At 64.3% G+C, this 54,585-nt stretch carries 59 protein-coding genes and 1 tRNA gene (2 of these 60 cut by a window edge); 45 read left to right on the top strand and 15 right to left on the bottom strand.

Features of this window, described 5'->3' with window-relative positions; genetic code table 11:
• Both QEP15_RS15245 and QEP15_RS15240 read left to right on the top strand, forming a co-directional pair.
• Positions 1–1,363, top strand: partial view of a UvrD-helicase domain-containing protein gene (locus QEP15_RS15245; RefSeq protein WP_280147662.1) — the 3' portion only. Its footprint begins 932 nt before the window's first position; the window shows 1,363 of its 2,295 coding nt (coding positions 933–2,295); its start codon lies beyond the left edge, outside the window; the stop codon is at positions 1,361–1,363.
• Positions 1,364–1,368: 5 nt separating this feature from the next.
• The gene (locus tag QEP15_RS15240) at positions 1,369–1,674 is read left to right on the top strand and encodes a chorismate mutase (protein WP_056324424.1); all 306 of its coding nucleotides are present in this window, start codon (positions 1,369–1,371) and stop codon (positions 1,672–1,674) included.
• A 140-nt stretch (positions 1,675–1,814) separates the two neighbouring features.
• On the opposite strand, the gene QEP15_RS15235 is transcribed toward QEP15_RS15240, so the two are convergent.
• The 5 genes from QEP15_RS15235 to dapC form a co-directional block, all read right to left on the bottom strand.
• A complete protein-coding gene (locus QEP15_RS15235; RefSeq protein ID WP_175155772.1) occupies positions 1,815–3,749 on the bottom strand; it encodes an ABC-F family ATP-binding cassette domain-containing protein in 1,935 nt (644 codons plus the stop codon).
• Positions 3,746–4,651 carry a 50S ribosomal protein L3 N(5)-glutamine methyltransferase gene (gene prmB, locus QEP15_RS15230; protein WP_062840710.1) on the bottom strand — a complete coding sequence of 302 codons (906 nt, stop codon included), beginning with the start codon at positions 4,649–4,651 and terminating at the stop codon, positions 3,746–3,748. Before prmB ends, QEP15_RS15235 begins: the two co-directional genes overlap by 4 nt.
• A 95-nt stretch (positions 4,652–4,746) precedes the next feature.
• Complete coding sequence (dapE, locus tag QEP15_RS15225) at positions 4,747–5,886, bottom strand: succinyl-diaminopimelate desuccinylase (protein ID WP_056324429.1); 1,140 nt, start codon at positions 5,884–5,886, stop codon at positions 4,747–4,749.
• Positions 5,886–6,707 (bottom strand): 2,3,4,5-tetrahydropyridine-2,6-dicarboxylate N-succinyltransferase, encoded by an 822-nt coding sequence (dapD, locus tag QEP15_RS15220; RefSeq protein WP_056324432.1) that lies wholly within the window; start codon positions 6,705–6,707, stop codon positions 5,886–5,888. Before dapD ends, dapE begins: the two co-directional genes overlap by 1 nt.
• Positions 6,708–6,731: 24 nt before the next feature.
• Positions 6,732–7,928, bottom strand: coding sequence for a succinyldiaminopimelate transaminase (gene dapC / locus QEP15_RS15215; protein ID WP_280147661.1), 1,197 nt, complete (start codon positions 7,926–7,928; stop codon positions 6,732–6,734).
• 47 nt (positions 7,929–7,975) lie between these two features.
• On the opposite strand from dapC, the gene QEP15_RS15210 reads away from it, so the two are divergent.
• Positions 7,976–8,062 (top strand) — tRNA-Leu (locus QEP15_RS15210).
• A 147-nt stretch (positions 8,063–8,209) separates the two neighbouring features.
• Positions 8,210–9,568: a diguanylate phosphodiesterase gene (locus QEP15_RS15205; RefSeq protein WP_254607134.1), complete on the top strand. Its 1,359-nt coding sequence runs from the start codon at positions 8,210–8,212 to the stop codon at positions 9,566–9,568.
• A 37-nt stretch (positions 9,569–9,605) separates the two neighbouring features.
• On the opposite strand, the gene QEP15_RS15200 is transcribed toward QEP15_RS15205, so the two are convergent.
• Entirely contained in the window at positions 9,606–9,785 is a 180-nt protein-coding gene (locus QEP15_RS15200) for a hypothetical protein (protein WP_152384770.1), read from the bottom strand.
• Positions 9,786–9,903: 118 nt separating this feature from the next.
• Here QEP15_RS15200 and aqpZ point away from each other — a divergent pair, with 118 nt between their 5' ends.
• From aqpZ to QEP15_RS15185, 3 genes are all read left to right on the top strand, one after another.
• The gene (gene aqpZ / locus QEP15_RS15195) at positions 9,904–10,617 is read left to right on the top strand and encodes an aquaporin Z (protein WP_056324443.1); all 714 of its coding nucleotides are present in this window, start codon (positions 9,904–9,906) and stop codon (positions 10,615–10,617) included.
• A 134-nt stretch (positions 10,618–10,751) separates the two neighbouring features.
• Positions 10,752–11,609 (top strand): 3-deoxy-8-phosphooctulonate synthase, encoded by an 858-nt coding sequence (gene kdsA, locus QEP15_RS15190; protein ID WP_280147660.1) that lies wholly within the window; start codon positions 10,752–10,754, stop codon positions 11,607–11,609.
• A 68-nt stretch (positions 11,610–11,677) separates the two neighbouring features.
• Positions 11,678–11,986, top strand: a complete 309-nt coding sequence (locus tag QEP15_RS15185) for a hypothetical protein (RefSeq protein ID WP_056324448.1) — start codon at positions 11,678–11,680, stop codon at positions 11,984–11,986.
• A 50-nt stretch (positions 11,987–12,036) separates the two neighbouring features.
• Here the strand turns inward: QEP15_RS15185 and QEP15_RS15180 are convergent, their stop codons facing one another.
• Positions 12,037–12,522 carry a GNAT family N-acetyltransferase gene (locus QEP15_RS15180; protein ID WP_056324451.1) on the bottom strand — a complete coding sequence of 162 codons (486 nt, stop codon included), beginning with the start codon at positions 12,520–12,522 and terminating at the stop codon, positions 12,037–12,039.
• Between the two features lie 161 nt (positions 12,523–12,683).
• Between QEP15_RS15180 and QEP15_RS15175 the strand changes: the two genes are divergently transcribed.
• Positions 12,684–14,333, top strand: a complete 1,650-nt coding sequence (locus QEP15_RS15175) for a PqiB family protein (protein ID WP_193725301.1) — start codon at positions 12,684–12,686, stop codon at positions 14,331–14,333.
• A gap of 100 nt (positions 14,334–14,433) precedes the next feature.
• Positions 14,434–14,691, top strand: coding sequence for a hypothetical protein (locus QEP15_RS15170; protein ID WP_128828507.1), 258 nt, complete (start codon positions 14,434–14,436; stop codon positions 14,689–14,691).
• 25 nt (positions 14,692–14,716) lie between these two features.
• On the opposite strand, the gene QEP15_RS15165 is transcribed toward QEP15_RS15170, so the two are convergent.
• The gene (locus QEP15_RS15165; protein ID WP_152384769.1) at positions 14,717–15,025 is read right to left on the bottom strand and encodes a hypothetical protein; all 309 of its coding nucleotides are present in this window, start codon (positions 15,023–15,025) and stop codon (positions 14,717–14,719) included.
• Positions 15,026–15,191: 166 nt separating this feature from the next.
• Between QEP15_RS15165 and QEP15_RS15160 the strand changes: the two genes are divergently transcribed.
• Positions 15,192–15,590, top strand: coding sequence for a RidA family protein (locus QEP15_RS15160; RefSeq protein ID WP_056324461.1), 399 nt, complete (start codon positions 15,192–15,194; stop codon positions 15,588–15,590).
• A 13-nt stretch (positions 15,591–15,603) separates the two neighbouring features.
• On the opposite strand, the gene QEP15_RS15155 is transcribed toward QEP15_RS15160, so the two are convergent.
• A complete protein-coding gene (locus QEP15_RS15155) occupies positions 15,604–16,518 on the bottom strand; it encodes a LysR family transcriptional regulator (protein ID WP_217617529.1) in 915 nt (304 codons plus the stop codon).
• A gap of 123 nt (positions 16,519–16,641) precedes the next feature.
• Between QEP15_RS15155 and QEP15_RS15150 the strand changes: the two genes are divergently transcribed.
• The 3 genes from QEP15_RS15150 (at position 16,642) to QEP15_RS15140 (ending at position 18,598) form a co-directional block, all read left to right on the top strand.
• Positions 16,642–17,799, top strand: coding sequence for a DSD1 family PLP-dependent enzyme (locus QEP15_RS15150; RefSeq protein WP_180098474.1), 1,158 nt, complete (start codon positions 16,642–16,644; stop codon positions 17,797–17,799).
• Positions 17,789–18,211 carry a RidA family protein gene (locus QEP15_RS15145; RefSeq protein ID WP_338076653.1) on the top strand — a complete coding sequence of 141 codons (423 nt, stop codon included), beginning with the start codon at positions 17,789–17,791 and terminating at the stop codon, positions 18,209–18,211. Before QEP15_RS15150 ends, QEP15_RS15145 begins: the two co-directional genes overlap by 11 nt.
• 93 nt (positions 18,212–18,304) lie before the next feature.
• Positions 18,305–18,598, top strand: a complete 294-nt coding sequence (locus tag QEP15_RS15140) for a hypothetical protein (RefSeq protein ID WP_152384766.1) — start codon at positions 18,305–18,307, stop codon at positions 18,596–18,598.
• Positions 18,599–18,638: 40 nt separating this feature from the next.
• Here QEP15_RS15140 and QEP15_RS15135 read toward each other — a convergent pair whose 3' ends face one another.
• Positions 18,639–18,944: a DUF2513 domain-containing protein gene (locus QEP15_RS15135; RefSeq protein WP_128828503.1), complete on the bottom strand. Its 306-nt coding sequence runs from the start codon at positions 18,942–18,944 to the stop codon at positions 18,639–18,641.
• A 123-nt stretch (positions 18,945–19,067) separates the two neighbouring features.
• On the opposite strand from QEP15_RS15135, the gene QEP15_RS15130 reads away from it, so the two are divergent.
• The 5 genes from QEP15_RS15130 to QEP15_RS15110 all read left to right on the top strand — a co-directional run bounded on the left by QEP15_RS15130 (position 19,068) and on the right by QEP15_RS15110 (position 21,683).
• Positions 19,068–19,466, top strand: a complete 399-nt coding sequence (locus QEP15_RS15130; RefSeq protein ID WP_128828502.1) for a hypothetical protein — start codon at positions 19,068–19,070, stop codon at positions 19,464–19,466.
• Positions 19,467–19,558: 92 nt separating this feature from the next.
• On the top strand, positions 19,559–19,879 hold the full coding sequence (locus QEP15_RS15125; protein WP_056324478.1) for a hypothetical protein: 321 nt from the start codon (positions 19,559–19,561) through the stop codon (positions 19,877–19,879).
• A 371-nt stretch (positions 19,880–20,250) separates the two neighbouring features.
• A complete protein-coding gene (locus tag QEP15_RS15120) occupies positions 20,251–20,454 on the top strand; it encodes a cold-shock protein (protein ID WP_006220190.1) in 204 nt (67 codons plus the stop codon).
• Between the two features lie 137 nt (positions 20,455–20,591).
• Positions 20,592–21,155 (top strand): DUF924 family protein, encoded by a 564-nt coding sequence (locus QEP15_RS15115; RefSeq protein ID WP_175155767.1) that lies wholly within the window; start codon positions 20,592–20,594, stop codon positions 21,153–21,155.
• A gap of 321 nt (positions 21,156–21,476) precedes the next feature.
• Entirely contained in the window at positions 21,477–21,683 is a 207-nt protein-coding gene (locus QEP15_RS15110) for a cold-shock protein (RefSeq protein WP_042794090.1), read from the top strand.
• A gap of 93 nt (positions 21,684–21,776) precedes the next feature.
• Here QEP15_RS15110 and QEP15_RS15105 read toward each other — a convergent pair whose 3' ends face one another.
• Entirely contained in the window at positions 21,777–22,322 is a 546-nt protein-coding gene (locus QEP15_RS15105; RefSeq protein ID WP_062840725.1) for a TIGR00645 family protein, read from the bottom strand.
• A gap of 258 nt (positions 22,323–22,580) precedes the next feature.
• On the opposite strand from QEP15_RS15105, the gene loiP reads away from it, so the two are divergent.
• From loiP to lon, 5 genes are all read left to right on the top strand, one after another.
• Positions 22,581–23,336: a metalloprotease LoiP gene (loiP, locus tag QEP15_RS15100; protein WP_056318844.1), complete on the top strand. Its 756-nt coding sequence runs from the start codon at positions 22,581–22,583 to the stop codon at positions 23,334–23,336.
• Positions 23,337–23,500: 164 nt separating this feature from the next.
• Positions 23,501–24,811: a trigger factor gene (tig, locus tag QEP15_RS15095; RefSeq protein WP_056318847.1), complete on the top strand. Its 1,311-nt coding sequence runs from the start codon at positions 23,501–23,503 to the stop codon at positions 24,809–24,811.
• A 4-nt stretch (positions 24,812–24,815) separates the two neighbouring features.
• Entirely contained in the window at positions 24,816–25,469 is a 654-nt protein-coding gene (gene clpP / locus QEP15_RS15090; protein ID WP_056318852.1) for an ATP-dependent Clp endopeptidase proteolytic subunit ClpP, read from the top strand.
• A 102-nt stretch (positions 25,470–25,571) separates the two neighbouring features.
• Positions 25,572–26,870 (top strand): ATP-dependent Clp protease ATP-binding subunit ClpX, encoded by a 1,299-nt coding sequence (clpX, locus tag QEP15_RS15085; protein ID WP_056318854.1) that lies wholly within the window; start codon positions 25,572–25,574, stop codon positions 26,868–26,870.
• A 258-nt stretch (positions 26,871–27,128) separates the two neighbouring features.
• A complete protein-coding gene (gene lon, locus QEP15_RS15080) occupies positions 27,129–29,579 on the top strand; it encodes an endopeptidase La (RefSeq protein WP_056318855.1) in 2,451 nt (816 codons plus the stop codon).
• Positions 29,580–29,757: 178 nt separating this feature from the next.
• On the opposite strand, the gene lexA is transcribed toward lon, so the two are convergent.
• Together lexA and QEP15_RS15070 are read right to left on the bottom strand one after the other, a co-directional pair.
• A complete protein-coding gene (gene lexA, locus QEP15_RS15075; RefSeq protein WP_062840730.1) occupies positions 29,758–30,408 on the bottom strand; it encodes a transcriptional repressor LexA in 651 nt (216 codons plus the stop codon).
• Positions 30,409–30,554: 146 nt separating this feature from the next.
• Entirely contained in the window at positions 30,555–31,754 is a 1,200-nt protein-coding gene (locus tag QEP15_RS15070) for an amino acid aminotransferase (protein ID WP_056318860.1), read from the bottom strand.
• 75 nt (positions 31,755–31,829) lie between these two features.
• Between QEP15_RS15070 and uvrB the strand changes: the two genes are divergently transcribed.
• From uvrB to QEP15_RS15015, 11 genes are all read left to right on the top strand, one after another.
• The gene (uvrB, locus tag QEP15_RS15065; RefSeq protein ID WP_152384763.1) at positions 31,830–33,896 is read left to right on the top strand and encodes an excinuclease ABC subunit UvrB; all 2,067 of its coding nucleotides are present in this window, start codon (positions 31,830–31,832) and stop codon (positions 33,894–33,896) included.
• A 251-nt stretch (positions 33,897–34,147) separates the two neighbouring features.
• Positions 34,148–34,639 (top strand): low molecular weight protein-tyrosine-phosphatase, encoded by a 492-nt coding sequence (locus QEP15_RS15060; protein WP_006386176.1) that lies wholly within the window; start codon positions 34,148–34,150, stop codon positions 34,637–34,639.
• 192 nt (positions 34,640–34,831) lie between these two features.
• A complete protein-coding gene (gene iscR, locus QEP15_RS15055; protein WP_056318865.1) occupies positions 34,832–35,371 on the top strand; it encodes a Fe-S cluster assembly transcriptional regulator IscR in 540 nt (179 codons plus the stop codon).
• A gap of 21 nt (positions 35,372–35,392) precedes the next feature.
• Complete coding sequence (locus QEP15_RS15050; RefSeq protein WP_056318868.1) at positions 35,393–36,604, top strand: IscS subfamily cysteine desulfurase; 1,212 nt, start codon at positions 35,393–35,395, stop codon at positions 36,602–36,604.
• Between the two features lie 33 nt (positions 36,605–36,637).
• Positions 36,638–37,042: a Fe-S cluster assembly scaffold IscU gene (gene iscU, locus QEP15_RS15045; RefSeq protein WP_152384760.1), complete on the top strand. Its 405-nt coding sequence runs from the start codon at positions 36,638–36,640 to the stop codon at positions 37,040–37,042.
• 2 nt (positions 37,043–37,044) lie between these two features.
• A complete protein-coding gene (iscA, locus tag QEP15_RS15040; protein ID WP_056318874.1) occupies positions 37,045–37,368 on the top strand; it encodes an iron-sulfur cluster assembly protein IscA in 324 nt (107 codons plus the stop codon).
• A gap of 3 nt (positions 37,369–37,371) precedes the next feature.
• On the top strand, positions 37,372–37,884 hold the full coding sequence (gene hscB, locus QEP15_RS15035) for a Fe-S protein assembly co-chaperone HscB (protein ID WP_279989004.1): 513 nt from the start codon (positions 37,372–37,374) through the stop codon (positions 37,882–37,884).
• Between the two features lie 71 nt (positions 37,885–37,955).
• Positions 37,956–39,818, top strand: coding sequence for a Fe-S protein assembly chaperone HscA (gene hscA, locus QEP15_RS15030; RefSeq protein WP_217617531.1), 1,863 nt, complete (start codon positions 37,956–37,958; stop codon positions 39,816–39,818).
• A gap of 9 nt (positions 39,819–39,827) precedes the next feature.
• The gene (gene fdx, locus QEP15_RS15025; protein WP_056318881.1) at positions 39,828–40,169 is read left to right on the top strand and encodes an ISC system 2Fe-2S type ferredoxin; all 342 of its coding nucleotides are present in this window, start codon (positions 39,828–39,830) and stop codon (positions 40,167–40,169) included.
• On the top strand, positions 40,169–40,363 hold the full coding sequence (iscX, locus tag QEP15_RS15020) for a Fe-S cluster assembly protein IscX (protein WP_175155762.1): 195 nt from the start codon (positions 40,169–40,171) through the stop codon (positions 40,361–40,363). Before fdx ends, iscX begins: the two co-directional genes overlap by 1 nt.
• 166 nt (positions 40,364–40,529) lie before the next feature.
• Positions 40,530–41,414, top strand: coding sequence for a methylglyoxal synthase (locus tag QEP15_RS15015; RefSeq protein ID WP_056318885.1), 885 nt, complete (start codon positions 40,530–40,532; stop codon positions 41,412–41,414).
• A gap of 3 nt (positions 41,415–41,417) precedes the next feature.
• On the opposite strand, the gene QEP15_RS15010 is transcribed toward QEP15_RS15015, so the two are convergent.
• Entirely contained in the window at positions 41,418–42,359 is a 942-nt protein-coding gene (locus QEP15_RS15010) for a LysR family transcriptional regulator (RefSeq protein WP_279989000.1), read from the bottom strand.
• 126 nt (positions 42,360–42,485) lie between these two features.
• Here QEP15_RS15010 and QEP15_RS15005 point away from each other — a divergent pair, with 126 nt between their 5' ends.
• The 3 genes from QEP15_RS15005 to QEP15_RS14995 are packed head-to-tail and all read left to right on the top strand — an operon-like array spanning position 42,486 to position 45,474.
• Positions 42,486–43,460 (top strand): Bug family tripartite tricarboxylate transporter substrate binding protein, encoded by a 975-nt coding sequence (locus QEP15_RS15005; RefSeq protein WP_280147659.1) that lies wholly within the window; start codon positions 42,486–42,488, stop codon positions 43,458–43,460.
• A gap of 20 nt (positions 43,461–43,480) precedes the next feature.
• A complete protein-coding gene (locus QEP15_RS15000) occupies positions 43,481–44,692 on the top strand; it encodes a CaiB/BaiF CoA transferase family protein (protein WP_280148912.1) in 1,212 nt (403 codons plus the stop codon).
• Positions 44,689–45,474, top strand: coding sequence for an enoyl-CoA hydratase/isomerase family protein (locus QEP15_RS14995; RefSeq protein WP_280147658.1), 786 nt, complete (start codon positions 44,689–44,691; stop codon positions 45,472–45,474). Before QEP15_RS15000 ends, QEP15_RS14995 begins: the two co-directional genes overlap by 4 nt.
• Before the next feature lie 2 nt (positions 45,475–45,476).
• Here the strand turns inward: QEP15_RS14995 and QEP15_RS14990 are convergent, their stop codons facing one another.
• Entirely contained in the window at positions 45,477–46,280 is an 804-nt protein-coding gene (locus tag QEP15_RS14990) for an enoyl-CoA hydratase/isomerase family protein (RefSeq protein ID WP_280147657.1), read from the bottom strand.
• A gap of 253 nt (positions 46,281–46,533) precedes the next feature.
• On the opposite strand from QEP15_RS14990, the gene QEP15_RS14985 reads away from it, so the two are divergent.
• The 8 genes in view from QEP15_RS14985 to QEP15_RS14950 are tightly spaced (at most 52 nt apart) and all read left to right on the top strand, a layout consistent with a single transcriptional unit that may run on beyond the window.
• Complete coding sequence (locus QEP15_RS14985; RefSeq protein ID WP_056318900.1) at positions 46,534–47,358, top strand: ABC transporter ATP-binding protein; 825 nt, start codon at positions 46,534–46,536, stop codon at positions 47,356–47,358.
• The gene (locus tag QEP15_RS14980) at positions 47,358–48,236 is read left to right on the top strand and encodes a branched-chain amino acid ABC transporter permease (RefSeq protein ID WP_062840739.1); all 879 of its coding nucleotides are present in this window, start codon (positions 47,358–47,360) and stop codon (positions 48,234–48,236) included. The genes QEP15_RS14985 and QEP15_RS14980 overlap by 1 nt, the downstream gene beginning before the upstream one ends.
• 3 nt (positions 48,237–48,239) lie before the next feature.
• Positions 48,240–49,277 (top strand): branched-chain amino acid ABC transporter permease, encoded by a 1,038-nt coding sequence (locus QEP15_RS14975; RefSeq protein WP_056318906.1) that lies wholly within the window; start codon positions 48,240–48,242, stop codon positions 49,275–49,277.
• 52 nt (positions 49,278–49,329) lie between these two features.
• Positions 49,330–50,511 carry an ABC transporter substrate-binding protein gene (locus QEP15_RS14970; protein ID WP_056318909.1) on the top strand — a complete coding sequence of 394 codons (1,182 nt, stop codon included), beginning with the start codon at positions 49,330–49,332 and terminating at the stop codon, positions 50,509–50,511.
• Positions 50,512–50,563: 52 nt separating this feature from the next.
• Positions 50,564–51,385, top strand: a complete 822-nt coding sequence (locus tag QEP15_RS14965; RefSeq protein ID WP_056318911.1) for an ABC transporter ATP-binding protein — start codon at positions 50,564–50,566, stop codon at positions 51,383–51,385.
• Positions 51,382–53,226 carry an AMP-dependent synthetase/ligase gene (locus tag QEP15_RS14960; RefSeq protein WP_280147656.1) on the top strand — a complete coding sequence of 615 codons (1,845 nt, stop codon included), beginning with the start codon at positions 51,382–51,384 and terminating at the stop codon, positions 53,224–53,226. Before QEP15_RS14965 ends, QEP15_RS14960 begins: the two co-directional genes overlap by 4 nt.
• Positions 53,223–54,377: a thiolase family protein gene (locus tag QEP15_RS14955; protein ID WP_152384750.1), complete on the top strand. Its 1,155-nt coding sequence runs from the start codon at positions 53,223–53,225 to the stop codon at positions 54,375–54,377. The genes QEP15_RS14960 and QEP15_RS14955 overlap by 4 nt, the downstream gene beginning before the upstream one ends.
• A gap of 5 nt (positions 54,378–54,382) precedes the next feature.
• Positions 54,383–54,585: the 5' end (the start) of a TetR/AcrR family transcriptional regulator gene (locus tag QEP15_RS14950; protein ID WP_152384749.1), read on the top strand. 448 nt of this gene lie beyond the right edge of the window; 203 of the gene's 651 nt are visible here — the first part of the coding sequence; it begins with the start codon at positions 54,383–54,385; its stop codon lies off the right edge, out of view.

Raw genomic sequence — 54,585 nt, 5'->3', positions numbered from 1 at the left:
ACCGGTGCGCGTCATCGAGCAGCCGTCCGATGGCATGGAAGCGCAGTGGATCGTGGACGAGATCCGTTCCCTTATCCATGAAGGCAGCGACCGCCGGGAAATCGCCGTGCTGTATCGCAGCAACGCGCAGTCGCGCGTCATCGAGCACGCCATTTTCTCGGCCGGCATCCCGTACAAGGTGTATGGCGGTCTGCGCTTTTTTGAGCGCCAGGAAATCAAGCACGCGCTGGCCTACCTGCGCCTGATGGCCAATCCGCACGACGATACGTCGTGGATGCGGGTGGTCAATTTCCCGACGCGCGGGATCGGGGCACGTACGCTCGAACAACTGGCCGATGCCGCACGCGAGCACGACACCAGCCTGTATGGCGCGGTAGCGCGGGTTGCGGGCAAGGGCGGATCCAATCTGGCCCAGTTCGCGCAGCTGATTCATCGGCTCATCGAAGAAACCCGCGAGCTGCCGCTGCCCGAAATGGTCGAGCACATGCTCGAGGCCAGCGGCCTGAACGCCCATTACAAGGCCGAGCGCGAAGGCGCCGAACGGCTGGAAAACCTGAACGAACTCATCACGGCCGCGGCGGTGTTTGCGTCCGAGGAAAACTACGACGGCATGCCCGCCGGCCAGGTGCCCGACGGTGACACGTCCTCCACGCTCATGCCGGGTGTGGTGGACGCGCCTGCGGTTGCAAGCGACAACCTGACGCCCCTGGCCGCGTTCCTGTCGCATGCGGCGCTCGAGGCCGGCGACAACCAGGCCCAGCAAGGCCAGGATGCCGTCCAGCTCATGACGGTGCATGCCGCCAAGGGCCTGGAATTCGACGCCGTGTTCATCACCGGCCTGGAGGAAGGGCTGTTCCCGCACGAGAACAGCATCCTCGAGCCGGCCGGCCTGGAAGAAGAACGCCGCCTCATGTACGTGGCGATCACGCGCGCGCGGCAGCGCCTGTACATCAGCCTGGCGCAAAGCCGGATGCTGCATGGCCAGACGCGATACGCCATGCGCTCGCGCTTTCTGGATGAAATTCCCGAGCAGCACCTGAAGTGGCTGACCCCCAAGGCCGGGCTGGCCCCGGTCAGCGCGACAGGTGCAGGGTGGGGCGGCGGCAACCGTGGCGATGCCTTTGGCCGCAAGCCGACCAACACCATTGCGCCGCGTCAACCCCGCGGTGTCGCTACCGGCGTCACGGTGGGCGACAAGCAGTATCGTGTGGGGCAGGGTGTGCGTCACGCGCGTTTCGGCGACGGCACGATCATCGGCCTGAGCGGCGCGGGACAGGACGCCCAGGCGGAAATCCACTTCCGCGATGTCGGCGCCAAGACCTTGGCGCTTGGCATCGCCAAGCTCGACATTGTTCAGGGTTGACACATATGGCCAACAACGATTCCCCCAAAGCCGAGCTGGCGTCCCTGCGCGCCGAAGTCGACGAGATCGACCAGCAGATCATGCTGCTGCTGGGTGTGCGGTTCCGTTGCACGGACATGATCGGCGAACTGAAAACCAACCACGGGATGGATCTGGTGGACCCCAGGCGCGAGGCCCAGCAGGTCGAGCGCATCCGGCGCCTGGCACTGGAAGCCGGCGTGCCGCCCGATCTGGCCGAGACCATCCTGCGCGAAGTGATCGACACCGTGATCGACAACCACACCCGCCTGCGCGAGCGTCCTTACTCGTGACCGCAGGCGCGCGCCCGAGGCCTGTCAAGGCAAGTGCGCGGTTATAGGCCAGCCGAAAACAGCTAGCCCAAAAAAACCGGCCCCAATTCGGGGCCGGTTTCTATTTGAAGCCCGCTTAAATGTGGGCCACTTCTTTTGGGTCAGGCTTCGCTCTGGTCGATCTCTTCCAGCGAGCCCTGCAGCTCCAGCCACTGCTCTTCCAGTTCCCCCATGCGCTTGCCGTGTTCGCCGTGGTCCGCCATGACCTTCTGGCGTTCGGCGCGACGCGCGTCGGAATACAGGTCCGGATCGGCGATCACCGCGTCCAGGGCCGCGAGTTTGCTCCGCAGTTTTTCCATCTCGGATTCCACCTTGGCCAGCTTGGACTCCAGCGGCTTGCGCAGGGCGGACAGGCGTTGCCGCTGTTCGGCTTCGGCGCGGCGCTGCGCCTTGCGATCGACGACGGGGTCACTGCCGTTTTCGGCGCTTTCCCGTGCCTCGGCGCGTTCGTCCGCATTGCGCGCGGCCAGCCAGTCGCGGTAGTCCTCCAGGTCGCCGTCGAACTCCCGCACCGCGCCGTCCGCCACGATCCAGAAACTGTCCACGGTAGTGCGCAGCAGATGGCGATCGTGCGACACGAGCAGCATGCTGCCGCCGAAGTCTGCCAGGGCGGTGGCCAAGGCCTCGCGCGTCTCGACGTCCAAGTGGTTGCTGGGCTCGTCCAGCAGCAGCAGGTTGGGTTTTTGCCAGACGATGAGCGACAGCGCCAGGCGCGCCTTTTCGCCGCCCGACATCGGGCCGACCTTGCTGGTGACGGTATCGCCCGAGAAACCGAAACCGCCCAGGTAATTGCGCAGTTCCTGCTCGCGCGCCTCGGGCGCCAGGCGGGCCAGGTGCGCGATTGGCGTGCTGTCCACGTCCAGCATGTCGAGCTGGTGCTGGTGGAAGTATCCGATCGCCAGACCGCGCGAGGCGCGGCGCTCGCCGGCCTGCACGGGCAGTTCCTCGGCCAGGGTCTTGATCAGTGTGCTCTTGCCGGCGCCGTTGGCGCCCAGCACGCCCACGCGGCTGCCCGCGCGAACCATCAGCGTCACATCGCGCAGGATGGGCACGGCATTGCCCTCGGCGTCCGTGTAGCCCGCCGACAGATGCTCAAGCGTCAGCAGCGGATCCGGCACCTGGTCGGGTGAGGGGATGCGAATGTCGATGCCGGCTTCCGCTTGCAGCGGCGCCAGCACCTGCATGCGCGCCAACGCCTTCACGCGGCTCTGCGCCTGCTTGGCCTTGGACGCCTTGGCCTTGAAGCGGTCGATGAAGCCTTGCAGGCGGGCCGCCTCGCGTGTCTGGCGGTCGTAGGCGATGCTGGACTGGCGCAGGCGCTCGGCGCGCTGCGTCAGGAAGTCGCCATAGCCGCCGCGATACCGCGTCAGCTTGGCATGGTCGAAATGCAGGATCGACCGCGCGACCGCGTCCAGGAATTCGGTGTCGTGGGAGATCAGCATGACGGTGCCTTCATAGGCGGCCAGCCATTTCTCCAGCCACAGCATCGCGTCCAGATCCAGGTGGTTGGTGGGTTCGTCCAGCAGCAACAGCTCGGACGGAGCCATCAGCGCGCGGGCCAGCGCAAGGCGCATGCGCCAGCCGCCCGAAAAGCTCTCGACCGGTTGCGTCCATTCGGCGGGCTTGAAGCCCAGGCCGGCCAGGAGTTGCTCGGCACGGGAGGCCGCGCTCCAGGCGCCGGCTTCTACCAGCGCGGCTTCCACTTCGGCGATCTGCGTGCCCTGGTCGTCGGACAGCGCCGCGCGCTGCGCCTGCAATGCGCGCAGATGCGTGTCGCCGTCGATCACGAACTCGCGGGCAGGGCGGTCGTCCGCGTGCAGTTCCTGCTCGACGCTGGCGATGCGCCAACCGGCGGGCAGCGACAAGGTGCCGGCGTCTGCGTCCAGCGCGCCGGTCAGCAGCGCGAACAGCGAGGACTTGCCCGCGCCGTTCTTGCCCACGATGCCTACCCGTTCCCCCGGGTTCACGACAAATTCGGCGCCGTCCAGCAGCACTTTCGTGCCGCGGCGCAGGGTCAATCCGTTGGCGCGTATCACAGGCTCAGTTGCTCGCGGGTAAGCAGCAGCAGCTGGTCCGAGGCTTCCTCGGTGTCCAGCCAGACGGGCGACAGCTGCGGGAAGGCGGCCTCGAAGAAATCGCGCTCATGGCCGATTTCAAGCACCAACACGCCGTTCTCCGACAGGTATTGCGGGGCGGCTTGCAGGATGCGGCGCACGAGGTCCATGCCGTCGTCGCCGCCGGCAAGCGCCAGTTGCGGTTCGTGCAGGTATTCCTGCGGCAGAGCGCGCATCGAGCCGCTGTTCACGTAGGGCGGATTGCAGACGATCACGTCATATTCGCGCGCGGGCAGGGCATCAAAGAGGTTGCTTTCGTGCAGGTCCAGGCGGTCGGCAAGCCCGTAGTCGTCGACGTTGCGGCGCGCGACTTCCAGGGCGTCGGGGGACACATCCACCGCGTCCACGTGCGCGTACGGGAAGGCCAGCGCCGCCAGGATCGCCAGGCAGCCGGAGCCGGTGCACATGTCCAGCACGTTTTCCACGGCCAGCGCATCCTGCACCCACGGCGACAGCCCCTCGTCCAGCAGCTCGGCGATCGGCGAGCGCGGCACGATCACGCGCTTGTCCACGTAGAACCGGTGGCCGCGAAGCCAGGCTTCGTTCGTCAGGTACGCGGCGGGCACGCGCTCGGCCACGCGACGGTCCAGCAGGTCCAGCACACGCTCGCGCTCTTCGCGCACGACGCGCGCATCCAGGAACGGATCCAGCGTGTCCAGCGGCAGGTGCAGCGCGTGCAGGGTCAGGTAGACCGCCTCGTCCCAGGCATTGTCGCTGCCATGTCCCAGCGACACCTGGGCGCCGTTCAGGCGCGAAACGCCGTAGCGGATCAGGTCGCGCACGGTCTGCAGTTCGTCGCGGGAGGTTGCGTTCGTATCAGGCATTCAAATCACAGTCCCAGGGGGAAAACGGAAAAACGCCCCCTGAAAGGGGGCTGGAAAGCGTGCGCGGCGGGACTGGCGTCCCGCCGGCGCGGGCATCATGCGGGCAGCAGCAGGTTTTCCAGCGTGCGCCGATAGATGTTCTTGAGCGGTTCCAGCGAGGCGACCTCGATGCGCTCATTGACCTTGTGGATCGTGGCGTTGCCGGGGCCGAACTCGATGACTTGCGGGCAGATCTTGGCGATGAAGCGGCCGTCCGACGTGCCGCCGGTGGTCGACAGCTCGGCGGTCACGCCGGTTTCCGCGTGGATCGCCTGCACCAGCGCGTCGGTCAAGGATCCGCGCGGGGTCAGGAAGGGCTCGCCGCCCAATTCCCAATCCAGCTCGTACTCCAGGCCGTGCTTGTCCAGCACGGCGTGAACCTGCTGCTTCAGGCCTTCAGGCGTGCTGGCCGTGGAAAAGCGGAAATTGAACAACGCCACGGCCTCGCCGGGCACGACGTTGGTCGCGCCCGTTCCCGAGTTCAGGTTGGACACCTGGAACGTCGTGGGCGGGAAATACTCGTTGCCCTGGTCCCATTCAATGCTGACGATCTCGGCCAGCGCCGGCGCAAGCTGGTGAACAGGGTTGCGCGCCAGGTGCGGGTAGGCCACGTGCCCCTGGATGCCCTTGACCGTGAGCTTGCCCGACAAGGAGCCGCGGCGGCCGTTCTTGCAGGTGTCGCCCAGCACATCGCCCGACGTGGGCTCGCCCACGATGCAGTAATCCAGCTGCTCGCCGCGCGCCTTGAGCGCGTCGCACACGATGGCGGTGCCATCGATGGACGGGCCTTCCTCGTCGGACGTGATCAACAGGGCGATCGAGCCGTCATGCTGCGGGTGGGCCGCCACGAATTCCTCGGCCGCCACCACAAAGGCGGCGATCGAGCTCTTCATGTCGGCCGCCCCGCGGCCGTACAGCCAGCCGTCGCGTTCCGTGGGAACGAAGGGATCGCTGTTCCACTTCTCGCGCGGGCCCGGGGGCACCACGTCGGTGTGGCCGGCAAACACCGTCAGCGGCGCGGCGCTGCCGCGCCGGGCCCACAGATTGGTGACGCCGCCCTGCGCGATGGTCTCGCAGGTAAAGCCGATGCGTTCGAGCCGGGCGGCAATCGCCGCCTGGCAGTCTTCGTCCGCGGGCGTGACGGAGGGACGGGCGATCAGGTCCTTGACCAGATCCAGTACGGCCGAATTGCTCATCAAGCCCTCAGCAGGTCGTTGATGCTGGTCTTGGCGCGGGTCTGCGCGTCGACACGCTTGACGATCACGGCGCAGGCCAGGCTGTGCGTGCCGTCGGCCGAGGGCAGCGAGCCCGGCACCACGACCGAACCCGAGGGCACGCGGCCGTAGGTGATCTTGCCGGTGGCGCGATCGTAGATCTTGGTGCTTTGCGACAGGAACACGCCCATGGCCAGCACCGAGTTCTCTTCGACCACCACGCCTTCCACGACTTCGGAGCGCGCGCCAATGAAGCAGTTGTCTTCGATGATGGTGGGGTTGGCCTGCAGCGGCTCAAGCACGCCGCCAATGCCCACGCCACCCGACAGGTGGACGTTCTTGCCGATCTGGGCGCACGAGCCGACGGTGGCCCAGGTGTCGACCATCGTGCCTTCGTCGACGTAGGCGCCGATGTTCACATAAGAGGGCATCAGCACCACGTTGCGGGCGATGAACGAGCCGCGGCGGGCCACGGCCGGCGGCACCACGCGATAGCCGCCTTGCTTGAACGCGTTGTCGCCGAATTCCGAGAACTTGAGCGGCACCTTGTCGTAGAACTGCAGCGGCGCCTGGCCCATGATGGCGTTTTCGTTCAGGCGGAAGGACAGCAGCACGGCCTTCTTGATCCACTGGTGCACGACCCAGTCGTCATTGATCTTCTCGGCCACGCGCAGGCGGCCCAGGTCCAGCCCGTCGATGGTGTGCTCAACGGCTTCGCGCACTTCGGCGCTGGCGTCGGTGGGCGACAGGTTGGCCCGGTTCTCCCAGGCTTGTTCAATGGTGGTCTGCAGGTCGAGAGTCATAGCGGCTCAGCTTTTAAAGGTTGGTCAAACAGAATTATGTACAAAATGGGCGATGCGCTCGGCCGCCTGCACGCAGTCGGCCAAGGGCGCCACCAGGGCGATGCGGATGCGTCCCTGGCCCGGATTCATGCCGTGCGCCTCGCGCGCGAGGAAGCTGCCTGGCAGCACGGTAACACCGGTACGGCCATAGAGGTCGCGCACGAACGCCGTATCGGAACCGGGCGTTGCCGCCCACAAATAAAACGAAGCCTGCGGCCGCGACACATCCAGCACCTTTTGCAGGATGTGCAGCACCGCGTCGAATTTCTCGCGGTACTGGCGGCGGTTTTCCTTCACGTGCGCCTCATCCGTCCACGCGGCAATGCTGGCCGCGGACACGATGGGGCTCATCGCACTGCCATGATACGTGCGATACAGCAGAAACCGGCCGATCAGCGCCGCGTCGCCCGCCACGAAGCCCGACCGCAGGCCCGGCACATTGGACCGCTTGGACAGGCTGGAGAACACCACCAGGTTGCGGTAGTCGTCCCGCCCCAGACGCCGCGCCGCCTGCAAACCGCCCAGCGGGGGATCGCCCTCGTCCAGATAGATCTCGGAATAGCATTCATCCGACGCAATCACGAAACCATGACGGTCCGACAGCTTGAACAGCGTTTCCCACTCTTGCAGCGACATCACGTTGCCGGCAGGGTTGCCCGGCGAGCACACGAACACCAGGCGCGTCTTCTTCCAGATGTCTTCGGGCACCTGGTTCCAGTCGCTGCCGAAATTGCGTACCGGATCGGCGTTGACGAAGTAGGGCGTCGCGCCCGCCAGCAGCGTGGCGCCTTCGTAGATCTGATAGAACGGGTTGGGGCAGATCACCACGGAACCGGCCGCGGGATCGATCACGGTCTGCGTGAACGCAAACAGCGCCTCGCGCGACCCCAGGGCCGGCAGCACTTGCGTTTCGGCATCGGGCGCCGGAATGCTGTAGCGGCGCGACAGCCACTCCGAAATTGCCCGGCGCAGGGCCAGATCGCCCTTCGTGGACGGGTAGACGGAAAGCCCGGCCATGCCGTCGCGAATGGCTTGCGCCACGCGTTCAGGCGCGGCGTGCTTGGGCTCGCCGATCGACAAATTGATGGGCGTAATGCCGTCCGGCTGCGAGCTGGCAGAAGCCAGCAACGCGCGCAATTTTTCGAACGGGTAGGGGTGCAGGGCATCGAGGCGCGGATTCATGACGCAAGATTTTAACAAGCAAGCTACAATAGCGGGCTTGGCCTATTGCGAAGGTGGCGAAATTGGTAGACGCACCAGGTTTAGGTCCTGACGCCGTAACAGGTGTAGGGGTTCGAGTCCCCTCCTTCGCACCATCAAACTTCCCGTGTTTTCAGTGATTTAGGTTTCGGCCCTATCATTTCAGGGATATTTGGCCAAATCTTCCGGCTCAACCCACGTTCCCCCCGAGCCGTCCTCCGTCTTGCCGCCGTCCGCGAATCCGCATCCGGTACTGACGTTTATTGCGCGCCGCTGAACTGCCCGACTGCCAGGCTTGCTTGCCTCGCGTCCATTCCATGGTTCGCGTACACCCGCCCGCCGCCTCAGGGCTCCGCCGCCGCGCCTCACCCACGTCCGACCCGTTCGTGAAAGAACACGACATGATTTCCACACTGATATACCGCAGCCGTGCTGTCGACACCATGAATGCGCAGGATCTGAGCGATCTGTTGACGCCCGCCCGGGCGCGCAACGCCGCATTGGACGTGACCGGCATCATGCTCTTTGACGGTGTGCACTTCGTGCAGCTGCTGGAAGGGCCCGATGAAGCGGTATCGCACCTTTTCGATTCGATACGGCGCGACGACGCCCACAAGAACGTCGTGCTGCTGATGCAGGACCAGGGGCCGGCCCGCCGGTTCGGTGGTGATGCGATGGCCTTGCTTGATCTGCGCGAGCTCGACCCGCAAGCGGTGTCCTCACGCATTCTTGCCAAAATGACAGTTTCCGCCCGGCTGGCGCGTGGAGACGACCGGGTCGTGAAGATCCTGGGCTGGTATGCCGCCGCGCGGGGGACCGATCATATCGTCGAGGGCGAGGATGCTGCCCGCTGGCGGTTTGCGGCGAGCGGCGCGGCTGCGATCCATGAAGACCCCGCAGCGCCCGCCCGCGCGTATCCCTTTGCACTGCAACCGATCGTCGATCCCATGCGGCGCGAGGTCACATCCTTCGAGTTCCTGATCCGCGGCAGATCCGGAGAATCCCCCGAACAGATGTTCGCCAGTCTCGATCCCGCTCAGCGTTACCGCGTCGATCTGGAATCGAAAGCCGCGGCATTCGAACTGGCGCGGCGGTTGGGTCTGGACAATGTGAAGCTGTCGGTCAACCTGCTGCCGATGTCGCTGATCGAAGACCCGTCGGCGGTCAGCCGCCTGGTGGATCAGATTGCGGCCTGCGATCTCTTGCCGCAGCACGTGATCGTGGAAATCACCGAACAGGAAGCCATTGAGAGCCCGTTCGCCTTCAGGGACGCGATCGCGCGCCTGCGCCGGGCAGGCATCGGGGTCGCGATCGATGATTTCGGGGCAGGGTTCGCGGGCCTGTCGTTGCTGGCCGAATTCCAGCCGGACAAGCTCAAGATCGACCGGCAGCTCATCCAGAACATTCATCTGGACGGCCCCCGCCAGGCGATCGTTTGCGGCATTGCGCGCGCTTGCAGCGCCATGGGCATCACGCCCGTCGCGGAGGGCGTGGAACGGGTCGAGGAATGGTGCTGGCTCCAGGCCGCCGGTTTCGAACGCTTTCAGGGCTATCTGTTCGCAAAGCCCGCCCTGAATGCAGTGCCCGACGTGCGGTGGCCCCAGCGCGTTCAGGCGGATTGACGCTTTTTCGGTGTTGGGACGGCGTTCTCAGCCGCCGTCACCGCTTGGCCGCTTTCGGCAACCAGGCGGTAAACCAGGCCGCGGCAGCCAGCGCCGCCAGGATGACGACCGTACCCGCGGTGGCGGTAAACGCCGGCTGCCCGGCGACTTCGGGCGACACGCGTTCCTTCGCGTACTGAAGCGTGAAGGGCCGGCCGGCAAAGATCGAGCCCAGCACGCGTCGTCCCCCCCGCATCCCCCATCTGTCCGATCCCAGCGCACCCGCCATCCGGCTATTTTGACCATTACCTTCGCGCCCGCCGCGACCTTAGGGCTTCCGATATCGAGGAGTGGTCATGTATTCATTACCCAAGCGTTGCGGCGCGGAGTTCTTCGGCACGTTCTGGCTGGTGCTGGGCGGGTGCGGCGCGGCGGTGCTAGCCGCCGGATTTCCGCAGTTGGGCATCGGATTCTTGGGCGTGGCGCTGGCGTTTGGCCTGACCGTCCTGACGATGGTCTTCGCAGTGGGTCACATCTCCGGCGGGCACTTCAATCCTGCGGTCACGGTGGGGCTGGTGGCGGGCGGACGCTTTCCCGCCAAGGAAATCCTGCCGTACGTCATCGTGCAGGTGCTGGGCGCGATTGCGGCGGCGGCGGTCCTGGCATGCATTGCAAACGGCAAGCTGGGCTTTGACCTGCGGGCAAGCCACTTTGCCGCCAATGGCTATGGCGCGTATTCACCCGGCAAATACACATTGCTGTCCGCGCTGGTGACCGAATTGGTGCTGACAGCCGGCTTTATCTTCGTGATTCTTGGCGCGACCAGCCGGCGCGCGCCGGCGGGCTTTGCCGCCATTCCCATCGGCTTCGCGCTGACTCTCATCCACCTCATCAGCATCCCGGTCACCAACACGTCGGTGAATCCGGCGCGGTCGACCGGGCCGGCACTTTTTGTAGGCGGCTGGGCGCTGGAGCAATTGTGGCTGTTCTGGGTGGCGCCCATCGTGGGCGCGATCATCGGCGCGGTGGCCTACCGGCTGGTCAGCGATCCGGCGCTCGAGCGCGCATGACACGTCCGATCCGCATCGCGCGCGTGATTCAGGGCTACCGCGGGCAGGAAAATGGGGCCAGCCAGATGATGCGGCGGTGAGGCAGGTTGTACATTACGCACTATCACCTGCCTTACCTTTACAGGATTCCCATCATGACCGCCCCAGAAGTCGTAATTTCCTCCTCGATCGCCTGCGCGAACGATCGGCCTTTCGTGCTGTTCGGCGGCATCAATGTCCTGGAATCCAAGGAACTGGCGCTGCGCGCCTGCGAGGAATACCAGCGCGTGACGCGCAAACTGGGCATCCCCTACGTGTTCAAGGCGTCGTTCGACAAGGCCAACCGCTCGTCCATCCATTCCTATCGCGGTCCCGGACTGGAAGAGGGCATGAAGATCTTCGAAGCCGTGAAAAAGGAGTTCGGCGTGCCGGTCATCACCGACGTGCACGAGCCTTGGCAGGCCGCGCCGGTCGCCGAAGTCGCCGACATCCTGCAACTGCCTGCATTCCTGGCCCGCCAGACCGACCTGGTCGTCGCGATGGCCAAGACGCAACGCGTGGTCAACATCAAGAAGCCGCAGTTCCTCAGTCCCACGCAGATGCTCAACATCGTCGAGAAGTTCACCGAGGCCGGCAACGACAAGCTGATTCTCTGCGACCGCGGCACGAGCTTCGGCTACGACAACCTGGTCGTCGACATGCTGGGCTTTGGCGTGATGAAGAAAGTGTCCGGCAACCGTCCGCTGATCTTTGACGTGACCCACGCGCTGCAGCAGCGATCGGCGCTTGACGCCGCATCCGGCGGGCGCCGCGAACAGGTGGCCGAACTGGCGCGCGCGGGCATGGCGGTGGGGCTGGCGGGCCTCTTCCTGGAAGCCCATCCCGACCCAAAGAACGCAAAGTGCGACGGTCCCAGCGCCTTGCCGCTGGACAAGCTGGAGTCCTTCCTGACGCAACTCAAGCAGCTTGACGACCTGGTGAAGTCCTTTGCGCCCATCGACATCGAGCCCTGACGCTGGCGCGGTCACGCCGCCGACGCCAAGCTGTTATACGATCCAGGCCACACATTAGGGAGGCCTGGATGTCTTTGTATGTGATCGTCGCCGTGCGCAAGGAGGCCATGAGTGGCCACATCGCCTACGTGCGCTGGGGGCAGGCCGTGCGCGGCGTTCCCGGGTGGATCTCGGAGCCCACGACGGCGGCAGCCTCCGAAGTCATTGAACTTCTCAAGGAAGGGGCCGAGGTCGAGACCGCGATCAGCGTGGACGGCTTGACCGTCGCATCGCGCGCGGTGCGCGTGCTGGTGGATGCGCGGGGCCGCGAGCATCTCGCATCCGTCCCGGTGCCCAGCTCCACCTTGCACACGCTGTTCGACCTGCCGGAGTTCTGAGCGGTCTGGCTGCCTGAGTGGCTGCCGAAGTGGCTGCCGTAGTGGCCGCTTCAGCGGCGGCCCTCGGCGAAATTGCGCAATGCGTCGCCGGCCATCCGATAGCGCACCCATTCGTCCTGAGGCAGGGCGCCAATGGATTGATAGAAATCGATCGCGGGCTGGTTCCAGTCCAGCACGCTCCATTCAAGCCGCCCGCAATCGTTTGCCACCGCCTCGCGCGCCAGATGGCGCAGCAGATCGCGTCCCGCGCCGATGCCTCGATGCTCGGGCGTGACGTACAGATCCTCCAGGTAGATGCCGTTCTTTCCAAGCCAGGTTGAGTAGCTGTAGAAATAGACGGCGTAGCCGATGGCCTTGCCCTCGACCAGGCACATCAACGCGCGGGCCGGCGCGCCTTGCGCAAACAAGGTGCGCTCAACGTCTTCAGCGCTGGCGATCACCTCATGGGCGGCGCGCTCGTAGACCGCCAGTTCGGTGATGAAGGCATGGATCTGGGCCGCGTCCGAAGGCACGGCAGGACGGATTTCGATATTCACGGAAGTTTCCTGTTTACTGGGATGGCTATCCTACTCTTTCTTTGTGCAGCGGGCATGCGCAAACGTCGGGATTACCCTTGTTGCGCGGCGGCCCCGCTGGCGCGACGCTTTACCGGGATTGCACCCAGAGTCCGGACGCGTGCTCACGAAGGATGCCTTCAATGCCCGAGACTGCTCCTGCTGCTGCTCAAAAGCGCCCGCCGGCCCGCCGTGGCCGCCGGCTTTCCTGGATCTGGCTGGTGCCGATCGTCGCGGCGCTGGGCGGCTTGCTGCTGGTGTTGAAGGTCTGGATGGACGCCGGCCCGCAGGCCACCATCAGTTTCCAGACGGCGGAAGGGCTGGAGGCGGGCAAGACGCAGGTCCGATACAAGGAAGTGAATGTCGGCGTTGTGGAGCGCGTGGCGCTCAACGCAGACAGAACAGGCGTGATCGCGACGGTGCGGCTCAACAAGGAGGCGGCAGGCCTGTTGCAAGAGGGCACCTTGTTCTGGGTGGTGCGGCCCCGGCTCACGCTTAGCGGCGTCTCCGGCCTAAGCACCTTGCTGTCCGGCGCCTACATCGGCCTGGATCCGGCTGGCCTGCGCGGCGGCGTCGATCCCGGCAAGGCAACCAAATTCGCGTTCGTCGGCCTGGAGGTCCCGCCCGAAGTGACACAGGACCGGCCGGGCAAGCGCTTCACGCTCAAGGGCCACGACCTGGGATCGCTGGATATCGGCTCGCCGGTCTATTACCGGCGCATCGCGGTGGGACAGGTTGTGAGCTACCGCCTGGACAGCACCGGCAAGGGGGTGGACATCCAGGTGTTCGTGGATGCGCCGAACGATGCATACGTGAACGAAGGCACGCGCTTCTGGAATGCGAGCGGCGTGGATTTCTCGGTGGATGCGCGGGGGCTTGACGTGCGCTCGCAATCCCTGCTGTCCGTGATCGTGGGGGGCGTCGCCTTCGATTCGATAGAGACCCGCCATCATGCCGCGGCCAAGCCGGAGGCCACGTTCGTCATCTACCCCTCGGAAACCGCTGCGCGGGCGCAGCCGGATGGCATGCCGTTGCATATCCGCATGCGGTTTGACCAGTCGGTGCGGGGCCTTTCCGTCGGTGCCCCGATCGACGCGTTCGGCGCCTCGGTCGGCCAGGTCGACGCCATCGGGCTGGAATTGGACCGCACGACCAACCAGTTCTACGCGCTGGTGGATGCCACGCTGTACCCGGAGCGGCTGGGCGCGAAGACGTTCGAAGAGATCCGGGAGTATTCCGGATCGTCGCTGGAGCATCCCAGCGGCAAGCTGATGGCGGCCATGATCGAGCAGGGCCTGCGTGCGCAATTGCGCATCGGCAACCTGCTGACGGGCCAGCTGTACATTGCGATGGCGGTGTTTCCTGATGCCAAGCCCGTCACATTCAAGATGGAAGAGGCGCCTTTCATCCCCACGGTGCCAAACAACCTCGATCAGCTGCAACTGCAACTGAACTCCATTCTGACCAAGATCGAGAAGATCCCGCTGGAGGACCTGGGCGCGGAACTGGGCAACCTGCTGCAGGGCACGTCCAGGCTGGTAAAGCGGCTGGACACGCAGCTTGCGCCCGAAGCGTCCGCGATGCTGCGCCAAGCCAGCCGATCGCTGGGCGCGGTGGGCGGCTTGCTGAGTCCCGATGCGGGCCTGCCGGTCAACACGAGCACGCTGCTGCAGGAACTGGCCCGCACCGCGCGGTCGTTGCGCGAATTGGCCGACTACCTGCAAGCCCATCCGGGGTCGCTGTTGCGGGGGCGCGCGCCGGATCCGGCGACTGGGCGGGCGCCAGCGCGTTGAACCCTGCGTTTCCCATCAGGAACGCCACTTGCTAAAAGGCATCCCGGGGGCGCCAGGCGATAGCGGATCGAGCGGCGCCGCGACTGAGGGGAGACTCAGCATGGACCATAGTGAAATGATGGCGCGCATGATCACGTTGCCGGTGGCGCCTGGCAGGTTTGACGGCTGGGACGGCGTGCTTTCCACCTTGGCCGACTGCCTGTTGCAGGTGCAGGGAAAGTTGTCGGACGCCGACGTGAAGCGTTTTCTGGACGTCGGCGCGCTGGTGTATCGCACCTGCTGTCAGGACGAAGCGCGCCAGCGCTGGACGGCCGAAGAGCTTGCGGCCTATCACCGTAAGGCGCCAGTCGACGCCTGAGACGCAGGCTTAGCGCACCGCGGGGTCAGAAAAGACACTGCCTCAGCGCAAAAGTCCGCCCGAAGGCGCGGACTTCATCGCCTTCCACCGACGCCGACACATCCCAGTGCGCACCGCGCGTGACCAGAATGGACTGGCTGGAAAAGGCGTGCCGCAGCGCAAACTGCCAGAAAGCGCCTTCCGATCCTTCGGGCGCCAGATCATGCGGGCCGATCTGCAGGCGCGACGGCCGGGGCGTGGCGCCCAATGACCATTTCAGAGCAATCACCAGGAACGCGAAACGCGCGGACGTCGTGGCGGGCTGGATGCATAGAACTCGGATCTTCTCGCTCATGGCCGTGACCCTGGCTGAACAGACCAGTCCAGCGTAGCAAACGCCGTGCCGCGGCTCCATACCGCGTTTGGTCGACTCGACGCGCGGTGCCGCTGGCGCTTCGTCGTCCGCAGTGCGGTTGCTAGAATGACCAGCCGTCCCACGCCGGACTGCACAGGAGAAGCCCATGTCCCGAGTCGTCGTCAATCCCGATACGGTGTTCAATTCCGTGCAGTACGGTTTCAGCCAGGCGGTGATCGTGACCGGACAACGCCGCATGCTGCTGTCCGGCCAGGTCGGCGTCGATGCCAACGAGCGCACGGTCGGACCCGGGCTGCAAGTGCAGACCGAAGCGGCGCTGGACAATGTCGAACGTGTCCTGGCGGCCGCGGGCGGCAATCTGTCGCAGGTCATCATGCTGCGGATCTACATTTGCGACACGGTCAGCACCGAACAGGAGGTCGTGGCGCAGGCCCTTCGCGACCGCTTCAAGGTCGATCCGCCGCCGTCGTCGTGGATCATCGTCAGCGGGTTGTCGTTGCCCGAATGGCTGATCGAGATCGAAGCGGAAGCGATGCTCGATTGAGCCGTCCTTGCGCCTAGGACGCCCCGCCGCGCCAGGGGGGCGCGGCGAACGCCGCGCGCAGCGCCGCCAGAAACCCTGCCGTGCGCGCGGACAGTTCCTGCCGCGATTTCACCAGCGCCACCACATTCGCATCGGGCAGGCTCCAGCCGGCCAGCAACGGGACCAGCGCGCCCGCACGGACGTGCGTGGCCACGTCCCACTCCGAACGCGCGACGATGCCGTGTCCGCCCAACGCCCACTCCAGCGCAGTGGCCCCCGCGTTGCACGACAACACGGGCGCAATACGAACCCCGACTGCTGCGCCCCGGGCGCGCCTGAACCGCCACAGGGTCACGTCTTCGTCGTTTTCGCGCAGGGCGATGCAGTCATGGTTGCGCAGGTCTTCAGGCATGCCCGGCGTGCCGCGCCGCTTCAGGTACGCAGGCGACGCGCACAGCATGCGCCGGTTCGGCGCCAGCGGGTGCGCGACAAGGGTGGAGTCGCGCAGTTCGCCAATGTGCACCATGACGTCCCAGTTGTCTGACGCCAGGCGGGGAGGGCCGTCCGACAGTGTCAGGCTGGCCGTTACGTTTTCGCTGCGCGATCGGAAGTCGGCCACCAGCGGGGCGATGTAGCGCTGGCCAAAGCCCAGCGGCGCCACCACCCGCAGATGCCCCGCCACAACGCCGCGCCTGCCCGCAAGTTCATCGGCCAGCACCGTCAGGTCATGACTTATCTGCCCCGCACGCATGGCCAGCAGGCGGCCCTCATCGGTTAGTGCGATGCCGCGCGCCGATCGGTTGACCAGTCTCACGCCCAACCGCTTTTCCAGCGCGTTAAGCCGCTGCGTGACTGCTGGAGGCGTCACGTCCAGCGAGCGGGCCGCCTGCGCCAACGATCCGGCAGTGGAAAGACTCAGGAAAAAGCGCAGGTCGTCGGTCGTAATCATTCAGGCTGGTCTTAACGGGATATTAATTTCGAATTAAACATGGGAAGCGGCGAGCGCGCCATACTTCGTCCTGATCCCGACGGGCCAGCCGTGTCCGCGCCCCTCATCCCTAAAGAGATTCCCATGACCCTTGAAAGCCCCGCGCCCACCCTGGATTCGCTGGAAACGCCCTGCCTGCTGCTCGACGAAACGCGCATGACGCGAAACATCGACCGGCTGAACGCGCTGATGGCCGGCCACGGCGTCAGGTTGCGTCCCCATCTGAAAACGCCCAAATCCATCGAGGTCGCGCGCCGTCTCATGACGACGCCGCAAGGGCCTGCCGCCGTCTCGACGCTGCAGGAGGCCGAGCAATTCGCGGCCGCTGGCGTCACGGATCTGCTGTATGCCGTCGGCGTGTCTCCGTCGAAGCTCGACCGCGTGCTGGCCTTGCGCCAGCGCGGCATCGACCTGACGGTGGTGGTCGACAGCATCGAGGCCGCGCGCGCGGTGTCGGCGCGTTCCAAGGCGGCCGGCGATGCCATCCCGGCGCTGATCGAAATCGATTGCGACGGTCACCGCGCCGGTGTGCAGCCCAAGGACACCGGCCAGTTGCTGGCCATTGCGCGCGTGCTGCACGAAGAGGGCGCCTGCCTGCGCGGCGTCATGACGCACGCGGGCGAATCGTATGGCTGCCGTAGCGTCGAGGCGATCGCGGATATGGCCGAACAGGAGCGGTGGGCCGCCGTCAGTTGCGCGCAGGCGATTCGCGACGCGGGGTTGCCGTGCCCGGTGGTCAGCGTCGGCTCAACGCCCACCGCGCACTTTGCCCGCAACCTCGAAGGCGTCACGGAAGTCCGTGCCGGCGTGTACGTCTTTTTTGATCTCGTGATGGCCGGCCTGGGGGTGTGCAGCGTGGACGACATCGCCGCCACGGTGCTGACCACCGTTATCGGCCATCAGCCCGATAAGGGCTGGATCCTGGTGGACGCTGGGTGGATGGCCATGTCGCGGGATCGTGGCACGGCAAAACAGCCGGTGGACCAGTTGTACGGCTTGGTGTGCGACGTGGACGGCGCGGTTTACCCGGACGTGCTGCTTGCCGAAACCAACCAGGAGCAGGGCATCATCAAGGTGCGCCCTGGCAGCGCCGCGGTGTTGCCCGACCTGCCGATCGGAGCCAAAGTGCGTATCGTGCCGAACCACGCTTGCGCGACATGCGCTCAGCACGACGCCTACGAGGTTGTGCGTACCGGCGAGCCGGGCGTGGTGGCGCACTGGGAACGCTTCCGTGGCTGGTAAGCCGCGCATCATCATGGACGCTCACATGGACCTCATCCAGACGCCCGACGCCACCCCGCCCGCGGGCCATTATTCTCAGGCGATTCGCGCCAACGGGTTCGTCTTCGTCTCGGGGCAGTTGGGCTTTTTGCCGCCGGCCGCGCCTGGCGTGCGCCCCGTCCTGGCGGCGGATGCGGCAGGCCAGACGCGGCAGGCGCTGCGCAGCGTGCGCGCAATCCTGGAGGCTGCCGGTTCCTCGCTGTCGTCGGTGGTCAACGTGACCGTGTACATCCCGGACGTCAGTCTGTGGGATGAGGTCAACGCGGTGTACGAGGAATGCTTTGGCAGCCACCGGCCAGCCCGCGCCATCGTGCCTACCCGAGATCTGCACTACGGCGCGTTGGTGGAAATCAGCGTCGTGGCGCTGGCCTGATCGGGGGGCGCGGCCGGGCAGGGGAGCAAACGGCGGCAGGCAGGCGCCGCCTATAATGCGTGCGCCTCAATGCCCTTGGCGGAGACCGTTCCCATGCACTACGAGTATCTGTTCTGGTCCATGGCTGCCATGGTGGCCGCCGCACTTGCCGGCGGCGCCTTGTGCGGCCGTCTGCGGACGGTCAAGCAGCTGCTGATCGGCCTTGTGGCGTGGTCGGTGGCGATATTCGTGGCCGTGCTGGTGTTGGCGCGGCAGGGGGGATTCGATGAGCTGGCGGCGATGCTGTCGATCGCCGCCTTCATGTTCAGTCTGGTGATCGGCGCCGCGGCGGCGCTGTTGACGCGGCGCATCCGGCAACGCCGGCAAACGGCGCAATCATTGCGCTAAGCCGCGCGGATCGTCCGGCTGCGCCTTTCGGCGCAGCGTCTCATTCTTCGGCGTCGAAGTCCTCGTCGTCTTCGTCTTCGTCGTCCTCATCCTGCTCCAGGGCGTCGTAGCCCTTCCACGTGATGCGCCAGCGCGTGGCGCCAGCGGTCGCCGCGGTCTCGCTGATCTGCTTGACCAGGCCGGCATCTTCCAGCAGGTCCAGGTGATGCGCGATGAGCTGCAGGCCTTGCTCTTCGGGGTGCGGCGCCAGGGCGGCGTTCTTGATGTCGTGCGTGCTCAGGTTGGGGCCGGGGGCGTCGCGCAGGGCACCCAGAATCGTGACGACCAGATCGAAATCGCGTTGCATGATGTCCACCATGTTGGGATGAAAGAACACGTTGACGATAGCAGACTTCCGCAACGGCAATAGGACGGCGGGCGCGCCTGCGTTACAGTCCGGGGTTCTTGCTAAACCACATTCGAAAACACCATGAAAAAACCCGCAGAACGGGATTGTCTGGCGGTCGTTCCAGGCTACACGGGCCAGTCCGCCAAGCTGTTCCTCTCCCGCGGCGAGGATGAGCGCATCGACGGCGTGACCGTCTACGACCTGCTCGGGCACGTCAAGCAGCAGGGCGATGCCGAGGCTGCCGCGGCCTGGGTGGGCGAATGGCTCGCCAAGGAAGCCGACAACCGCAAGGCGCGCCGCACGCAACTCCAGGCTCAGTTGTTCATCTGCAAGCTGGCCGCCGACGAAAAGACGGCGTTTCTCGCCGCGCAGAAGCCGCTGGCCCGGGTGCTGGCCGAAGCCGGGGTGCGTTGCCGTACCGTGGCGGCCACCTCCGGGGCTGCTCGCCAGTCGCTTGGCCCCAGCGTCAAGAAACGTTAGCCTAAGGCTGTTATAGTCGCGCCTGGGCGTGCGTGTGCACCTGTGAGGTGCGTGCCCAGGCGGGCTCGGCCCGCAAATCAAGGAAGATGGAAATGGAAATACTCAGTCGGCACGTTGCCGACGTAGCGGGCGGCGTCGAGCTGCACACCACCCTGGACGGCGAGAGCATCAGCGCTTATGTCGTCATGGGCGTGGATGATCTCAATGCAATCGCAGACATCGTGCCTCGCGAAAAAGTCGATGCCGGAGCGGATATACACGCCGCCAATGTCGACAATGTTGATAATGCTCAAGAACAGATCGACCAAGTGCTGGAAAATATGAACCCCGGCGACGTGGCGGTTTTCCTTTGCTCGGGCCCCGATGCTTTTGGCGCGGCGCTCGACTTGTTGGGTTTACCTATCGACGAGTAAGCCTGGCGGCAAACCATAGTGTCATCCGAACGGCGTATTGCAGGTCGTACGCGCTTTTGATGGCATTTATATAAGCCTTGTTTGTTTTTTTATGATGTATGGGTGTTAACACCTATGCAGGGACTCGTTTACCCTTTAAAAACGTGCAGAATAACCGCGCAGTTTCTCTTTGTTGCATTATTGGCACGTGTTTTTTAGGATTATGTTGACTTGTGAGGGGAATATAACGATAGTGTCGGCACACGATCACAAGCGTTGCGATTTTCGATCAGTGCGGTGCCTTTTCCGGCTCAGCGTTATTGTTCTACTGTCCCCTCCTTGATTGATTCGTGACCTCCGGGCATTTGCCCATTATCTCTAGGAAATACAGTATGGAAACCGGCGTCGTTAAGTGGTTCAATTCGGAAAAGGGTTATGGCTTCATCACCCCGGAAGCGGGTGGCAAGGATCTGTTCGCTCACTTCTCCGAAATTCAGGGCTCGGGCTTCAAGTCTCTGGAAGAGAACCAGCGCGTCAGCTTTGTGACGGCCAATGGCCCCAAGGGCCCGCAAGCCACGAAGATCCAGGTCCTGTAAGGCTCTGAATTTTCGCAAGAAGGCCCCCTAGTGGGGCCTTTTTTGTTTTCTGCGCGTTATGCTGGGCGGCTGATTTTCCGTCGCGCTACCGATTCTTTTGGGAATGGCAGCGCACTCACCCTTATGCACGCATCGCCATGACCGCAACCACCCCCACGCCGTTTGTCACGCAACCTCAGGATGTGGTCGCCTTTTGGCTGCAAGCCGGGCCACCCCAATGGTTCAGCAAGAACGCACAGTTCGACGCCAGCTTTCGCCAGCGCTTCGAAGCGGCGCATATGGCAGCAGCCGCGCGCCGGCTCGATGCCTGGCTGGATGACCCCTCGGGCGCGATCGCGCTCATGATCCTGCTGGACCAGTTTCCCCGCAATGCCTACCGGGACACCGCGCATATGTTCGCCACCGACGCGCTGGCGCTGCATTTCGCGGAATACGCGATCGCCGCGGGCCATGATCTGGAAGTCGATGCGTCGCTACGCCAGTTCTTCTACATGCCGTTCGAGCATGCCGAGAGCCTGGCTGCACAGAACCGCGCTGTCGCCCTGATGGAACCGCTGGGTGCAGAAGCCGTGAAGTGGGCCGTCCTGCATCGCGACATCATCAAGCGTTTCGGACGCTTCCCGCACCGCAACGCGGCGCTGGGACGGCAGACGAGCCAGGCCGAACGCGAGTTTCTGGAAGCCGGCGGATTCGCCGGGTAGGACGCGGAACCTCGCGAAGCAGGCCGGGCGTGTCGGTTTCTACGTGTATCGGTGCGTGGCAAGTTGAAAATGTTCAACCCGCCCAGCGGCCTGGCTTGCGCTTTTTAGCGGGTGTAGAGCCCGTTTTCGGGATCAAAAACAGGCCTTTCGGACATTTGACGTTTTTCCAGATTCGCCAATAAACTGGTTTCAGCGAGATTCTCAAGCGACGCGGTCTGCGTTCTCCTTGGTCGCCGTCAGTGGTGCCGCGGTTGCTATCCTCTCCCATCCTTGAAGATCTGGCGTCCCGCGAGCAATCGCTTTTTAGGTCAAGGACATCCCATGGCAACCGGCATCGTCAAGTGGTTCAACGCCGAAAAGGGTTATGGCTTCATCATGCCCGACGACGGCAGCAAGGATCTTTTCGCTCACTACTCCGAAATCCGCAGCGAGGGCTACAAGTCGCTGCAGGAAAACCAGCGGGTCACTTTCGACGTTGGAACCGGCCCAAAGGGCCCCAGCGCCAAGAACATCAAAGTAGCGGCCTGAGACCTCTCGGGTAGTGCGCCGGGTGCGCCCGGTGTTCTATCCATAAAAAAGCCCCCACGTTTGTCGCGTGGGGGCTTTTTTTTGTGCGGACGCTCAGTGCTTGGCGTTGCTGCCGGTCGAGAGCTTGTCCACCAGTGCGATTCCCAGCGCCGAAAGAATGAAGATGGCGTGGATGATGGTCTGCCACATCACGCCGGCTTCGGTGAAGCGCGCATTCGGCGTGCCGATCGTGCCTGCTTCGATGAAGGTGCGCAGGAGGTGGATCGAGGAGATGCCGATGATGGCCATGGCCAGCTTCACTTTCAGCACGCTGGCGTTGACGTGGCTCAGCCATTCCGGTTGGTCGGGATGGTTCTGAAGGCGCAGGCGCGACACGAACGTCTCGTAGCCGCCAACGATCACCATCACCAGCAGGTTGGAGATCATGACCACGTCGATCAGGCCCAGCACGATCAGCATGATCTCCATTTCGCCGAAGCTGGTGGCGTGGGTGACGAGGTGCCACAGTTCCTTGAGGAACAGCATGACGTATACGCCCTGCGCGACGATAAGCCCCAGGTAAAGCGGAAGCTGCAGCCAGCGCGAACTGAAGATGAGATTGGGCAGCAGCCCGAGGCGAGGAGGGGAATTCGGGATCATGATGGGTGCGAGCCGTTGTGGTTTTGCGAAAAAATGCGCGGCGGCAATTCTATCAACGCCATGAGACAGCGGACATCTCTTTCAACCGGCGGCTTGCTGCTGGCCGGATGCTTAGCATGGCGTCCTTCGAAGCGCTCGGCTTTTTGGTAAGCGAAATTCGCATTTGCGAAACTCTGTGCCGAAATACGTCGAAAGCTGAAGGCGTATATAGAATTGCCGCCTCGTTTGCATAGAACAAGTCAATAGGAGTTTGTTCCCATGAAGATCCGCTACACCGTCGCCGCGTTGGCCATTGCGCTCGCCCCTTACTCGGCCGCACATGCGTTGGATATCGGTGGGCTCGTCGGCGCCGGCGCCAAGGTCGTCCAGGCGGCCACGCTGAGCGATGCCGAGATCAAGACCCTGTCGGACAAGGCATGCGCACAGAGCGATTCGCAGGAAAAGATCGCCGCGCCGGGCAGCAAATACGACGCTCGTCTGCAGAAGATCGCCAAGTCGCTGGGCAGCACGGTCAATGGCCAGAAAGCCAGCTACAAGGTCTATGTCACCAAGGACGTGAACGCCTGGGCAATGGCCAACGGCTGCATCCGCGTCTATAGCGGCCTCATGGACATGATGACGGACGACGAAGTGATGGGCGTGGTCGGCCACGAAATCGGTCACGTGGCGCTGGGCCACACCAAGAAGGCAATGCAGACCGCCTACACGGTGTCGGCTGCGCGTGACGCGGCTGGCGCGGCGGGCGGCGCGACCGTCTCCCAACTGAGCTCCTCGCAACTGGGCGACCTGACCGAGAAGTTCATCAATGCGCAGTTCTCGCAATCGCAGGAAAGCGCGGCGGACGATTATTCGTTCGACCTGCTGCAGTCCAAGAAGCAGAATACGCGCGGCCTTGTGACCGCGTTCCAGAAGCTGGCCGAGCTGGATGGCGGCAAGAGCGATATGATGAGCTCCCACCCGTCCTCGACCAAGCGCGCGCAGCACATCGAAGACCGCATCGCCAAGGCCAAGTAACCTCTGAGCCAGGCGTCGATCCTCGCTTTTTGGGCGATAAACGGGGCGCGAGCATCCGGGCAAATCCGGGGCTCGCGCCCCTTTGCGTCAGGGTTCCGGAAGTTTCCGGTAAAATGCCGCGTTTATCCGCCCGTAATCTCATCTCTCGGAAAATAGGTCTTTTAATGCAGCCTGTGGTTGAAACCCTCTCCGGCCTGGAGCGCCGTGTTGATCTGGCCGTCTCGGTGGCCGACGTCGAAAAGGAAGTCCAGGCGCAATTGAAGCGCGTGGCTCGGACCGCCAAGGTCCCCGGCTTCCGTCCGGGCAAGGCGCCGCTCGCCATGCTCGAGCGCAGCCATGGTCCCAGCATCCGCTACGACGTGATCAATAGCCAAGTTGGCCGTGCCTTTGAACAAGCCATCGACGGCGCCAAGCTGCGCGTCGCCGGCGCCCCGAACCTCGAGCCCAAGACGGAAGGCGTTTCCGACGACACGCTGGCGTTCACCGCCACGTTCGAGGTCTACCCGGAAGTCGCCGTGCCGGACCTGTCCGCCCTGGCCGTCACCCGCTACGAAACCGCCGTCACCGATGCTGAAGTTCAGCAGACGCTGGACGTGCTGCGCAAGCAACGCGCCACGTTCGAAGCCCGTGAAGGCCGCGCCAGCGCCGACGGCGACCGCGTGACGCTGGACTTTGCCGGCACCATCGACGGCGTGCCGTTCGAAGGCGGCAAGGCCGAAGACTTCCCGTTCGTGCTCGGCCAAGGCCGCATGCTGCCGGAATTCGAAGAAGCCGCGCGTGGCCTGAAGGCTGGCGAAACCAAGGTTTTCCAGCTCAAGTTCCCCGATGACTACCAAGGCGTGGAAGTTGCCGGCAAGACCGCCGAATTCACCATCACCATCAAGGAAGTGGCTGAAGGCGTCCTGCCCGAACTGAACAGCGAATTCGCCAAGTCGCTCGGCCAAGCCGAAGGCGACGTCGAAAAGCTCAAGGCCGACATCCGCAGCAACATCGAGCGCGAAGTGAAGGTCCGTTCGCAAGGCCGCACCAAGTCAAGCGTCATGGACGCCCTGGTCGAAGCCGGCAAGTTTGACGTGCCGAAGGCCCTGGTCGACAACGACGTGCAAGGCCGTATCTCCGCTGCCCGCGAAGAACTGAAGCAGCGCGGCGTGCCCAATGCCGAATCCGTGCCGATCCCGGCCGAAGCCTTCTCGACCGAATCCGAGCGCCGTGTCCGCCTGGGCCTGCTGGTCTCCGAACTGGTCAAGCAAGCTCAGTTGCAAGCCAAGCCGGAACAGGTCCGCGCGCGCATCGAAGAATTCGCCCAGAACTACGAACAACCCGCCCAGGTTGTCAGCTATTACCTGGCAGACCGCCAGCGTCGTGCTGAAATCGAGGCTATCGTGCTTGAAGACAACGTCGTCGCGCACGTGTTGGAAAAGGCCAAGGTCACCGATGAAAAGGTGCCTTTCGATCAGTTGATGGGGATGGCGTAACACTATGCAGAGATTCACCGATTTCTATGCGGCAATGAATGGCGGGTCTTCGGTGACCCCCACCGGCCTGGGCTACATTCCCATGGTGATCGAGCAGTCGGGGCGCGGCGAGCGTGCCTACGACATCTATTCGCGTCTGCTCCGCGAACGGCTCATTTTCCTGGTGGGGCCGGTGAACGACGCCACGGCCAACCTGGTCGTGGCTCAGTTGCTGTTCCTGGAATCGGAGAATCCTGACAAGGACATTTCCCTGTACATCAACTCGCCTGGCGGGTCGGTGTACGCGGGAATGGCCATTTTTGACACCATGCAGTTCGTCAAGCCGGACGTGTCCACCCTGTGCACCGGCCTTGCGGCCAGCATGGGCGCGTTCCTCTTGGCGGCTGGCAAGAAGGGCAAGCGTTTCACCCTGCCCAACTCGCGCATCATGATCCACCAGCCCTCGGGCGGCGCCCAAGGGCAGGCCTCCGACATCCAGATCCAGGCTCGCGAAATCCTGGACCTGCGCGAGCGCTTGAACCGCATCCTGGCCCACAACACCGGGCAGAGCATGGAGCGCATCGAGCTGGATACGGAACGTGACAACTTCATGTCGGCCGAAGATGCGGTATCGTATGGACTGGTGGACAAGGTCATGGCCTCCCGGTCCGAAGGCTGACTTCCCGGTTGATCCAGACCCGCTGCCATCATGTTTGAGTAAGCGCATGCGCTAGGCCATGTACCCGGCCTGGCGCATCTTTACCTGAGATACGAAAGAAATATGCCTGAAAAAAAGGGATCGGCAGACGCTAAGGTGCTGCATTGCTCGTTTTGCAATAAAAGCCAGCACGAAGTCCGCAAGCTGATCGCGGGTCCGTCGGTATTCATCTGCGATGAATGCATCGACTTGTGCAACGACATCATCCGCGAAGAGGCGCAGGCCACCGCGCGCGCGGCGATTCGTTCCGAGCTGCCCACTCCGGCTGAAATCAAGACTTTCCTCGACCAGTACGTCATTGGGCAAACGTCGCCCAAGCGCATGCTGGCCGTGGCCGTCTACAACCACTACAAGCGCATTCGCCACGGCGAGATCAAGGGCGACGAAGTCGAGCTCTCCAAGAGCAACATCATGCTGATCGGGCCCACCGGCTCCGGCAAGACGCTCCTGGCCCAGACGCTGGCTCGCATGCTGAACGTGCCTTTCGTCATGGCCGACGCCACCACGCTGACCGAAGCGGGCTACGTGGGTGAAGACGTCGAAAACATCATTCAGAAGTTGCTGCAGAACTGCAACTATGAAGTCGAAAAGGCCCAGCGCGCCATCATCTACATCGACGAGATCGACAAGATCTCGCGCAAGTCCGACAACCCGTCCATCACGCGCGACGTGTCGGGCGAGGGCGTGCAACAGGCCTTGCTCAAGCTGATCGAAGGCACGGTGGCGTCGGTTCCCCCGCAGGGCGGCCGCAAGCATCCGAACCAGGACTTCGTCCAGGTCGACACCACCAACATCCTGTTCATCGTCGGCGGCGCCTTCGACGGGCTGGAAAAGGTCATCCGCGACCGTACTGAAAAGTCGGGTATCGGCTTTTCGGCGTCGGTACGTGCCAAGTCTGAACGTGGCGTGGGCGAACTCTTCTCCGAAGTGGAGCCCGAAGACCTCATCAAGTTCGGTCTCATTCCCGAACTGGTCGGTCGTCTGCCCGTGGTCGCGACGCTGGACGAGCTGGACGAAGCCGCACTGGTCCAGATCCTGACCGAACCCAAGAACGCCTTGCTCAAGCAGTTCCAAAAGCTGTTCGCCATGGAAGGCGCCGAGCTCGACGTGCGCCCGGCTGCGCTCAAGGCCATCGCCCGCAAGGCGCTGCGCCGCAAGACGGGTGCCCGCGGCCTGCGTTCCATCATTGAACAGGCACTGCTCGACACCATGTATGACCTGCCTTCCCAGGGCAACGTCAAGCGCGTGGTCCTCGACGAAAACGCCATCGAAGGCGAGGGCAAGCCCCTGCTGATCTACGCGGATGAAAATGCCGCGCCAGAGAAGCCGGAGCGCGGAGAAGTCCGCGACGCCGCCGCCTGATATTTCAAAAAAGCCCGTTCTAGTAACGGGTTTTTTTACCTAGGGCGCGCCTACATCCCCGATCGCACTTTTCAGCCGCCCGACATGGCCGCATACTGAAGGCGGTTCCAGGGCCTTTTTGGGGCCTTTTGGTGATCCAGGCGGCCGAGATCTTGAATTTTCGGCTATTGTTCCCATAACAGACGTAATTGACGAGTTTGCTCGGGTATTACCCGGGTGCCCCGTCCCCATACGCCGAGTCATACCGAGGAACCTCATATGTCTGCCAGCCAGACCCTGCCTTCCGACCCGATCGACCTTCCCCTGCTGCCGCTGCGCGATGTCGTAGTGTTCCCGCACATGGTCATCCCGCTGTTCGTCGGCCGACCGCGCTCCATCCGCGCGCTCGAGGTCGCGATGGAAGCGGGCAAAAGCATCATGCTGGTGGCCCAAAAGTCCGCCGGCAAAGATGACCCCACGCCTGAAGACGTCTACGAGATCGGCTGCGTCGCCGGCATCCTGCAGATGCTCAAGCTGCCTGACGGCACCGTAAAGGTGCTGGTCGAGGGTACGCAGCGCGCCCGCATCAACTCCATCGAAGACGCCGATTCGCACTTCACCTGCCAGGTGTCGCCGATCGAACCGGACGCCATGCAGGGCTCCGAAACCGAAGCCTTGCGCCGCGCCATCGTTGCTCAGTTCGAGCAATACGTAAAACTCAACAAGAAGATCCCGCCCGAGATCCTCACCTCGCTGGCTGGCATCGACGATGCTGGCCGCCTGGCTGACACGATCGCCGCGCATCTTCCCCTGAAGCTCGAGCAAAAGCAGAAGATGCTCGAGATCACGGGCACCTCTGAACGCCTCGAAGGTCTGCTCACGCAACTCGAAACCGAAATCGACATCCTCCAGGTCGAGAAGCGGATTCGCGGCCGCGTGAAGAAGCAGATGGAAAAGAGCCAGCGCGACTACTACCTGAATGAGCAGGTCAAGGCCATTCAGAAAGAGCTGGGCGAAGGCGAAGAGGGCGCGGACATCGAAGAGCTTGAAAAGAAGATCATCGCTGCCCACATGCCCAAAGAGGCGCGCAAGAAGGCCGATGCCGAGCTCAAGAAGCTCAAGCTCATGTCGCCCATGTCGGCCGAAGCCACGGTGGTGCGCAACTACATCGATACGCTCATCAATCTCCCCTGGAGAAAGAAAAGCAAGATTAACAACTCGATCAGCAACGCCGAAACGGTGCTGGACAACGACCACTACGGTCTCGAAAAGGTCAAGGAACGGATCCTCGAGTATCTTGCCGTGCAACAGCGCGTGGACAAGGTGAAGGCGCCGATCCTGTGCCTGGTCGGCCCTCCGGGCGTCGGCAAGACCTCGCTGGGTCAGTCGATCGCCAAGGCCACGAACCGCAAGTTCGTGCGCATGGCCCTGGGCGGCGTCCGTGACGAGGCCGAGATCCGCGGCCACCGCCGTACGTATATCGGTTCCATGCCCGGCAAGATCGTGCAGAACATGTCGAAGGTCGGCGTGCGCAATCCCCTGTTCCTGCTTGATGAAATCGACAAGCTGGGCATGGATTTCCGCGGCGATCCCTCGTCGGCCTTGCTCGAAGTGCTGGATCCGGAACAGAACCATACGTTCCAGGACCACTACATCGAGGTCGATTTCGATCTGTCGGACGTCATGTTCGTGGCGACCAGCAACACGCTGAACATTCCGCCGGCGCTGCTGGACCGCATGGAAGTGATCCGCCTGTCGGGTTACACCGAGGAAGAAAAGATCCACATCGCCCGCGACCATCTGCTGCCCAAGCTGATGAAGAACAACGGCGTGAAGGATACCGAGCTGACCGTGGACGACAGCGCGCTGCGCGATATCGTGCGCTACTACACCCGCGAAGCCGGTGTCCGTGCGCTCGAACGCGAAGTCGGCAAGATCTGCCGCAAGGTCATCAAGCAATTGCTGACCCAAAGCGATCGCGCCAAGGCCGAGGGCAAGACGCCGGAGGTCAAGGCGGTCAACGTCACGGCCGACAACCTCAGCGACTACCTGGGCGTGCGCCGCTACGCGTTCGGCATGGCCGAAAAGGAAAACCAGATCGGCCAGGTGACCGGCCTGGCGTGGACAGAAGTCGGCGGCGACCTGCTGACGATCGAAGTCGCGGACATGCCCGGCAAGGGCGTCATCCAGCGCACGGGTTCGCTCGGCGATGTGATGAAAGAGTCGGTCGAGGCGGCGCGCACGGTTGTGCGTTCGCGGGCTCGCCGTCTGGGCTTTGCCGATAGCGTCTTCGAAAAGCACGACATGCACGTGCACGTGCCGGAAGGCGCAACGCCCAAGGACGGTCCGTCCGCGGGTATTGCGATCACCACCGCCATGGTCTCGGCGCTGTCGCGCATTCCGGTGCGCGCCGACGTCGCCATGACGGGCGAGATCACGCTGCGTGGTGAAGTCCTGCCGATCGGCGGTCTGAAGGAAAAGCTGCTGGCCGCCCACCGCGGCGGTATCAAGACGGTTCTGATCCCGGAAGAAAACGTCAAGGACTTGGCGGAGATCCCGGATAACGTCAAGAACCACCTTGAGATCGTGCCGGTCCGCTGGATCGACAAGGTGCTGGAACTGGCCTTGGAGCGTCTGCCGGAGCCCCTGGCCGAGGAAGAAGCCGTCAAGGAGCCGCTGGTTGCCAAACCTGCGGAACCTGGCTCGACCGACCCGGTGATGAAGCACTGATGGCGTCTTGAACGCCGGGGCGCCCTCGAAAGAGGGTGCCCGAAGCCGAAAGGCGTCACCAGATCTTGTTGACGCCCGAAAGCAAAAAACCCCGCTCTCTGAGCGGGGTTTTCTTTTTGGTGGGCTTGCCTGCCAGTTTGGCCGGGTGGGGTGGGAGCGCCCGCCAGAGAACTGCAGCCTAGTGCAGCGCTTGCGTGCGGATGAGACCCACCGCAATGCCTTCCAGCGCAAATTCCTGATCGGCCTTGACCACGATCGTTTCGAAGTCGGGGTTTTCAGGCAGTAGTTCGATATGGCCGTTCTGGCGTTGGAGCCGCTTGACCGTGACGTCGTCGCCCAGACGGGCCACCACGATCTGGCCATTGCGCGCTTCAGACGCCTTCTTGACGGCCAGCAGATCGCCTTCGAGGATGCCCGCGTCGCGCATGCTCATGCCGCGCACCTTCAGCAGGTAGTCGGGGGCTTGTGCGAAAAGGCTGGGATCCACGCCAACTTCGCGCTCGACGTGCTCGGCAGCAAGGATGGGGCTGCCAGCTGCCACGCGGCCGACCAGCGGCAGGAGAAGCTGGGCGAGCGCGGGGATGGGAAGCGACGATTGCACCGGCGCGGCGGCGGCATCTTTGAGCCGGATGCCGCGTGAGGCGCCAGCCGTGAGTTCGATGGCCCCCTTGCGTGCCAATGCCTTGAGGTGGTCTTCTGCGGCGTTGGGAGAGCGAAAACCCAAGGCCTGGGCAATTTCGGCGCGGGTCGGCGGAAAGCCGGTGCGCGCGACCGTTTGCCTGATGAGGTCCAGGATTTGTTGTTGGCGATCCGTGAGTTTGCTGGCCATGGCGATGATCCGGTGTGAACGGACTGTACATATATACAGCGCCATTCTGGGGGACGTAGCGCAAAAAAGCAAGCGGGGCACGATGCCAATAAAAACGGGACCCGAAGGTCCCGTTTCGACTGCTGACGGCGCACTGCCGACGTGATTTACAGCACGGCTGCGATGCCGGCTGCCACCTTGTCGATGTTGCCGCTGTTCAGCGCGGCCACGCAGATGCGGCCGCTGGACACGGCGTAGACGCCGTGTTCTTCGCGCAGGCGGTCCACTTGGGCGGCGGACAGGCCCGAGTACGAGAACATGCCGCGTTGCTTGAGCACGAAGCTGAAGTCCTGCTTGCCGCCGTGTTCCTTGATCTTGTCGACCAGTTGAGCACGCATCAGGCGGATGCGATCACGCATGCCGGCCAGTTCTTCTTCCCACAGGGCAAACAGCTCGGGCGTGTTCAGCACCGTCGAGACGACCGTGCCGCCGTGCGTGGGCGGGTTCGAATAGTTGGTGCGGATGACGCGCTTGAGCTGGCTCAGCACGCGCGTGGCTTCGTCCTTGCTGCCGGCGACCACGGTCAGCGCGCCGACGCGCTCGCCGTACAGCGAAAACGACTTCGAGAACGACGAGCTGATGAACATGGTCATGTCCATGTCGGCGAACAGGCGCACGACTGCAGCGTCTTCCTTGAGGCCGTCGCCGAACCCTTGGTAGGCGATGTCCAGGAACGGGACCAGGTTGTTTTCCTTCACGACGGCGGCGATCTGCTTCCACTGGTCGGCGGTGGGGTCAGCGCCGGTGGGGTTGTGGCAGCATGCGTGCAGCACGACGATGGTCTTGGCGGGCGCGGCCTTCAGGTCGGCCAGCATGGCTTCGAAGTTCAGGCCACGGGTGGCGGCGTCGTAGTAGGCGTACGTGCCGACTTCAAAGCCGGCGCGTTCGAACAGCGCGCGGTGGTTTTCCCAGCTGGGATCGCTGATCAGCACCTTCGAGCCCGGCAACAGCTGGCGCAGGAAGTCGGCGCCGATCTTCAGGGCGCCGGTGCCGCCCAGGGCTTGCGTGGTCAGCACGCGGCCTGCGGCGGCCAGTGCGGAGTCCTTGCCCAGGAGCAGGGCCTGCGCACCGGCGTTGTAGCCGGCAATGCCTTCGATCGGAAGATAGCCGCGGGCGGCAGCGGCTTCGATGCGGGCGGTTTCGGCCTTGCGCACTGCGCCCAGGAGCGGGATCCGTCCCTGATCATCGTAATACACGCCCACGCCCAGGTTCACTTTACCGGGGCGGGTATCCGCGTTGTATTGTTCGTTCAGACCAAGAATGGGGTCGCGCGGCGCGAGCTCGACGGAATCGAAAAGGGTGCTCATGGGACTCTGATGAGGTGGGTGGACGCAGTACGAGGTGCTGTGGATAATGGGGGGTTTACCCTGGAACAGTCTAGCATGCCTAAGAGCGCAATAGACCCAAGCGCGGGGGCTCCCGCAGCAGGTCCGGGATTCGTCGATTTCCCTGACAGCCCCTTTCATCTCTACCAACCCTATCCGCCGGCGGGAGACCAGCCCACGGCCATCGCAGGGCTGACCCAGGGTGTCGAAGACGGCCTCATGTACCAGACGCTTCTGGGCGTGACCGGGTCGGGCAAGACCTACACCATGGCCAACGTCATTGCGCGCATGGGCCGTCCGGCGCTGGTGCTTGCGCCCAACAAGACGCTGGCCGCGCAGCTCTACGCCGAAATGCGCGAGTTCTTCCCGAAGAACGCGGTCGAGTACTTCGTTTCTTACTACGACTACTATCAGCCCGAGGCCTACGTGCCGACGCGCGACCTGTTCATTGAGAAGGATTCGTCCATCAACGAACACATCGAGCAGATGCGGCTGTCGGCCACCAAGAGCCTGCTCGAGCGCCGCGACACGATCATCGTGGGCACCGTGTCGTGCATCTACGGTATCGGCAACCCCGGCGACTATCACGCGATGGTGCTGATCCTGCGTGCGGGGGACCAGATCGCCCGGCGCGAGATCCTCGCGCGCCTGGTCGCCATGCAGTACACCCGCAACGACGCGGAGTTCACGCGCGGGGTGTTTCGCGTGCGGGGCGAAACCATCGATATCTTCCCGGCGGAAAGCGCCGAGCTCGCGTTGCGCGTGACGCTGTTCGACGACGAAATCGAAAGCCTGGAATTGTTTGACCCGCTGACTGGCCGTATCCGCCAGAAGCTGCCGCGCTTCACTGTCTATCCCGGTTCGCACTATGTGACGCCGCGCGACACCGTGCTGCGCGCCATCGAAACCATCAAGGAAGAACTGCGCGAACGCGTCAAGCGCTTCGTTGACGACGGCCATCTGGTCGAGGCGCAGCGTCTGGAGCAGCGCACCCGCTTCGATCTGGAAATGCTGCAGGAGCTGGGATTCTGCAAGGGCATCGAGAACTACTCGCGCCATCTGTCCGGCGCCGCGCCGGGCGAGCCGCCTCCGACCCTGATCGACTACCTGCCGTCCGACGCGCTGATGTTCATCGACGAAAGCCACGTGACCATCGGCCAGCTTAGCGCCATGTATCGCGGAGACCGGTCGCGCAAGGAAACGTTGGTGCAGTACGGTTTTCGTCTGCCGTCCGCGTTGGACAACCGCCCGCTCAAGCTCGAAGAGTTCGAAGCGCGGATGCGCCAATGCGTGTTCGTTTCGGCAACGCCGGCCGCGTACGAACAAGAACATGCGGACAACGTCGTGGAGCAGGTGGTGCGCCCCACGGGGCTGGTCGATCCACTCGTGCAGGTGCTGCCCGCCCGCACGCAGGTGGACGATCTGCTCGGGCAGATCAAGGCGCGTGTCTCGCAAGGAGATCGCGTGCTGGTCACGACGCTCACCAAGCGCATGGCCGAAGACCTGACCGACTTTCTGAGCGAGCATGGCGTGAAGGTGCGCTATCTGCACTCGGACATCGATACGGTAGAGCGCGTCGAAATCCTGCGCGACTTGCGCCTGGGCACGTTCGACGTGCTGGTGGGCATCAACCTGCTGCGCGAAGGGCTGGACATTCCCGAAGTGTCGCTCGTGGCCATTCTGGACGCCGACAAGGAAGGCTTCCTGCGTTCGGAGCGCAGCCTGATCCAGACCATCGGCCGCGCGGCGCGCAACCTCAATGGTCATGCGATCCTCTATGCCGACCGGATCACGGACTCGATGAAGCGCGCCATGGATGAAACCGCCCGCCGGCGCACCAAACAGCTGCAGTTCAACCTCGACAACGGCATCACCGCTCGCGGTGTGCAGAAGGCCGTGCGCGAGCTGATCGACGGCATCGTGGCGCCCGCCCAGCATGACACGCTGGAGGCCGCAGTGCCCGCCGAACTGCTGAAGGACGAAAAGGCGCTGGCCCGCGAGATCAAGCGCCTGGAAAAGCTGATGATGGATCACGCGCGCAACCTCGAATTCGAGCAGGCGGCCGCAGCTCGGGATTCTCTCAATGCGCTCAAGCAGCGGGTGCTGCTCGATGGGGCGGTGTAGCGGGATATGGATGTTTCAATTCATGTCCAGACGCTTACTGCTTCCTGAATAGCCGCAAGAAGTGGTGCGTTGCAATCATGGTGTAACCATTCGGGAATTTTGCGCCGTTTGCATCTCAATGGTTACCTGAATATAAGCTTGCAAGCCCATGATTTTGTTGTAGTTATGCCGGCCTCTGATTTGCGCTGCGTCAATTGCGCGGGCGCAAAAAAAGCTTGCCTTATCTCGGGTTTTCCCGCACACTTGCTTCCATGATGACCAAGGTACTTTTCGTTTGCATGGGCAATATCTGTCGCTCGCCGAGCGCAGAGGGCGTATTTCGCCATTTGGTGAATGACGCGGGTTTGGGCGATGTCGTTCGCATCGACTCCGCGGGTACGCACGCGTTTCATATTGGCGAGGCGCCTGATGCCCGGGCGCAGGCTGCAGCTCGCAAGCGCGGCTACGAGATCACTCACTGCGAGGCGCGTCAGGTCACCGCGGAGGATTTCCGTGATTTCGATCTGATCCTCGCCATGGACTGGGACAATCTGTCCGCCATGCAGCAGCAATGCCCCAAGGCATACCAACACAAGCTGATGCTGCTGATGCGCTTCGCCAATGAATTCGAAGAAGCCACCGTGCCCGATCCTTACTACGGCGGCGCTGACGGCTTCGGCAAGGTTCTGGATTACCTGGAAGATGCCTGTCAGGGCGTCCTCGAATTGGTCCGCAAGCGCGCTACCCAGTACCAGGCTGCCTGATTGCATGGTCGTGGAGCCGCTCGCAGAGCGGCTCTTCAGGTATAAGGCAGTGAAAAACCGCGCAGATGCGCGGTTTTTTGTAGCCCGGAGCCATACCAAATTAGTCGGGAATAAGCTATACTTGAGCCAATTACTCGGGTATTGACCGCTGGATTCGCTGGCGGCCACTGCCGGAATCACAGGGAACTCACCATGCGGCTAACTACCAAAGGGCGTTTCGCCGTGACTGCCATGATCGACCTGGCTATGCGGCAGCATAGCGGTCCGGTCACTCTTGCGGCCATCAGCCAGCGTCAGAACATTTCGCTTTCGTATCTTGAACAGCTTTTCGGCAAGCTCCGCCGTCACGAGCTCGTGGACAGTGTCCGCGGCCCGGGCGGCGGTTATTCGCTTGCGCGTCTGGCGCGCAACGTGACGGTCGCGGACATCATCTTCGCCGTCGACGAACCGCTGGATGCGACCAGCTGTGGTGGCAAGCGGGACTGTACGAGCGGCAACGACGGCAAGCCGGGCAAGTGCATGACGCACGAACTCTGGGCGACGTTGAATCGCAAGATGGTGGATTACCTGGATTCGGTGTCCCTGCAGGATCTCGTTGATCAGCAGCGTGTGCGCCAACTGCAGGAAGCCACCAATCAAGCGCAGGCCTGCGCAGTGCGTGTGAACCGGGTGGGAGGCGCGACCGCCGCCAACGCCCCGACCACGACTGTGGCTGCCAACGCCACCGTATAAGAAGCATCAGGAGTTGTAGAAATGACCACCCGTCCGATCTATCTGGATTATTCGGCCACGACGCCTGTCGACCCCCGTGTCGTCGACGCCATGGTGCCCTGGCTGTACGAGAACTTTGGCAACCCGGCCTCGCGCAGCCACGCGTTTGGCTGGGAGTCCGAAGAGGCCGTCGAACGCGCCCGCGAAGAAGTCGCCAAGCTGGTCAATGCCGACCCGCGCGAAATCGTCTGGACCTCCGGCGCCACCGAATCCGACAACCTGGCCATCAAGGGCGCAGCCAACTTCTACGCCGAACGCGGCAAGCACATCATCACGGTCAAGACCGAGCACAAGGCTGTGCTCGACACCTGTCGTGAACTGGAACGCCAAGGCTTTGAAGTCACGTACCTGAACGTCAAGGACAACGGCCTGATCGACCTGGATGTCTTCAAGGCTGCGCTGCGTCCCGACACCGTGCTCGTGTCGGTGATGATGGTGAACAACGAAATCGGCGTGATCCAGGACGTGGAAACGCTGGGCGAAATCTGCCGCGAAAAGGGCATCATCTTCCATGTGGACGCCGCTCAGGCGACCGGCAAGGTGGAAATCGATCTGCAAAAGCTGAAGGTCGACCTGATGTCGTTCTCGGCCCACAAGACGTACGGCCCGAAGGGCATCGGTGCGCTGTATGTGCGCCGCAAGCCGCGTATCCGCATCGAAGCGCAGATGCATGGCGGTGGCCATGAGCGCGGTTTCCGCTCGGGCACGCTGGCCACGCATCAGATCGTCGGCATGGGCGAAGCGTTCCGTCTGGCCCGCGAAGAAATGGGCACCGAGAACGAGCGCATCCGCATGCTGCGCGACCGCCTCTGGAAGGGGTTGTCCGAAATCGAAGAGGTCTACCTCAACGGCGACATGGACCAGCGCGTGCCGCACAACCTGAACGTCAGCTTCAATTACGTCGAAGGCGAGTCCCTGATCATGGCGATCAAGGAACTAGCAGTGTCCAGCGGTTCGGCTTGCACGTCCGCCAGCCTGGAGCCCTCGTACGTGCTGCGCGCCCTGGGCCGCAACGATGAGTTGGCGCACAGCTCGATCCGCTTCACGCTGGGTCGATTCACGACCGAAAAGGAAGTGGACTTTGCGGTCGAACTGATCAAGAGCCGGGTTGGCAAGCTGCGCGATATGTCGCCGCTGTGGGAAATGGCCAAGGAAGGCATCGACTTGAACACCGTGCAGTGGGCCGCGCACTAAGCGCCCGCGCCTCGAAATACGTGGAGAATTAACATGTCTTACAGCACCAAAGTTCTGGATCACTACGAAAATCCCCGCAACGTCGGTTCGTTCGACAAGTCGGACGAGTCGGTGGGCACCGGCATGGTCGGCGCGCCGGCCTGTGGCGACGTCATGAAGCTGCAGATCAAGGTGAACGAAGCCGGCGTGATCGAAGACGCGCGCTTCAAGACCTACGGTTGTGGCTCGGCCATCGCTTCCAGCTCGCTCGTGACCGAGTGGGTCAAGGGCAAGACGCTGGATCAAGCGATGAGCATCCGCAACACGCAGATCGCCGAAGAGCTGGCCCTGCCTCCGGTGAAGGTGCACTGTTCCATCCTGGCCGAAGACGCGATCAAGGCCGCGGTGCAGAACTACAAAGAAAAGCATTCGGCCAATGCCGAAGCTGTGGCGGGCTGATCATGTCCGTTACCCTGACCCAACAGGCTGCCACCCATATCGGCCGCTACTTGCAGAAGCGCGGAAAGGGTATCGGCTTGCGGCTCGGCGTTAGGACGACGGGCTGTTCCGGCATGGCCTACAAGTTGGAGTATGTCGACGAGGTCGAGGCGGAAGATGTCGTCTTCGAGAGTTTTGGCGTGAAGGTCTTCATTGACCCCAAGAGCCTTTCCTATCTCGATGGCACGGAGCTGGACTACGCCCGCGAGGGCCTGAACGAAGGCTTCAAGTTCCGCAACCCCAACGAGAAGGCGACCTGCGGCTGCGGCGAGTCGTTCACGGTGTAAGTCTTGGCTGGTGACGATCACTTCAGCCTGTTTGGCTTGCCGGCACGATTCGACCTGGACGGCCAGGCGCTTGAACACGCCTGGCGCAGCGTCGCCGCGAAGGTTCACCCCGACCGGTTTGCGACGGCCAGCCCTGCGGAGCGCCGCGTGGCGATGCAGTGGGCCGCTCGCGCCAACGAGGCATATCGCGAATTGAAGGATCCGCTGCTGCGGGCGCGCTACCTCTGCGAGCAGGCGGGCGTGGACCTTCAGACGGAAAGCAACACGTCCATGGACGCGGCCTTTCTGATGCAGCAGATGACCTGGCGCGAGATGCTGGACGATGCGCGCGATGACGCCGGCGTGCTGGACACGCTGCAAGCCGAGCTGGAAGCGGCGCGCGCCGAGATGCGAGCCACGCTGACGTGCCTCCTGGATGAGGAACGCGATCACGCGGCTGCCGGGCGCAAGGTGCGGGAATGGATGTTCGTGGAAAAGCTGGCGCAGGAGCTGGCCAACGTGCAGCCCGCGGGATAGCCAACGGCGCGCTGGGGCGTGCCCGACACGGGCGCCTGCACGGCGCGGCCTACTGACCAGAAAAAAGAATCATGGCCTTATTGCAGATATCCGAGCCCGGCGAATCGCCCGCGCCGCACCAGCGCAAGCTGGCGGTCGGGATTGATCTGGGCACCACCAATTCGCTGGTTGCTGCCGTACGCAGCAGCGTTGCCGAAGTGCTGCCCGACGCACAAGGCCATGCCTTGCTGCCGTCGGCGGTGCGTTATTTTCCTGGCGGCAAGGTCACGACCGGCCGTGAGCCCCTGGCCCAGCAAGCCGAGGATCCGCTAAACACGGTCGTGTCCGTGAAGCGTTTCATGGGCCGGTCGCTGGAAGAGGCGCGCGCGACGCGTGCGCCGTATGAATTCGTGGATGCCCCCGGCATGGTGCGGATCCGTACGGCGCAGGGCGATCTGAGCCCGGTCGAAGTGTCCGCGCAGATCCTGGCGGTGCTGCGCCAGCGCGCCGAAGACGTGCTGGGCGACGAACTGGTGGGTGCGGTCATTACCGTACCCGCGTATTTTGATGACGCACAGCGCCAGGCCACGCGCGACGCCGCGCGCTTGGCGGGCCTGAACGTTCTGCGCCTCTTGAATGAGCCGACCGCGGCCGCGATTGCCTACGGGCTGGACAATGCTGCCGAAGGTGTTTACGCAGTTTATGACCTGGGCGGCGGCACATTCGATATCTCCATCCTGCGCCTGACGCAGGGTGTGTTTGAGGTGATCTCCACGGGCGGCGATACGGCGCTTGGTGGCGACGACTTCGATGTCCTGATCGCGGACCACGCCGTGGCGAAGCTGGGTTTGGGCGAGCTGTCGCCCGCCGAGCGCCGAGGCTTGCTGATGGCCGCGCGCGCCGCGCGTGAAACGCTGTCGGATTCCGACGTGACGACCTTGCAGCTGACGCTGTCGGGCGGACGCGATGTCGCGCTGACGCTGACCCGTGAAGAATTCGAAGCCATGGCCCAGCCGCTGATCGAGCGCACGCTGGACACGGCGCGCCGCGCGCTGCGCGATGCGGCGCTCAAGCCGGCCGACGTGCGCGGCGTGGTGATGGTGGGCGGCGCCACGCGCATGCCCGTCGTGCGCGCTGCCGTGGCCAAGGTGTTTGGCACGGAGCCGCTGACCGATCTGGATCCCGACCAAGTGGTGGCGCTGGGTGCCGCGCTGCAGGCCAATCTGCTGGCGGGCAACCGCGCGCCGGGCGAGGACTGGCTGCTGCTGGACGTGATCCCGCTGTCGCTGGGTCTGGAAACGATGGGCGGCCTGGTCGAACGCATCATCCCGCGCAACAGCACCATTCCGGTCGCGCGCGCGCAGGAATTCACGACCTTCAAGGATGGCCAGACGGCCATGAGCATCCACGTGGTGCAGGGCGAGCGCGATCTGGTGTCGGATTCCCGTTCGTTGGCGCGCTTTGAACTGCGCGGCATTCCGCCCATGGTGGCCGGCGCGGCGCGTATCCGTGTGACCTTCCAGGTGGACGCGGACGGCCTGCTGAGCGTCACCGCGCGCGAGCAAAGCCAGGGCGTCGAGGCGATGGTGTCGGTCAAACCGTCGTACGGCTTGTCCGACGATGAGATCGCCAAGATGCTGGCCGACAGCGTGGCGCAGGCCGACACCGATGCGAAGGCGCGCATGTTGCGCGAGCAGCAGGTGGATGCGCGTCAACTGGTGGAATCGGTGCAGGCCGCACTGGCCGTCGACGGCGACCTGCTGGACCCGGATGAACGCAAGCGCGTGGATGAATGCCTGCAAGGGGCCATTGCTGCGCAGCAGGCGCAGGATGTGGACACCGTGACCCAAGCCGTGCAGGCCCTGTCGGCCGCGACGGATGAGTTCGCCGCGCGCCGCATGGACCGCAGTATCCGCGCCGCGCTTGCCGGCCGCAAACTTGACGAAATCGCCTGATAAGAAGTTATGCCGAAACTGACTGTATTGCCTCATCCCGACTACTGTCCCGAAGGCGCGGTGATCGAAGACGCGCCCAAGGGTGTGTCGATTTGCCGTGTGCTGCTGGATAACCACATCGATATCGAGCACGCGTGCGAATTGTCGTGCGCCTGCACGACCTGTCATGTGGTGGTCAAGCAAGGGTATTCGTCGCTGGAAGACGCAACGGACGACGAGGAAGACCTGCTGGACAAGGCCTGGGGCCTGACCCCGACCTCGCGGCTGTCGTGCCAGGCGCTGGTAAGCGACGCCGACCTGACGGTCGAGATTCCGAAGTACACGATCAATCACGCCAAAGAGGGCCATTGATGAAGTGGACCGACACCTACGAGATTGCCGCCGCGCTGTACGACGCGCATCCTGACGTCGACCCCAAGGCGCTGCGCTTCACGCAGCTGCGCGACTGGGTCATGGCATTGCCGGACTTTTCCGACGATCCCGCGCACTGCGGCGAGAAGATCCTGGAGGCCATTCAGATGGCCTGGATCGACGAAGCCGACTGAACGTGATTTGCCTAGAACGCTCCCTTTCCGGGAGCGTTTTTTTTGGGCGTGGCCGCGCCGTGCCGTTGGCCGGCGATGGTCTGCCGCCGTGTTTGACATGCCGGCGTCGTGCAGGCCACGGTATCATCGGGGATCCGTTTGTTGTCCTTTCCAGCCGAGTCTACCGATGCCCGCTGCCCAACTGCGTTTTGGCCTGGCCGCCAATCGTTTGCACCACGAAACCCCCGATGCCGCGTTGTTTACCTGGCTGCGTTCGTGCTCGTCCACCATCCGCGAGCTGGGCGTGCAGTTGCACACGGTGGGGCGCACCCATGATGCGATCGTGCGCGAGGGCATGCTGCAGGGCTACTCCGGCCTGATCCGCTACCCGTACGGCCGCGAGGGCGGCCTGATGAAGCTGGTGGCGCGCGTGACCGAAGGCCGCGATGGCCAGGCGCCGTTCGACGGCGCGATCTACCTGATCGATCCCGTGGATCCGTCCTCGATTTTTCCGGAAGCGCTTGCGCTCAAGCGGCAGTGCATCACGCATGGCCGGCCTTTCATTTCAACGTTGGCCGGCGCCATCGAGTGGATGGAGGTCGAACGCATCCATGCGGGGCTGGCGCCGGACGCGTCCGTGTCGCGCCATTTCAATTTCTCGGGCCAGACGCTGGCGATGATCGCCCACGATGCGCTCAAGGACGAAATGGTGGCCTTTGCCAGCGAGCACTTCGATGTGCTGTCCCGGTTTGCGCGGCGCGTGGCCACGGGCACGACGGGCGGCCGCCTGAACGAGCTGGCCTGGTCGCGCGGCTGGCCCAAGGATACGCCGTGGGTTCACCGTTACCTCAGCGGCCCGCTGGGCGGCGATGCGCAGATTGCCGAATTGGTGCTGGAGCACCAATGCCAGCGCGTCATCTTCTTCGAAGACCCCCACGTCGCGCGCCAGCACGAGGCTGACATCCAGTTGCTGGAACGCGCGGTGCGTGTGGTGACCGAGTCCGCCACCTGCGCCACGTCTCCCACCGTCGCGCGCCGTTGGGCGCAAGCCGTCGAAAAGCGCGGGATCTGACCGCTACGCGCGCGTCGCGGCCGCGCCAGCGCCGGTGATGATGCGAGCGACGCGGTCCGCGACGGCCGCTGCCGCCATCGATAGCGGCAAGACATCCGAGCGGCACAGAAAGACCGGACGCGTCAGCCTGGGCCTGGCGATCCGGCGCAGCACGACCAGGCCGCGGGCGGCTTCCTGGCGGACGGCCTCGTAAGACAGGATCGTACTGGCGACGCCGGCCTGCGCCAGCTCGATGAGCTGCGGAATGGCGTTGGCCTCGGCAATGATGCGAAATTGCACCTGTTCGCGCTGCTGGTATTGGTCGAGCAGCCGGCGCAGGCTATGCGGATTGCCTGGCAACACCAGCGGCAGCGCCGACAACGCGCGCAGGCTGATGGACGGTAGCCCAGCGAGATTCGATACCGCGCGCTTGCTGGGCTTTGCCGCGGGCGGCGACACCACCACCAGCTCTTCGTCGATCAGATGCTGGAATCGAAGGTCGACCGACGCCTCGTCGCTGAACGTGAGCCCCAGGTCGGCGTGCCCCGAACTGACAAAGCCGGGAATGTAGCCGGTGCTGGATTCGATGATCTTCAGATAGACGCCCGGCCATTGGGCGAGGGAAAAGCGCAGGAGCGGCACGGTCAGCAGCTTGGCCATCGACATCGACATTGCCAGCGATACGGTTCCGCGCGGGGCGTTGAGGTCTTCGCGCACGTCCGCGCGCGCCGCGTCGATGCGGCCCAGGATTTCGCGCGCATGCGCCAGCAGCCGCGAACCGGCGGCGGTGGGCGTGACGCCACGCGCGCTGCGATGCAGCAGCACAACGCCCAGATCTTCCTCGAGGTTGCGGATCTGCAGGCTGAGCGCCGGTTGGGCCACGTGCAACGCGGCGGCCGCACGGCTGATCGAACCCGTTGAAACCACGGCGACAAAGCACTGCATCGCACGGATGGACATGGACATAAGAGGGCTCCGGACGGTGCGGGCCATCATATTTTTGTTATGGCCTGCATATTTAAACGGTATTTCTAATATATCAATCCGCTTTCCATAATGAGCGTCATCCAAGAAAAAATCACAGGAGACAACATGATGCTCAACAAACTATTCGCTGCCTGCCTTGCTTCGGCGGCGCTGTCGGCCCCCGCGTTTGCAGATGCCTGGCCCGCCAAGCCCATCACGCTGGTCGTGCCGTTTTCCGCGGGCGGGCCGACCGATTTCATCGCGCGCCTGGTGGCCGAGCCGCTGGCGCGCGAACTGGGCCAGCAGGTCATCGTGCAGAATAAGCCGGGTGCGAGCGGGAACGTGGGCTATCAAAGCGTGCTCAATGGCCCGGCCGACGGCTACACGCTCATGCACAACACGGTGGCCATGCAGGCCATCAATCCGTTGATGTACCCCAGCGCAAAGATGCACCCGGCCAAGGATTTCGTGCCCGTTGGCACGACGGGCGCCATGCCGAACCTGCTGGTCGTCAACCCCGAGCGCACGCCCGTCAAGACGCTGGCTGAACTGGTGGAGCGCGGGCGCAGCGCACCGCAGGGCTTGAGCTACGCCACGTTTGGCCCGGGCAGCTCGCCGCACGTGTATGGCGCCTCGCTGCAGAAGCTGGCCAATTTTCAGGCCGTGGGCGTGGCTTACAAAGGCAGTGCCAACGCCGTGACGGACGTGATCGGCGGTCAGGTCGACTTTCTGTTCGACAGCATGTCCACCAGCATCGGCCAGGTGCAAGGCGGCCGGCTCAAGGCGTTGGCGATCACGTCGGCGGCGCGTTCGCCGCTGTTTCCGGACGTGCCGACGCTGAAGGAGGCGGGCTATCCCGCCCTGGATCTGAAATTCTGGTTCGCGCTGCAGACGCCCGCCGGCACGCCGGATGACGTGGTGCAGAAACTGCGTGCCGCGGTCGCGAAGGTGGTGGCCAGCGACGCTTACCGCCAGGCCATGCAGGAGCGGGGCGCGGAGGCCTTTCAGGTGGCGCCGGCCAAGCTGGACGAGTTCTTCAAGCAGGACACCGCGCAATGGACGCAGGCGGCGAAGACGATCGGGCTGAAGGCGGAGCAGTGAACATGGAAGGCAGGCATTGCATGACGCCATTGAAGAACATCACGGTCCTGGATCTGAGCAAGGTGCTGGCCGGACCGTTGTGCGGGCAGTATCTGGGCGAACTGGGGGCGCGCGTGATCAAGGTGGAGCCGGTGGGCACCGGCGACGACACGCGCGCGTGGCTGCCGCAGGAGGCCGGCGAATCCGCGACGTTCCTGGCGGTCAATCACAACAAGCGCAGCCTCGCGGTGGACCTGAAGACCGAAGCGGGGCGGGCGGTGGTCCATCGCCTGGCCGGCCAGGTCGATGTCGTGCTGCAGGGGTTTGGCGGCAAGACCGCAGCGCGCCTGGGCGTGGATTACGAGACGCTGAGCCGCCTCAATCCGCGTCTCGTGTACTGCGAGATCTCGGGCTATGGCCGTGAAGGGCCGATGGGCGACGAGCCGGGCTACGACGTCATGCTGCAGGCCTTCAGCGGCATGATCAGCACGATGGGCGAGCCGGATGGCAATTTTGCGCGCGCCAGCTTTTCGCCGGTGGATCTGGGCACGGGTTCGTTTGCGCTGAGCGGTATTCTGGCGGCGCTGCTCGAGCGCGGGCAGACGGGCAAGGGGCAATACCTGGATGTGTCGCTGCTGGACACGTCGCTGGGGCTGATGACTTACATGGCGCAGAATTATTGGCGCACGGGGAAGGTGCCGCGCCGGATGGGCACGGGCCATCCCGCCATGTGTCCGTATCAGGCGTTTCGCGCGTCCGATGGCGACCTCATGCTGGGTGTGGGCAATGACGCGCAGTGGCAGCGCTTCTGCGCGGCGGCGGGGTTGCAGGAATATGTGAACGATCCGGCGTTTGCGACCAATGCCGAGCGAGTCCGCAACTTTGACGCGACCGTCGCCCTGGTGCAGTCGCGCATCGAAACGCGGTCGGTGGCGCAATGGCTGGCATTGCTCAAGCCAAAGGGAATCGCGTGTTCGGCCATCCATACGCTGGACCAGGCGCTGGCGCATCCGCAGGTCGCGGCGCGCGAACTGATCGTGACGACCGAGCATCCGGCGCTAGGCGAAGTGCGCAATATAGGCCTGCCCGTGCGATTTGGGGGGCAGCCGCGCAAGGCCGCGCGGCCCGCGCCGATGTTGGGCGAGCACAGCCGTGAAATCCTGGCGGAGCTGGGCTTTGAGGCAAGCGAGATTGCCGCGATGCTGGTTAGTGGCAGCGTGCAGCAGCACCCCTTCGATAAAGGAACGGCATGACTCCGGTGCGTTACGAAGTCCGCGATGGCATTGCGGAAATCCATCTATGCCATGCGCCCGTCAACGCGCTGGACGTGGGTGTGCTGGACGCGCTGATTGATGCGCTGGAAAAGGCGAACGCGGATGCGGGCGTGCGGGCAGTGCTGCTGGCCAGCAGCCTGCCCGGGCGATTCTGCGCCGGGCTGGACATGAAGCAGCTGCTGCAAAGCACGCCCGCTCGTGTGCGGGAGTTGCTGACCCGGCTCTACATCAAGCTGTATGACGCGCAGTTCAACCTGACCAAACCATCGATTTCGGTCGTGTCTGGCGCCGTGCGCGGCGGCGGCATCACGGTGGCGATTTCCAGCGACATGATCGTCGCCGCCGACAGCGCGACGTTTGGCTACCCGGAGATCGACGTGGGCGTGCTGCCCGCCATTCACTACGTGCATCTGCCGGCGGTGGTGGGCAAGCATCGGGCGTTCGATCTGCTCTTTACCGGCCGCACGTTCAGTGCAGACGAGGCGCGGGCGATGGGGCTGGTGTCGCGTGTCGCCGCCGAGGCCGAACTGCTGGACGAGGCGCGCACGCTGGCTCGGTCGCTGGCGCAGAAGCCGCCGGAGGTCCTGGCGATGGGCCGGCGCGCGTTCGTGTACAGCAACGACAACGAGTATCGGCGCCGGGTGGCCACGGCGGTGGAAGTGTTCTGCAACGCCGCGGCCACGCCCGAGGCGCGCGAAGGCTTGAGCGCCTTCGTGCAGAAGCGGGCGCCCGACTGGGCAGGCGTCGGCGAGACGCGCTAACGCTATTGGCCGGTGAAGCGGGGCGGCCGCTTTTCGCGAAACGCCGCCACGCCTTCGGCGAAATCGGCGCGTGCGGCCGACTGCAGGAAGCGCGCCGTTTCCTCGGCCAACTGGGCTTCCAGCGGCGCGTGCGCGGCGCTGCGCAGCAATGCCTTGGCGCCCGCAATGCCGTGCGGCGCGTGGCGGGCGATGTCTTGGGCATAAGCTTGCCCCGCGGCAGCAAGTTCGCTGGCAGGCGCGGTGCGCGTGATGATGCCCCAGGCCTGCGCCTCGTCGGCCGTGAAGGCGTCATGACGCAAGAGGAGATCGAGTGCGCGCTTGGGGCCGGCGGCGCGCATGAGGCCATGCGTCATGCCGGCATCGGGCGTCGCGCCAAGCTTCAGGTAGGCCGTCATGAAGCGCGCGCCCGCATCGGCGATGGCTAGGTCGCAGGCCAGGACGAGCGACAAGCCCGCGCCCGCTGCGACGCCGTGAACCTGCGCGAGCCAGACCTTGTCCATGCGCGGGATGCGCGCAATGAACGCATTCAGTGGCGTGAACAGGTCCGACAGCGTGGCGCGCACCTTGTCGGGCTCTCCGGTGAACATGCCGATGTCTCCCCCCGCGCAGAATGCCTTGCCCGTGCCGCGCAGCAGCACGACGCGCACCGCGTCGCACGTTTCGATCCACTGCGCGGCGCGCAACAGGTCGCACGCCATGGCCACGTCGATGGCGTTGAGCGCGTCCGCGCGATTGAGGGTGAGCGTGGCGACGGGGCCGTCGGTCTCGAGCAACAGCGTCTGGAACTTCGGTGGTTCCTGGGTCATGGCGAGTCTCCGTTGTCGGGTAAATACCAACTGTCGATCAAAAAACCGCGATGCTATGTTTTGAACCAAGCGCTTGCTTGGTTGGGTTTTGAGCACGCTTAGCGTAACGCATAGAACGATTTTCCGGCGCTGTACTGGCGAAGGTAAAGACAGGTTCGTTGCATCTCCTGCCTCGCAGGGCCGCCAGGTTCACCGTCGTAAAAAATGTCCGCCCCAGGCGGCAAAATAACTTCGCATCAAAGCGGGGAGACAAATGGTGGATCAGTCCGACAGGCCTGCCTTGTTGCAGGCCGATGGGGTGACGCTGGCGTTCGGCGGCGTCAAGGCGCTTACCGACGTGGGCTTTCGCGTGGAGCAGGGCTCCATCACCACGGTCATCGGCCCGAATGGCGCCGGCAAGACCTCGCTGTTCAACACGATCTCCGGTTTCTACAAGCCCGCGGCGGGACGGATCCACTTCGAGGGCCGCGACATCACACGCATGCACGCGCCCGATCGCGCCAAGCTGGGTCTGGCGCGCAGCTTCCAGAACATCGCGCTGTTTCGCGGCATGACGGTGCTGGACAACATCAAGCTGGGCCGCCACGCGCACCTGCGCACCAATGTGCTGGATGCGCTTTTTTACCTGGGCCGCGCGCGCCGCGAGGAGATGGCGCTGCGGGCGGACATCGAAGAACGCATCATCGATTTCCTGGAGATCGATCACATCCGCCACGCGCCGGTCGCGGCGCTGTCGTATGGGCTGCAGAAGCGGGTTGAGCTGGCGCGGGCGCTGGCGATGCAGCCCAAGGTGCTGATGCTGGACGAGCCCGTGGCGGGCATGAACCGCGAAGAGACCGATGACATGGCGCGCTTCATCCTGGATGCGCGCGCCGAGTGGGGCGTGACGGTGCTGATGGTCGAGCACGACATGGGCATGGTGATGGACCTGTCCGATCACGTCGTGGTGCTGAACTTCGGGCAGGTGATTGCCCACGGCACGCCGGCGCAGGTGCAGTCCAATCCGGAAGTCATCAAGGCGTATCTGGGCGCGGGCGACGTGGGCGATTTGCGGCGGCGGCTGCGGGAGGCGGCCTGATGGACTGGCTGTTCTTCCTGGAAGTTTCGCTGGCGGGACTGGGTAGCGGCGGCCTGTATGCGCTGGCCGCGCTGGCGTTCGTGATCGTCTACAAGGCGACCCGCGTGGTGAACATTGCGATTGGTGAATTTCTGATGCTGGGCGCGTACGTGTTCTATGCATTCGCATCGGGGATGGAGTGGCCGATCTGGCTGGCCATCGCGGGCGCGGTCGTGGTGTCGGGCGCGCTGGGCGCCGTCGTCGAGCGGCTGACCATACGCCCGATGCTGGGCGAATCGCCGATCTCTGTCTTCATGATTACCGTGGGTCTGGCGTCGATCCTGGTCGGCGCAGTCGAGCTTATCTGGACGGCGGACCAGCGGCGCCTGCCGGAATTCATGCCGCGCGCGCCGGTCATGGTGGGCGAGGCGTTCGTGGCGCCCAAGGTGTTCTACGGCTTCTGGGTGGCGGTGGTGCTGGCGCTCTTGGTGCTGGTGGTGTTTCGCTACTGGCGCGGCGGCGTGGCGCTGCGTGCGACGGCGTCGGACCAGGGCGCGGCCTATGCAATGGGCATCAATGTGCCGCGCGTGTTTTCGCTGGCGTGGGTGACGGCGGGTGCCATCGCCGCGGTGTCCGGCGTGATCGTGGGCGCGATCGGCGGGATCTCGTCGTCGATGGGCGTGTTCGGGCTGTCGGTGCTGGTGGTGGTGATCGTGGGTGGCCTGGACAGCGTCGCGGGCGCGCTGGTCGGCGGCATCTTCATCGGGCTGCTGGAGGCCTGGGCGGGCGCCTATCTGGGCGGCGAGTACAAGCTGCTGGCCACGTTCGTCGTCCTGGTCGTGGTGCTGATGGCCAGGCCCTACGGCCTGTTCGGCACCCGTGAAATCGAGAGGCTCTGATCCATGCGTATCGCGACCGCCAAACAGACCTACCTGGCCGACGAGGCGCTTTTCGACACGCGCACGCAGCACCTGTGGCTGGCGCTGCTGGCGGCCTCGCTGGTGCTGTTTCCCTTCATGGCGAATGCCTATTGGCTTTATCTTGCGTGCCTGGTCGCGATCAACATCGCCAGCGCTACGGGGCTGAACATCCTGACCGGCTACACCGGATTGGTCAGCCTGGGGCAGGCGGCGTTCATGGGCCTTGGCGCGTACACGGTCGCAGTCATGGAGCTGCACCTGGGCACGCCGGTCCTGGTGAATCTGCTGGCGGGCGGCGTGGTGGCGATGTTGGGCGGGCTGCTGGTGGGTATTCCCTCGCTGCGGGTGAAGGGACTGTACCTGGCGATCTCGACGATTGCCGCGTCGTTCATCGCGCACTTCATCTTCGCGAACTGGCAGTTCACGGGCGGTACCTCAGGGTTGCAGGTGCCGCCGGCGCGCATCCTGGGGCTGGACCTGGATACGTCCTTCAAGATCTATTGGCTGATCGTGCCCGTGACCGTGCTGATGGTGCTGGGCGCGGCGAATCTTTTTCGCACGCGCATCGGCCGCGCGTTCATCGCGATCCGCGACCGCGACATTTCCGCCGAGGTGCTGGGTATCCGCCTGCTGCGCTACAAGCTGCTCTCGTTCGGGCTGTCCTCGTTCTATGCCGGCGTGGCGGGCGGTCTGTGGGCGTATTTTTTCCGGGTGGTCACGCCCGAGAGCTTTCCGCTCATCATGTCGATCTTCTTTCTGGCGGCGATCATCGTGGGCGGCATGGGCTCGATCCTGGGATCCATCCTGGGCGCGCTTTTCATGACGATGGTGCCGGAGTTTCTGAAGCTTGTTGTCGGCTGGCTGCCCGTGGGCGGCGATGCGCTGCGGCTGATCTCACCGGTGCGCACCATCGTTTTCGGCCTGCTGATCGTGGGCTTTCTGATCTTCGAGCCGCACGGGCTCGCGGAAATCTGGCGGCGCGTGCGCCGATTCTTTCACCTCTGGCCTTTCCGTACGTAGCGCGATGCGTGCGGCGTGACGGCGGCCACCCATAAGACCCAGGAGACAAACCATGAAGCGCATCCGGATAGGCAGCGGTTTATCGAGGTTGTTGGCCCCGTTGGGCCTGGCGGCGGCATTGGCGGCGGCGCCCGCGGCGCAGGCGGCCGAGGACCTGGTGCTGGGCGGCTCGATTCCCTTGAGCGGCGTGTTTGCCTTTGCCGGGCAGGGCATTCACGCCGGGATCACGGACTACGTGAAGATCATCAACGACCAGGGCGGCATCAAGGGCCGCAAGCTGCGCTACGTGCCCGAGGACACGGCCTACAAGGTGGATGCGTCGGTGGCGGCGTTCAAGAAGATCACCAGCCAGAACAAGGTCAACTTCTACTACGGCGATTCGACCGGCTTTTCCAAGACCATCAATGCCGAGCTGAACCGCACGGGCGACATCCTGATGACGGGCGCGTCCTTCGCGACCGAGCTGAACGATCCGGCGAAGTATCCCGCCCAGTTCATGCTGGGGCCCGACTACACCGAGATGTTCGGCATCCTGCTGCGCTACATCGCCAAGGAGCAGCCGGGCGCCAAGGTGGCGTTCGTGTATTCGGACACGGAGTTCGGACGCGATCCGATCGCCAGTTCGCGTGCGGTGGCTGAGAAGCTGGGCCTGAAGGTGGCTACCGAGATCATGACGCCGCCGGGCAGCGTGGACGTGTCGACCGAGGTCATCAAGCTGCGCCGCGCCGACCCTGACTTCACCATCTTTCACGGCTACGTGCTGGCGCCGATTCCCGAGTTTGTGGGGCAGGGCAAGCGCATGGGCCTGAAGACGCGCTACATGGGCACGTTCTGGACGATGGACAACTCGACCGTGATGCAGATGGGCGAGGACGCTGAGGGCTTCATGGGCGTGATGCCGTACCGCTACTACTACGATCAGGCCGCCGACGCGCCGATGCTCAAGAAGATCCGCGAAATGCGGCCGCAGTATCAGAGCACGGGCTACATGCAGGGATTCCTGGCCGCCATGCTGTTCTCGGAAGTCGCCAAGCGTACGCTGGACGCGGGCAAGGAACTGACCGCCGCCAACATGAAAGCCTCGTTGGATGGCATCAAGGATTTCGATACGGGCGGGCTGATCGGCGTGCCGATCACCATCAAGGGCAACTCCATCCCGGTGGGCCGGATCTATCGCGCGGACGTCAAGCAAAAGCAGATGGTGCCGGCGTCCGACTGGATCGTGCTCAAGTGAGGCTGCCGTGAACCAGGGACAGGACGTGGCAGGACAGGGCGTTCGTTCAGGCATGAACGCCGCCGCGCCGCCCAAGGCGGTGCTCGACATCAACAACATCGAGGTCGTCTACAACAAGGCGGTGCAGGTGCTGCGCGGCTTGTCCCTGTCGGTGCCGGCCGGCAGCATCGTCGCGCTGCTGGGCAGCAACGGGGCTGGCAAATCCACCACGCTCAAGGCGGTATCCGGTCTGCTGGACCTGGAGGACGGGGAACTGGTGCGCGGCCAGATCGTGTTCGCTGGCGGCGACACGGCGGGCATCAAGCCGCAGAACCTGGTGCGGTCGGGCCTGGCGCACGTGATGGAAGGGCGCCGCGTGTTCGAAGACCTGACCGTCGAAGAAAACCTGGTGGCGGCAACCTATGCGCTGACCGGAAGGCCCGCCGCGCGCGCGGACTTCGATCTGGTCTACGGCTACTTTCCGCGGCTTTTCGAGCGGCGGCGCGGACTGGCAGGTTATCTGTCCGGCGGGGAACAGCAGATGCTGGCCATCGGGCGCGCGCTGATTGCGCAGCCCACGCTGATGCTGCTGGACGAGCCATCGCTGGGCCTGTCGCCCATGCTGGTCGAGAGCATTTTTTCGATCATCGCGCGCATCAATATCGAACAGGGGGTGTCGATGCTGCTGGTGGAGCAGAACGCTTCGGTTGCGCTGGCGGTGGCGCATTACGGCTACATCATGGAGACGGGCAAGGTGGTGATCGACGGTTCGGCCGACAAGCTGGCGGCGGATCCCGACGTGCGCGAGTTCTATCTGGGCGTGGGCGGAACGGGCGAGGCCCGGGGCTTTCGCGACATCAAGCACTACAAGCGCCGCAAGCGCTGGCTGTCATGATGGACGCGCACAGGGATCCGGGCGCCTGGCCTGAACTGACGCTGCCGCAGATGCTGCGCGAGCAGGCGCGCCGCCAGCCGTCGGCGGTTGCCATCCGGCAGAAGGACTTTGGCATCTGGAAGCCGCTGACCTGGGACCAGTACTGGCAGCGCGCATGCCGCGTGGGGCTGGGACTGCGCGCGCTGGGGCTTAGCGCGGGCGGCCGGGTCGCGATCGTCTCGGACAACAGGGTGGAGTGGCTGCTGACGCAGATGGGGGCGTGCGCGGCCGGGGGCGTGGCGGTAGGCGTCTATTCCACAAGCCCGGCCGAAGAAATGGGCTACGTGCTGGCGCATGCGGACGTCGAACTGGTGGTCTGCGAAGACCAGGAGCAGACCGACAAGGTGCTGCACGTGGCGGACCGGCTGCCGAACTTGCGCCGCATCGTGGTCATTGAAACGAAGGGTCTGCGCGCGTATGGCGCGGCGGATCGGGCGCGCATCGTGACCTTTGCCGAAGTCGAGGCCGATGGCGGCCAGCGCGAAACCGTGGAGCTGGCCGCGCTGAACACGATGCTGGACGGGCAGCGCCTGGACGACACCGGGCTGATGATCTACACGTCGGGTTCCACCGGCAAGCCCAAGGGCGCGATGCTGAGCTACCGCAACATGCGCGGCGTGGCGCCGGGCATCGCCGATCGCCTGTCGATGGATGCGTCCAGCGTGCACCTGTCGTACCTGCCGCTGTGTCACGTTGCCGAGCAGATGCTGTCCACGTTCGTGCCCATCTACCTGGGCACGCAGGTGAATTTTGGCGAGTCGCTGCGCACCGTGCAGGAGGACCTGCGCGAAGTCGCGCCGACGATTTTCCTGGGCGTGCCCCGCATCTGGGAAAAACTGCACGCCGCGATCTCGATCAAGATGCAGGAGGCCGGCCGGTTGCAGCAGTGGCTGTACCGCAATGCGCTGGCACAGTGCGCGCAGTTTCTGGAGAAATCCCCCGCGCAGTATCGCGTGGGCGAGCGGCTGACGCATTGGCTGTGGTACTGGCTGGTGCTGCGCGCGCTGCAGAATTTCATTGGCCTGCGTCGTGTGCGGGTGGCAATGACAGGCGCCGCGCCGATTCCGCCGGACGTGGTGCGCTACTTTCGCACGCTGGGCGTGCCGCTGATCGAGGTGTATGGCCTGACGGAGTCGGCGGGCATGATCTTCGGACAGCATCCGGACCGCGTGAAGGTGGGCACGGTGGGCGAGGCGATCCTGGGCGTGGAATGGCGCATCGGCGAATCCGGCGAACTGCTGGTGCGTGGCGACATGGTGTTCCAGGGCTACTACAAGAACCCGGAGGCGACCGCGGACACCGTGCGTGACGGCTGGCTGCACACGGGCGACGTCGTGGCGCAGGAAGACGGGCGCGTGCGCATCGTGGACCGGCTCAAAGACATCATGATCACGGCGGGGGGCAAGAACCTGACGCCGTCCGAGATCGAGAACGCGGTCAAGGGCAGTCCGTATGTGAAAGAGTGCATCGTCATTGCCGACGGCAGGAAGTACGTGACGGCATTGATCCAGCTGGAATTCGACACCGTGGGCAAATGGGCCGAATCGCGGCGCATCGCGTTCACGCATTTCCGGTCGCTGGCGGAATGCCCGCAGGTGCGCGAACTGGTCCAGCAGGAGGTCACGCGCGCCAACGCCGGGCTGGCGCCCGTTTCGCAGATCAAGCGATTTCATCTGCTGACCAAGGAACTGGACCACGACGACGGCGAAGTGACTGCAACGATGAAGGTGCGGCGCGCCAGCATCTACCGCGCTTACGCCAACGAAATCGAATCGCTCTATGTTGAGGAGACGACGGCATGAACCAAGCCGTGATCCTGGAAGCCGTGCGCACGCCGTTCGGGCGTCGCGGCGGATGGTGGGCCGAGACCCGCCCCGACTCGCTGCTGGCGGACACCGTGCATGCGCTGCTGGCGCGCGCGGGCCTGCCGGGCGACAAGGTTGAGGACCTGATCGCCGGCTGTGTCAGCCAGGCGGGCGAGCAGGGCGCCAACATCGGCAGGCTGGCCGCCATGCTGGCCGGGCTGCCCGAGCGCGTGCCGGGGGTGGCGCTGAACCGCATGTGCGGGTCCAGCCAGCAGGCCGTGCACTTTGGCGCGCAGGCCATCGCCGCGGGCGACATGCGTTATGTGGTCGCCGGCGGCGTCGAGAGCATGAGCCGCGTGCCGATGTTCCTGGATGTGACGCTGGGCCAAAGCGAATTCCGGGGATTCGAATCGCTGAACCCGGCGTTGCTGGCGCGTTATCCGCTGATTCACCAGATCGAGAGCGCCGAGCGCATCGCCAGCCAATGCGGGCTGTCGCAGGCCGACATGGACGCGTGGGCGCGCGAGAGTCACGCGCGCGCGTGGGCGGCGGCCAGCGCGGGGCTGCATGCCGAGCTGCTGCCGGGCCCGGCGCAAGCCGCGCGCCGCGACGAAGGCATCCGCGAAACGACGGACGCCGCCCGGATGGCGGCCATGGCGCCGGCAATGCGCGCGCCGGGCGAGGGCGGCGTGACGGCGGCCAACGCCAGCCAGCTCGCCGATGGCGCGGCGGCGGTGCTGCTGGGCGATAAGGACGCGGCGCTGGCCGATGGCTTGCGGCCCCGGGCGCGCTTCCTGGCGCGTGTGGCGGTGGGTTCGGACCCCGTCATGCAGCTGACGGGCGTGATCCCCGCGGCGCAGCAGGCGTTGGCGCGTGCGGGCCTGGCGCTGGAGGACATCGACTGGATCGAGATCAACGAGGCCTTTGCAAGCGTGGTGCTGGCCTGGCAGCGCGAACTGGGCGCGGACCTGACGCGCGTGAATCCATGGGGCGGCGCGATTGCGCACGGCCATCCGCTGGGCGCCACGGGCGCGGGCCTGATGGCCAAGATGCTGGCGGGGCTGGAGGCGACCGAAGGCGAGCTGGGCATGCAGCTCATGTGCATCGGCCACGGCATGGCGACCGCGACCATCATCCAGAGGGTTTGACCTGCATGGACAAGACCGGGACCGCTGTGTCGCGGGACGAGGGCGCGGAGACGCAGCGGCGCCAGGAATTGGTCCTGGCGGCCGGCCGGCTCTTCAGCAAGCGCGGTTATGAGCGCACGACGGTGCGTGAGCTGGCCAAGGCGGTGGGGTTGCAGTCGGGCAGCCTGTTCCACCATTTCCGCAGCAAGGAAGAGATTCTGGTCGCCGT

It is taken from the genome of Achromobacter mucicolens (assembly GCF_029866465.1).
GTDB classification, from domain to species: Bacteria; Pseudomonadota; Gammaproteobacteria; order Burkholderiales; family Burkholderiaceae_B; genus Achromobacter; species Achromobacter mucicolens.
Note: the sequence above shows the minus strand (reverse complement) of the source record. Positions and strands in the feature narration are given on the sequence as shown.

Bases quoted from the DNA above. Each gene is read 5' to 3' on its own strand.
- QEP15_RS15240 (WP_056324424.1), top strand. From the start codon at position 1,369: ATGGCCAACAACGATTCCCCCAAAGCCGAGCTGGCGTCCCTGCGCGCC.
- prmB (WP_062840710.1), bottom strand. From the start codon at position 4,651: ATGCCTGATACGAACGCAACCTCCCGCGACGAACTGCAGACCGTGCGC.
- dapE (WP_056324429.1), bottom strand. From the start codon at position 5,886: ATGAGCAATTCGGCCGTACTGGATCTGGTCAAGGACCTGATCGCCCGT.
- dapD (WP_056324432.1), bottom strand. From the start codon at position 6,707: ATGACTCTCGACCTGCAGACCACCATTGAACAAGCCTGGGAGAACCGG.
- dapC (WP_280147661.1), bottom strand. From the start codon at position 7,928: ATGAATCCGCGCCTCGATGCCCTGCACCCCTACCCGTTCGAAAAATTG.
- aqpZ (WP_056324443.1), top strand. From the start codon at position 9,904: ATGTATTCATTACCCAAGCGTTGCGGCGCGGAGTTCTTCGGCACGTTC.
- kdsA (WP_280147660.1), top strand. From the start codon at position 10,752: ATGACCGCCCCAGAAGTCGTAATTTCCTCCTCGATCGCCTGCGCGAAC.
- QEP15_RS15185 (WP_056324448.1), top strand. From the start codon at position 11,678: ATGTCTTTGTATGTGATCGTCGCCGTGCGCAAGGAGGCCATGAGTGGC.
- QEP15_RS15175 (WP_193725301.1), top strand. From the start codon at position 12,684: ATGCCCGAGACTGCTCCTGCTGCTGCTCAAAAGCGCCCGCCGGCCCGC.
- QEP15_RS15170 (WP_128828507.1), top strand. From the start codon at position 14,434: ATGGACCATAGTGAAATGATGGCGCGCATGATCACGTTGCCGGTGGCG.
- QEP15_RS15165 (WP_152384769.1), bottom strand. From the start codon at position 15,025: ATGAGCGAGAAGATCCGAGTTCTATGCATCCAGCCCGCCACGACGTCC.
- QEP15_RS15160 (WP_056324461.1), top strand. From the start codon at position 15,192: ATGTCCCGAGTCGTCGTCAATCCCGATACGGTGTTCAATTCCGTGCAG.
- QEP15_RS15155 (WP_217617529.1), bottom strand. From the start codon at position 16,518: ATGATTACGACCGACGACCTGCGCTTTTTCCTGAGTCTTTCCACTGCC.
- QEP15_RS15150 (WP_180098474.1), top strand. From the start codon at position 16,642: ATGACCCTTGAAAGCCCCGCGCCCACCCTGGATTCGCTGGAAACGCCC.
- QEP15_RS15140 (WP_152384766.1), top strand. From the start codon at position 18,305: ATGCACTACGAGTATCTGTTCTGGTCCATGGCTGCCATGGTGGCCGCC.
- QEP15_RS15135 (WP_128828503.1), bottom strand. From the start codon at position 18,944: ATGCAACGCGATTTCGATCTGGTCGTCACGATTCTGGGTGCCCTGCGC.
- QEP15_RS15130 (WP_128828502.1), top strand. From the start codon at position 19,068: ATGAAAAAACCCGCAGAACGGGATTGTCTGGCGGTCGTTCCAGGCTAC.
- QEP15_RS15125 (WP_056324478.1), top strand. From the start codon at position 19,559: ATGGAAATACTCAGTCGGCACGTTGCCGACGTAGCGGGCGGCGTCGAG.
- QEP15_RS15120 (WP_006220190.1), top strand. From the start codon at position 20,251: ATGGAAACCGGCGTCGTTAAGTGGTTCAATTCGGAAAAGGGTTATGGC.
- QEP15_RS15115 (WP_175155767.1), top strand. From the start codon at position 20,592: ATGACCGCAACCACCCCCACGCCGTTTGTCACGCAACCTCAGGATGTG.
- QEP15_RS15110 (WP_042794090.1), top strand. From the start codon at position 21,477: ATGGCAACCGGCATCGTCAAGTGGTTCAACGCCGAAAAGGGTTATGGC.
- QEP15_RS15105 (WP_062840725.1), bottom strand. From the start codon at position 22,322: ATGATCCCGAATTCCCCTCCTCGCCTCGGGCTGCTGCCCAATCTCATC.
- loiP (WP_056318844.1), top strand. From the start codon at position 22,581: ATGAAGATCCGCTACACCGTCGCCGCGTTGGCCATTGCGCTCGCCCCT.
- tig (WP_056318847.1), top strand. From the start codon at position 23,501: ATGCAGCCTGTGGTTGAAACCCTCTCCGGCCTGGAGCGCCGTGTTGAT.
- clpP (WP_056318852.1), top strand. From the start codon at position 24,816: ATGCAGAGATTCACCGATTTCTATGCGGCAATGAATGGCGGGTCTTCG.
- clpX (WP_056318854.1), top strand. From the start codon at position 25,572: ATGCCTGAAAAAAAGGGATCGGCAGACGCTAAGGTGCTGCATTGCTCG.
- lon (WP_056318855.1), top strand. From the start codon at position 27,129: ATGTCTGCCAGCCAGACCCTGCCTTCCGACCCGATCGACCTTCCCCTG.
- lexA (WP_062840730.1), bottom strand. From the start codon at position 30,408: ATGGCCAGCAAACTCACGGATCGCCAACAACAAATCCTGGACCTCATC.
- QEP15_RS15070 (WP_056318860.1), bottom strand. From the start codon at position 31,754: ATGAGCACCCTTTTCGATTCCGTCGAGCTCGCGCCGCGCGACCCCATT.
- uvrB (WP_152384763.1), top strand. From the start codon at position 31,830: ATGCCTAAGAGCGCAATAGACCCAAGCGCGGGGGCTCCCGCAGCAGGT.
- QEP15_RS15060 (WP_006386176.1), top strand. From the start codon at position 34,148: ATGATGACCAAGGTACTTTTCGTTTGCATGGGCAATATCTGTCGCTCG.
- iscR (WP_056318865.1), top strand. From the start codon at position 34,832: ATGCGGCTAACTACCAAAGGGCGTTTCGCCGTGACTGCCATGATCGAC.
- QEP15_RS15050 (WP_056318868.1), top strand. From the start codon at position 35,393: ATGACCACCCGTCCGATCTATCTGGATTATTCGGCCACGACGCCTGTC.
- iscU (WP_152384760.1), top strand. From the start codon at position 36,638: ATGTCTTACAGCACCAAAGTTCTGGATCACTACGAAAATCCCCGCAAC.
- iscA (WP_056318874.1), top strand. From the start codon at position 37,045: ATGTCCGTTACCCTGACCCAACAGGCTGCCACCCATATCGGCCGCTAC.
- hscA (WP_217617531.1), top strand. From the start codon at position 37,956: ATGGCCTTATTGCAGATATCCGAGCCCGGCGAATCGCCCGCGCCGCAC.
- fdx (WP_056318881.1), top strand. From the start codon at position 39,828: ATGCCGAAACTGACTGTATTGCCTCATCCCGACTACTGTCCCGAAGGC.
- iscX (WP_175155762.1), top strand. From the start codon at position 40,169: ATGAAGTGGACCGACACCTACGAGATTGCCGCCGCGCTGTACGACGCG.
- QEP15_RS15015 (WP_056318885.1), top strand. From the start codon at position 40,530: ATGCCCGCTGCCCAACTGCGTTTTGGCCTGGCCGCCAATCGTTTGCAC.
- QEP15_RS15010 (WP_279989000.1), bottom strand. From the start codon at position 42,359: ATGTCCATGTCCATCCGTGCGATGCAGTGCTTTGTCGCCGTGGTTTCA.
- QEP15_RS15005 (WP_280147659.1), top strand. From the start codon at position 42,486: ATGATGCTCAACAAACTATTCGCTGCCTGCCTTGCTTCGGCGGCGCTG.
- QEP15_RS15000 (WP_280148912.1), top strand. From the start codon at position 43,481: ATGACGCCATTGAAGAACATCACGGTCCTGGATCTGAGCAAGGTGCTG.
- QEP15_RS14995 (WP_280147658.1), top strand. From the start codon at position 44,689: ATGACTCCGGTGCGTTACGAAGTCCGCGATGGCATTGCGGAAATCCAT.
- QEP15_RS14990 (WP_280147657.1), bottom strand. From the start codon at position 46,280: ATGACCCAGGAACCACCGAAGTTCCAGACGCTGTTGCTCGAGACCGAC.
- QEP15_RS14985 (WP_056318900.1), top strand. From the start codon at position 46,534: ATGGTGGATCAGTCCGACAGGCCTGCCTTGTTGCAGGCCGATGGGGTG.
- QEP15_RS14980 (WP_062840739.1), top strand. From the start codon at position 47,358: ATGGACTGGCTGTTCTTCCTGGAAGTTTCGCTGGCGGGACTGGGTAGC.
- QEP15_RS14975 (WP_056318906.1), top strand. From the start codon at position 48,240: ATGCGTATCGCGACCGCCAAACAGACCTACCTGGCCGACGAGGCGCTT.
- QEP15_RS14970 (WP_056318909.1), top strand. From the start codon at position 49,330: ATGAAGCGCATCCGGATAGGCAGCGGTTTATCGAGGTTGTTGGCCCCG.
- QEP15_RS14965 (WP_056318911.1), top strand. From the start codon at position 50,564: ATGAACGCCGCCGCGCCGCCCAAGGCGGTGCTCGACATCAACAACATC.
- QEP15_RS14960 (WP_280147656.1), top strand. From the start codon at position 51,382: ATGATGGACGCGCACAGGGATCCGGGCGCCTGGCCTGAACTGACGCTG.
- QEP15_RS14955 (WP_152384750.1), top strand. From the start codon at position 53,223: ATGAACCAAGCCGTGATCCTGGAAGCCGTGCGCACGCCGTTCGGGCGT.